Genomic DNA, 57,671 nt, shown 5'->3' on the forward strand with positions numbered 1-57,671 from the left:
CCGCCGCCAGTTTTTATTTTATTTTTAAAAAGTCCTTTATCATACGATAAAGGACTTTTTTGTTGTTATATACTTATACTTATACCTACAGCAAACTCCTATAATCACTTAGAATTCTTATCTCCTATTCCTAGCTGCTTCTGGTTTATGAGTAATATATGGTGAGAATCCAGCCTCATCCCCAGCTTCCAGTCTTTACAATCATTATTGTACTTTCTTATTTTCTTCAGTTAATAGGATTAATTAAAATATAAGTTTGGGCTAAAGCCATATGGAAATGGAACTTTTGACCAGAACGGGCTAAAGCCCGCTTCTATTGAATATTGTAAATGTAGAATAATGAAAGCTGATCAATCGCAGTCTGAAACTCGGATCTTATAATTCTCTTCCTTTTAGCCCTGATAGTAATGGTTACCCCGCAACACGCGTGGGACCTTTCGTGAACTAACAGAGTTGTATCTCTCATAATGAAGCTTTGGCGTGAGGAGTATGAATGGATAGCGGGATAAAGCTCCTGAAATAGCACAAGGTGGTCAATACACTGTTTCTTCATTATTCCTCAAAGGAGTCTGGACGAAGAAGAAGCGATAGCATCAAATGACTAAAGGATTAAAGACTTTTGGGTTTGATCTTTGGAATCCTTAAGATTGTAACACAGTCTGGATGCCTACGGAATGACACGATTGAAATTGAGGTGTATCCGTCATACTTTGTCATTCCTTGTAAGAGCAAAGAGGCCTATTTTTATCAGTCATTTCTGATGTATCATTCAACACCTATCACTATCATTTTAAAGCCATAAATGGCTTATCATAGGCGAAAAGTTATTTCCCTACAAAAAAGAGAGATAACCCTTTGGAATCCGTCTTATTTTAATCCACAAGAAATAAAAAAACCGTCTCTGTAAAGAAACGGTTTAAAATTTTATGACATCTTGATTTTAATGCTTACATATCATTGTTTGTATCCGGGCATTTGAAATCATCGCTGCAGGTAGCACAAACAATGACTCCACTGCAATAATACATACAGAAGTCTGCTTCAGGAAGTTTAGCTCCTCCACTAATGTTTTTTAATTGGCCTTTTTGTAGTTTTTTTAGATTTTTCATATTGTTTTAATTAAAAATTTGTAGGTAAAGTAAAAATAGTTAAAATATTTTTAATTAAAAAGAAATAATATGTTAAAAAAAATATTAATATAAATTATTGCTCAACAGTCTTTAATACTATTGAAATTAATTTAAATATTTGATTATTAGTGAAATAAATATTATTTTTAAACAAGCGTTATCCGAAAAGCTTATAGAGTAGGAAATACCAAAAAATTAAAAACTATGAAAAATCTAAAAAAACTTTCAAGAGAAGACAAGAGAGGTATTATGGCGGGAATAAATTCCCCTGCCTATTGTTTTGAAGGCGGAGGGCCCGGTGAAGGGGGATGCTCTGTAGGTGAGATCTGTTCAGGTGGAAAATGTGTCCCCGACAGTGGAAATCCGGGTGGAGGAGGAAATCCTGGAGGTGGTGGTGATACATATACCTGTATCTGTCCGTGGGGAACTTTTACACAACCTACTCCGTGTCCGGAATTTTATTGTATAACAGGATAGAATAAAAAAATAGTCAATAATTAATCTGGCTAATACCATTTCTGATATTATTTAGATGCAGATTAATTATTGACTATTATACTATTATTTTTTAATCAATCCCAGTTCGATCAATCTCTCATGCAGGAATTCTCCGGCAGTAGTATCTTCGTACAATTTTGGATTGTTTTCGTCTATACAATTTTCAAGTGCATTTAAAGACATTGCACTTACTGGATGCATGAAGAAAGGAATAGAATATCTCGAAGTACTCCATGATTCTCTTGGCGGGTTTACTACTCTGTGGATGGTAGATTTCAATTTGTTGTTGGTATGTCTTGAAAGCATATCTCCAACATTGATCATCAACTCATCTGGCTCTGCAATAGCATCAATCCAGTCTCCATTGTGATTCTGAACCTGAAGACCTTTACCCTGAGCACCCATTAAAAGAGTAATAAGGTTGATGTCTCCATGGGCAGCTGCTCTTACAGCATCATCCGGTTCTTCTGTAATTGGTGGATAATGGATGGGTCTTAAAATAGAATTTCCTTCTGCAATTTTGTTGTCAAAATAAAATTCATCTAAACCAAGGTGCAAAGCTAAAGCTCTGAGCACATTCTGTCCTGTTTTCTCAAGCATTTGGAATGCCTCTTTACCTACTTCGTTGAATTTCGGAAGTTCTTCAACGATTACATTGTCTGGATACTCCTTTTTGTATTCTGAATCATCAGACAGATATTGTCCGAAGTGCCAGAATTCTTTTAAGTCTCCTCTTTTGAAACCTTTTGCAGTTTCTTTACCAAATCCTACATACCCTCTTTGGCCGCCGATTCCTGGAATCTCATACTTCTTTTTCGTTTCAACGGGTTGTTCAAAAAAGTTTTTTACCTCTCCATACAATTCATCTACTAATTGATCATCAAGAAAATGGCCTTTTAAGGCTACAAAACCAATTTCTTCATAAGCTTTTCCGATTTCATTTACAAATTTCTGTTTGCGTTCCGGGTTGTCCGAAAGGAAATCACGCAGGTCTACACTAGGTATTTTATCCATTTTTAGAAATTTACGAATAGCAAAATTACATTTTTTTTAATTGAAATGATTTTAAAATCATTATTTATAAGTTAAATTTGCTGTATGAAAAAATATTCTTCTAAGAGAAGTATCCAAATACTTGCACATCTTCTTCAACAGTACGGAATTGCAGATATTGTAATTTCTCCGGGGTCAAGAAATGCTCCTTTGGCCATTCATTTTTCAGAGATAGATAGTTTCAACTGTTACAGTATTGTAGACGAAAGAAGTGCTGCTTTTGTGGCAATGGGAATGGCAAAAAGCGAAAAGAAACCGGTAGCGATTACCTGTACCAGTGGATCAGCGGTAGTTAATTACTATCCTGCTGTTACTGAAGCCTTTTATCAGAATATTCCCCTTTTGGTACTGACTGCTGACCGGCCTACCGATTTTGTTGATTTATTCGACGGGCAGACGATTAGACAGAAAGATGTTTTTCATCAGCATTCTTATGGTGATTTCCAATTGTTGGAAGACAGCAAAGAAAATGCAGAAGATATTAATTTTGAAATCATTAAAAAGGCGATCGAGCTATGCTTTGAAAAGCAGGGCCCGGTACATATTAATATTCCTTTGGAGGAACCTTTATACGAACTTGTGTCGGAGATTCCTACTTTTCCTACGGTAGAAAAAACAATCAAGCATAAAGAATATGAAATTCCGTCTAATCTGGTTGCAGAATGGCATACTTCCCAAAGAATTATGCTGTTGGTAGGAACGAGAGATTATAGCCCGGAACTGGAAAACCAATTGACACAGCTGGTGAAAAATCATTCTGTTGTGGTATTGAGTGAAGCCAATTCTAATCTGTATCATGAGAAGTTTTTCAGACATATAGACCGTTATATTTTTAATTTTACGGAAGAAGATTATAAGACCTATGCTCCGGATTTATTGATTACCGTTGGGCAGAATGTAGTTTCCAAAAAAGTAAAACAATTCCTGAGAAGTGCCCGTCCGAAACAGCATTGGCATTTGGATGAAGTATGGCAGCCGGATACTTATTTCTCATTAACAGAAAAAATAGAGGTTAAGCCTGAAGTTTTCTTCTCGAAATTGTTGAAATTTATTAATCTTGAGCCTAGACCTTATTTTAATCTTTGGGATGTTTTAAGGGATAAAAAAGATGCTAAACATGAGCAGTTTTTAAATACTGTTGAGTTTTCAGATTTTTATTTCTTCAATAAGGCTTCACAGACAATTCCTGAAAATTATAATATCCATGTCAGTAATTCTTCCGGGATCAGATATGCACAGCTATTTGATTTTGGTAAAAGAAAAATATACTGTAACAGAGGAACGAGCGGGATTGACGGTTCTACTTCCACTGCGATGGGATTTGCCATTAAAAATGAAAAACCTACTTTATTGATAACAGGAGATTTAAGCTTCTTCTACGATATCAATGGACTTTGGAACCAATATATTCCACCATTTGTAAGAATTATGATCTTCAATAATGGGGAAGGAAATATCTTTAAAATCATTCCGGGACCTGGAAATGCCAACCCGAATACATTAGACGAATTTATTGCTACGAAACATCGTAAAAATGCAGAATCCCTGGCCAAACATTTTGGATTCTCCTATATCAGAGTAGAGGATGAGCCTACTCTGGACAGAGTTCTTGAGAATTTCTTTAAGCCTGATGCACAGCCAAAAATCCTGGAAGTAAATACTCACGGAAAAAACAGTGCAGATGTACTGAAGTCGTATTTTGAATTTATGAAATAAATTTAAAGATCAAGATATTCTTCACTCCCCGGCAGATTGGTAATTCTGTCGATAGGATAGATAAACATATCATCGAAATCATTCAACGCATTAATGATCTGGAAATGGGTGAATTGCTTTATATTCTGTAAAGTGATCTCCGTTTCTTTGATCTTTTTATGCTTTAAAAGGTGCTGTCTTTGTACTCCGTTCAAGAGATAGGTAGAAGGCGTAAACCAGTCTTTTCCTTTTAAAAATAAAATGTTGGAAAAAGAGGTATCGGTAATATGATTGTTTTTGACGATGATGATCTCTTCTGCCTTGGCTTTCATCTTCATTTTTTCCAGCTCCTTTCGATCTTCGAACTTGAATGAATAATCGAAGCTGTTGTTTTCTACCAATTTGAAATCATGTATCTCAGGAATAGCATAAGGAATCATTTGTGTCCTGATTCTCTTGTCAAGATCATAAGCAATTCTTAATTTAAAAAGACCATCCTCATCATGCTGCAGGTTTTTATAGATCTTGGCCAGATCGATAGAGTCTTCTTTCCCGAAATGGGAAAATGTTTGATTGACACGTTTCTGGTGTAGATCCAATAGAAAAATCTCCTGATCTTCTACTTTAATGCTTTCAATGAATTGGGACATAGATTTTATTTTTCATTTCCTGATATTCGTCTTCTAATTTACTCATATGCGTTATACCGCCTCCGCTTTTGAAATAAAGTTGATCTCCATCTTTTTCAATAAAGCGTATCATTACACAGCTGTCGACATTCTGGCCGTCAAACCAGCCACAAACTCCTGTGTAATATCCTCTTTCATATCCCTCCGCATCCAGAATTATTTCCAGTGTTTTAGGTTTAGGGGCTCCTAAAATAGAGCCCGCAGGAAGCAGTTTCTGCATAATACTTCCTATTTTTCCGTCAAATTCAGGTTTTATCATTCCTGAAATCTCGGAACTCATTGCATACAGATCCTTCTGTTGGGTTTTGATGAAGTCTATATGCTGAAACTGGTTTACTTTTACATCATCAGCTACCATGCTCAGATCATTGCGAAGCAGGTCCACAACAGTATAATGTTCTGCTTTTTCCTTTTTATCATTCTTCAGTATTTCTGCTGCATTTTCAATGGAAGCATCAATGGTTCCCTTCATGGGATAAGTCAGAATTTTGCCGTCAATGATCTTTACAAAAGTTTCAGGAGAAAAAAATACAAAAAAATCTTTATAAAAAACTTTATACTTAGCATTTGAATGATAAAAAATTTCTTCTAACGTTAAATTGGTCTCTATCTTCGTTTTTCTGGTGTAGTTTGTCAAATAAGAGTTTCCTAGGCGAATATTTTTCTGAACTTTGTCAAAACCTATTTTAAAATTTTCCTGTGTTTCAGGAAATGATTTCCATACGATATCTTTGCTTAACACTTGTTGTTCTTTTGTGTTTGCAAAATTTTGAAAATCAATAATTAAGCCTGATTTTTCAATTTCATTTTCGGGGTATATTTCGACATTCTCCGAAAGAAAGTCGATCATGAAGAAATAGGGAACTTTCTGCAGAGAAAGCGCATCCATTTCAATAAATTTTTGATTATTCACTGAAAACATTCTGCAAAAATAATTATTGATGTTTACTTTTGCATAAATTTTTTATGATGCAGAACAAATATCCCCAAAAACCGGGAATAGATTTTATATTGAAGCAGGCTTTTTTCTATTGGAATAAAACACTGGTTTTTCAGTTGATGTTTTCAATTATCTTTTTTGGAATCTTCCTTACCGCTATTATGCTTTTTGCGGGGAAGTATGAAATATTTTCTTACACTCAGGAGTTAACAGAAGCTTTTAAGGAGGGTACAGAAGCTTATATGGAAAAAATGGCAGCGCTGAGTGCCACAGAAAATTTTCAGATGTTTAATCTGGCCATCTGGGCAACTACAGCATTTCTATATCCTTTGAATCTTGGGATGTTCCAGATTTTCAGAAAGATTGATCTTAATGAAAAAATTGTAATTGGCGATTTATTTGCCGGATACAATGGGTTGAACTTCTTTAAGTATGTGGGGTATTTTCTTTTCTGGTTCTTTGTTTACAGATTTACTGCTCCTACCATTATATTGGCGGTAATTTGGGTTGCTGTGACAATATTTGTAGCGCCACTCATGTTTTTCACCAATAAAAGGATTTTTGAAGCCATTTCTCTTAATTTTAAAGCACTTAAAGTGTATTTTGTAGAAATAATGGTGTGTGTGATCGTTGCTTCTCTATTTAAGTACTTAGGTTTTGCCCTGTTTTTAATAGGAGGTCTTTTCACATTTCCTTTTTGGAATGCCATGATTTATTCCCTTTATAAAACAGTTTTTTCAGAGAAAAATTAAAAATTCGTTCGTGTTTAATATGTTTTTTACTAAAAAAAACTAAATTTGGTAAAATCATTAAATATTTAAACTATGTCTGAATTTAACGAATTTGATCAGCAGGGCTCTGTTCCTAACAGAGATACGGGATCAATCATTTCTCATGCTTTTGAAATGTACAAAGGTGTTTTCGGTTACGGAATCGTCGCTATGATCATTTATTTAGCAGGAGGAACTGTGATTCAAATGCTTACAGGATTTGATTCTGCCTCGATGGTAGAGGAGATGAAATCTTCGGGAGGCGACTTTAATTATTGGAGTGCTCCGGGGCTTCCATTGTATATGGGTGCTTCCGGTCTTTTTGGAATTTTATTGTCTCCTTTGTATGTAGGATTGATCTACATGGTGAATAAGTATAATACCAAAGCTCCGATTGAGTTTTCTGATCTTTTCATCGGATACCGTCAGAATTTTGTAAACATATTGATTTACAGTCTTCTTTCATGGATTATTTGCTCTGTTGCCCTTGCTTTATGTGTTTTACCTATCATTTTTGTGTATCCTTTTCTTTTAATAGGATATCCTATTCTGTTATTTGAAAATGCTTCAGCTACAGATGCCTTAGGGAAATCTTTCAATATTGCTAAAGAAAATTATGGAACGTTTTTGCTAACAGGGTTTTTAGGATTCCTGATCTCTATGGCAGGAATTATTCTTTGTGGAATAGGAATTATCTTAACCGCTCCGTTTATTATGATTGTAATGTACTCTGCGTATTGCGCTTTCTTAGGAAAACCAAGACAAATTACATACAGTAAATAAAAATATCAAAAATACATGATGAATAAGGACAAACAAATAAGCAGTGTTGCGATAAAGCAGATGTCGTTGCTGGCCATTATTGTGATATTGGCGGGACTTATATGCTTTAATCTGGCATTGTTTATTCCCTCGGTTCTGGGGGCGATTACCATTTATGTAGTCTGCAGGAAGTATAACTTTTATCTGCAGGAAGAAAAAAAATGGAAACCGTCACTGGCTGCCCTTGCATTAATGTTTGCAAGTCTTGTTGTCCTCATTCTTCCCATCTATTTTATTGCTGATCTGATTATCGATAAGCTGGGGAATGCACAGGCTTATATGGCTAAGTTTAATGTTTTCCTCGACAAGATCCATTCTTATATTTTCTCTAAAACAGGATTTGATATTCTAAGCAAAGAAAATATGACCAAACTGAAAGATTCTGTAGGAAAAGTTTCAACATCAGCACTCAGTGGAACATTCAATACCCTTACAGTAGTGATGTCCATGTATTTTATTCTCTATTTTATGCTGGAAAGACCAAGGCTCTTCGAAAAGATTCTTACTACTTCCGCCCCCTTGAAGAGATCCAACATTTCTTTGATTGGCGATAAAATGAGAAAACTGATTATGGCCAATGCTATTGGAATTCCGGTTGTTGCAGTAGGACAAGGGATAGTAGCTCTTATTGGTTACCTTATTTTTGGGGCACCGGGAGCTGTACTTCTTTTTGCTTTAACGGCTGCAGCTTCAGTGATTCCTGTTGTAGGAACAGCTATCGTGTATGTTCCGGTATGTATCTTTATGATTGCAGAAGGAAATACCGGGCAGGGACTGGGGCTGGCTATATATTGCCTTGTAGTGGTAGGCCTTACCGATAATCTTCTCCGTTTTACCCTTTTAAAGAAGCTGGAAAACATCCATCCTTTAAATACCGTATTTGGGATTATTATGGGAATGAACCTGTTTGGCTTTATGGGGCTTATTTTCGGGCCTATTCTCATCTCATTGACGCTTCTCCTGGTTCAGGTATACAGAAATGAATTTTCGGATGAAAATACCCCTCCGGAGCTTGAACTACCTGATCAGAATGAACTGGACAAAAAATTAATTTAATTATATAAAAACGTGGAGGGAATCAATCCGGAAATATTAAAAGAAATCTGTGTATTTAAAATGCCGTTCGGTAAGTATGAAGGGACGGTTTTGGTAGACCTTCCGATAAGTTATCTGGAGTGGTTCAACAGAACCGGAATGCCTAAAGGAAAACTTGGGATGCAGCTTTCAACAGTTTATGAGATCAAACTCAATGGTCTGATGGATCTTTTGACTCCCATCAGAGCTTCAGTGAGAAATGGATTGTAACATTTAAAATATACCGATCTTAGTATAAAGTTTCGGCGGCATCGAAGATGCCGCCGAAACTTTTTTATTATAAGTCCTGTTAAGCCTTCAAAGCTTCAATTTCATCTCGTAGCTTAGCTGCTTTTATAAAGTCAAGACTTTTAGCTGCGGCCTCCATTTCTTTCTGTTTCTGGGTAATCATTTTCTCAATATCCTCACTGGCATAGGTCGCTTTTGTTTCCGCCACTTTTTGCATGATTTCCTTTTGAGTATATTTCTGATCAGGAAAGTCTTTGCTTCTTCCGACAAGGTTTTCAGAAATCTTTTTATTTAAAGCTGTAGGCTTAAGGCCGTTATCTTCGTTGTATTTCATTTGCTTAGCACGGCGATATTCGGTTTCATCCAGAGTAGCCTGCATAGATTTGGTGATCTTGTCAGCATACATGATCGCTTTTCCGTTGATGTTCCTTGCAGCACGTCCCACGGTTTGAATCATCGATCTTCTGCTTCTCAGCATTCCTTCTTTATCTGCATCCAGAATCGCAACCAATGATACTTCCGGTAAATCCAATCCTTCTCTTAATAGGTTTACTCCGATAAGAACATCAAAAAGTCCTAAACGAAGATCCTGCATAATCTGAATACGCTCCAGAGTTTCAACATCAGAATGAATATACCTTGTTCTGATCCCGAACTTGATGAAATACTTGGTGAGTTCTTCAGCCATTTTCTTCGTTAAAGTAGTTACCAGAACTCTTTCATCAGCATCAGATCTTTTGTGGATCTCTTCCATTAAATCATCAATCTGGTTGAGACTGGGTCTTACCTCAATAATTGGATCAAGAAGACCTGTAGGACGGATAATCTGTTCTATATAGGATCCTCCTGTTCTCTCAAGCTCATAATCTGCCGGTGTTGCAGAAACATAGATGACCTGGTTTTGTATCGCTTCAAATTCTTCAAACTTCAAAGGCCTGTTGTCCATAGCTGCAGGAAGCCTGAATCCATATTCCACCAATGCTTCTTTTCGGCTTCGGTCACCACCGTACATGGCGTGAACCTGCGGAATGGTTACGTGGCTTTCATCAATAACCATCAAAAAATCCTTTGGGAAATAATCAATCAGGCAGAAAGGTCTTGTCCCGGGAAGGCGGCCATCCAGATATCTGGAATAGTTCTCAATTCCTGAACAATAACCCAATTCCTTGATCATTTCAAGATCCAGTTCAGTTCTTTCCTGAAGTCTTTTTGCTTCCAGGGGTTTTCCGATAGAACTGAAGAAGTCGACCTGTTTTACCATATCATCCTGAATCTCTTTGATCGCTCCGTTTAAGGTATCTTTTGAGGTTACGAAAAGATTGGCAGGGTAGATTTGAATTTGTTCAAAATTAGCCTCTACATTTCCTGTAACAGGATCAAAACTTTGGATCTTTTCAATTTCATCTCCAAAAAACTGTATTCTGATGGCATTGTCAGCATACGCCGGGAAAACATCTATCACATCACCTTTTACACGGAATGTTCCCCTTTGGAATTCATTTAGCGTTCGGGCATATAATGCATTAACTAATGAGTGAAGAAGGGCGGTTCTCGTCACCTTTTCACCAATAGCTATGGAAATTAAGGATTTATGAAATTCTGTAGGGTTTCCGATACCATAAATACAAGAAACAGAAGCTACAATCAAAACATCCCTTCTTCCTGAAAGAAGACTGGCGGTCGCAGAAAGACGTAATTTTTCAACTTCTTCATTGATGCTCAGATCTTTTTCAATATAAGTTCCTGTTGTAGCTATATAAGCCTCAGGCTGGTAGTAATCATAGTAGCTGACAAAATATTCCACAGCACTTTCCGGGAAAAATTCTTTAAACTCCATAAACAGCTGTGCTGCCAGAGTTTTATTGTGTGCTAGTACCAGAGTGGGACGCTGTACATTTTGTACAACATTCGCCACGGTAAAGGTTTTTCCAGATCCGGTTACTCCTAAAAGCGTCTGATATTTCTCACCGATCTCTATTCCTTCGGTAAGTTTTTCAATGGCTTGAGGTTGGTCTCCTGTAGGTTTATATTCTGATTGAAGCTTAAAATTCATAGAAAAGAATGTATACAACAAAAATACGAAAGAAATTTTTAGACAGGATAATCTTTTGAAGATGAATATTTTGATAATATAATTTTAACAGTCTAAACAAGGATAATTAAAAAAATAAAAAGCGCTAAATAGTAGCGCTTGTGTTATTATGGACGTGTAAAAGTCATGGTTGCGGGGACTTTCAGTACGGAAGCAATGGCTTTGCCATCTTTCGTAGCGGGTATCCAGACTGTGTTATTACTTATTGCAGTAACGGTCTTAAGAAGCTCCCGGTTCAGGATTTCATTGTCTCCCGAAGTCGTTACCTGAGTTGTTTTTCCTGTTTCGTCGATGTGAATATAAGCTGTCGACGTTATTGAACCATTTTTAGATTCAAGATTGCTGGTATCAATGCCCTTATTTATTTGCATCCTTAAGTTCTTATCCCCATCAGCGTATTGTGCCGGAAACTCATTAGCATTCTGTTGAGTATTGATGACTGTGTTTTTGCTTAAACTATTTTCTCTTGGAATTATAGTGTCTGAAATAGCTTTTATCCCTTGTCTTTTGAAGCCCATGATGACAGAAGATTTTCCTTCTTCTTTGGTCTTCTCAAAATAAGAATGAGTCATTAAGGTCACCTGGTAGGGCTGAGGATTTTTTGCTGTTCTTGCATTTGGAGAAACTTTGCTGATATAAACATTTGAAAAATCGGTTTTTGTATAGTTTTTCAAAATGTCGTTTTCAATTTTTTTTGTATCAATCCAGACTGCGTAGTTTTTCTTATTTAAAAATGATTTCAATTCGTTCTCTGTAGGAATTCTTTTTTTCAATTCAGGCATTGTAAAGAAAGTAATCTTCTGCTCATTCCTTTGATTTTCATTGAGTAAAGGGTAAAGTTCTTTCAATCTTTTTTTATCACTTTCGGAGACTTTTTTTGCGAAATCAGCATATTTTTTATGGCTTAGGAGATCCGAATATTTAGCTAATATGTCTTTGAATTCCTGATAAGGATCCTGTCCAGTGGTTGAAACACTGGCTTCTGTTGTTTTTTCAAAAATCTGAGCATTTGCAGGATTACCAGCATAAGTTCTCTCAGAGAATAAAGCAACTGCTGCAATCAGAACCGTGATTCCTGTGGCTTTTCTTAGCAGACTGAATTTTGTTTTTTGGGTTTTCATCATAATAAATCTTTTTTTGGTATTATTAAAATTGAATGAATGGGTCAAAGGTGGGTTTTGATGACTAAGAATTTCTTCGAGAATCAGACTCTGGTATTCTTTAATGTTATAATTGCTTTTCATAACAGCTTCATCTGCTAAAAACTCATGATTCGTGATCACTGCCTTTTTATATAGGAAAAGAACGGGATTGAACCAGGTGAAAATCTTTAAAATATCCAGAAGCAATACATCTATACTATGTTTCTGTTCAATGTGAGTTTTTTCGTGAAGGAAGATTCTTGGATCAATGGTGTTATTTTTCATATAGCTTCCTCCCATATAGATTGTATTCCAAAAACTGAAGGGGGAAAGGTTTTCTGTTGTTAATATGACATTGTGATGATGGTAAATATATTTTTCTCCTTGTATTTTTCTGACAGCGAGAAGAGCAAAAAGGCTTCTCAATAATAGAAAAAGCGTGATGACTATGTAAACACCCCATACAATATTCATCCAGTTAAAGCTTTCCTGCACCGGCTGCTCGATAAAAACCATTTGCTGGGCGGTTTTTTCAATAATCAGTTGAGGATTATTCTCTATTTCCGGTCTTTGTGTGGTGATCGTAACAAATGGAATCGCATAAGAAAGCAACAGCGAGCTTAATAAATACAGTCGGTTGAATCTGTACATTTTTTCTTTTTCCAGAAACACATAATAGGCGGCTATGAAAATAGAAGAGCACAGAACTATTTTAAAAATAATGGCAGACATATCTATTCTTTTATCTGTTCATCTATAATATCACGAAGTTCTTTCAGTTGCTTTTGGCTGAGTTTTGCATTTGAAGTAAAAAATGATGCGAACTGTGTTACCGAGCTATTGAAAAAACGGTCAATCATGGAAGTCATTTCTTCCTTGAAATATTCCCCTTTTTCTACCTTTGGGTAGTATTCACGGGAGTTTCCATACAGTTTATAGCCTACCAACTCCTTATTTTGCATTCTTTTAAGCAAGGTAGCAATAGTTGTAGGTGCAGGTTTGGGTTCCGGATAAGCATCCAGAATATCCTTCATGAAAATTGTTTTCTTTTCCCAAAGGATTTCCATGAGTCCTTTTTCAGAATCTGTTAATTTAATCTCTTTCATTCTACAAGATTGTAATTTGTTCTACAAATGTAGAATAAAAATTAATATACACAAACTTTATGGCATTATTTTTCCATTCAATGTAGAATCACCTAATCATAATGTTATGAAAATCAATCAATTTTATGTTCCGGCGCTCAGCCTTTTTCTTATTTTGTCCTCATGCAAAGAAAATCATGCGAATGCTCAGAAGACCGGAAATGACGGAAGTGTAGAGACCGATAATCCCAATTCAGACTACAAACCGGCATTTAAAGGACAGACAAGAATTACTGCAGTAAAGACAAAAACAGCTTACCATGTAGAAGTATTAAGTAAGGATTTGGGAAGACCTTGGGGGATTATCAATCTGCCTGACGGAAGATTTCTCATTACCGATAAGAATGGCCATATGAATGTTGTTTCAACAGATGGAAAACAAGTGTCAAAAATAGAAGGCTTTCCAAAAGTGGATTCGAAAGGGCAGGGAGGAATGTTGGATGTAGCCCTTGATCCTGATTTTAAAACCAATACTATGATTTACTTCAGTTTCTCGGAACCTTTTGGAAAAGGAAACCTGACTTCTGTGGCGAAAGGTAAATTATCTGGAGATTTTAAAAATATATCAGACGTAAAAGTGATTTTCCGCGCAGAACCTTCTTATGATGGAGATAAGCATTATGGAAGTCGTCTGGCTTTTGATAAAGAGGGAAATTTATTTGTCAGTACTGGGGAAAGATCAGATAAGGTGACGAGGGTGTATGCCCAGAAAACAGATAATTATCTTGGAAAAATTCTAAAGATCACAAAAGATGGTAAACCCGCTCCCGGAAATCCTTTTATAGGAAAGCAAGGCTATAAACCGGAAATCTATGCCTATGGCGTCCGAAATCCACAGGGTATGGCTATTGATCCACAAGGAAACCTTTGGGATGTGGAAATGGGACCAAGGGGCGGAGACGAAATCAATCTGATCCAGCCCGGGAAAAACTACGGATGGGGAGATGTTACCTACGGAATTGAATATTCCGGGGATAAAGTAGGACAAGGGATTACCCAAAAAGAAGGAACCGAACAGCCCGTTTATTATTGGGATCCTGTGATCTCACCAAGCGGGATTACTTTTTATACCGGGAATATCGAAGAATGGAAAGGAAATCTTTTTATAGGATGTTTAAGTGGTGAGCACATCGACAGAATTATCATGAAAAATAATAAAGTAGTAGGAGAAGAACGTCTTCTGGCAGATCAGAAAGAACGTTTCCGGGATGTATTGAACGGAATTGATGGTCATCTGTATGCCGTAACAGACAGCGGTAAGCTTTATAAAATTTCAAAAAAATAAAAAAAGGAGCTGTATCAAAAGTGTCATTCTAAACACAGACTGAAAGTTTGCGAACGTAGTTCAGAAATGTAGTGAAGAATCTTTTGTAATGGGCTTTTAAATAAGATTCTTTCTTCGTCAGAAATAGAAGATTCGATATAGTTAATGACAAAGATCAAATTGCTAACCTTTGATACAGTTCCTTTTTATTTTCTTAAAACTTAAAGTTAAGTCTGGCAAAAACCTGTCTTCCGGCAAATCCCATCTGTACAGGATCAAAAATACCTCCGGATTCTGTGTTTCCACTGCTTACCTGGGTGGTTTGCAATGTCGGATATCTGTTGAATAGGTTTTTACTTCCTAAAGTCAGATTCAGATTTTTGCAGAATTCATAGCCAAAGGAAAGATCGGTAGTTACTTTCGGGTTATAAATCTGCTCTACCTCATCATAACCGATTAAAGTTACTTTATCAAATCTTACCATTTGCAGATTCACATTGAATTTGTTGATTTTATAATTAAGGTTTAAATTAACCTTCGTTTTCGGAGCAGAAGCCAGAATGAATCCTCTTTCTCTTTTGCTCAGATAAATGTCTTCTTTTCCTGCCAGCTGCTCAGAAGTATTCACTTTCGTAATTTCCATATCATTATAGTTTCCGGCTAAGGTTGCCGTTAGCTTTCCGGAGCCAATGTTTTCGGTATAGCTTAAAATAAGATCTATCCCTTTTGTACGCGTATTGATCGCATTAGAAAAGAACTGGGCCTGGTCAATATAGGGATAATCTGTCTGAACATCTGCAGGGAGATCATCTCTTGAAAAGTTTCCTGTGAGAACAATTCTGTTTTTTACGTTGATGTAATACCCATCTATTGTTGCAGTGAATTTTCCTGTATTATAAGTGAAACCAGCACTTCCGTTTACGGATGTTTCCTGTTTTAGCTGTGCAATTCCCACTCTCTTGGCCAGATCACTGTCATTAGAAGCCAGCTGGATGGTAACCAGCTGACCGCCCTGAAAGTTGGTAAACTGCTGGCTGTAATATTTCTGCGCCAATGACGGAGCTCTGAATCCGGTAGAAACAGACCCACGGAAGGCAAATTGTGGGGTAATGGCATACCTTGTTGCAAATTTTCCGTTCAGAGTGCTTCCGAAATCATTGTAATTTTCAAATCTTCCGGCAACACTTACCATCCAGCTTTTAGTAATATCAAGTTCAGTGTCTACATAAGCAGCAAAGTTATTTCTGCTTTTCCCAATATCTGTAGAATAGCCTGGAAACCCCTGAGAACCGCCCGGTCTTACTTCTCCGCTTAAAGGATTGGTTACCAGTTGATTTTGAGGAGTGTTAGGAGTCACGATATTTCCATTCACATCATACATTGCATAAGATGCCTCCTGGCCTTTAATAATATTGAATTTTTCATACCGGAATTCTGATCCGAAAGCAACATTAAGCCCTTCCAGTACTTTGAATTGTTTAACAGCATTAAAACCCGTTGTATTTTGGAGCAATGAATGCCCTCCGGCATTAAAGCTTGTAGGTGATTTAATTCCTAAAGTGGCATTGATTGTATTGTCAATCTGATAAGTAAATCTATTGTTACCAAAAGCATTATAAAAATCTACATCCCAGTCAGCAACTTTGAATTTTAAGCCGTTGTCAAAAGTGAAATCTGTAATACTGGTATTTTCAATTGGATTGAATCCTGTTGGGTAAACCTCAGGAATATTTCCATCTGCATCCGGTGTTCTGGTCCAGGCATATGCCTTAGTATTTCTATGTGAAAAGCCCTGACGGGAATAGAACTTCAGTCCGTCAGATAAAGGAACTTCAATATTTCCGAAAAAGTAAATATTTTGAGCCTTGGCATCTCCAAAACGTTGTCTTGGCGCGGTATACATATCCGGATTTGCATTTCGTATCGCATAATCTTTGTTGATAAATTCTACGGTAAAGTTTCCGAAACCACCTTTTGAACCTATTTTTGTTCCTAAATTTCCGCTGAAATCAAAGGTCGTTCCGTCTATTTTATGATCAGAAACGATATCATTATTTCCGGGACTTTTGAAAAGGTTCATCCCTGTGAATACATTCCCCTCAAAACCTTTATCACGGTCATTAAGAATAACATTGATTACCCCTGCGATAGCATCCGAACCGTATTGAGCTGAAGCCCCGTCACGAAGAACTTCCACTCTCTTGATGGCACCGATGGGAATCGTGTTCATGTCATACCCTGTATTTCCTCTGCCTTTGGTTCCGAAAAGGTTGATCAGTGATGACTGGTGATATCTTTTTCCATTCAAAAGGAGTAAAGTCTGGTCGGGACCAAGGCCTCTTAAAGTAGCAGGATCTACTGCATCAGCACCGTCAGATCCTGATTGTTTATTGGAATTAAAAGAAGGAGCAGAAAACTGGAGCAATTGGTTGATTTCCACCTGTCCTGTTGACTGGCTTACCTGTTTGATATCAATGATATCAATAGGAACAGGAGTATTAACGACCGTTCTTTTTTTATTCCGGCTTCCGGTAATGGCAACTTCGTCTATTTTTGATTCTTTCAGAGTATCCTTTATTTGTTGGGCATAGGAAAAGGTAGTTGCTCCAAGTAAGAAGATGCTGATGTATTTTATTCTCATATTAATAATTTTGCGTAGTGATTCCATCAAAATTATTAATATTTATTTTTAAATCAGCACTAAAATAAAATAATCGATACGAATATATTAATTCGGTGTTGATTTGTTAGGTGTTTAGAAAAATAATAATATAATATTGAAATTTAATGAAAAATTTTAATGTTAAAAACTGGTAATGATTCTATTAATTCCTTCTTCTAAAATTTCCTGTGATGTAGAAAAGCAAATTCTGATATGACCTTCTGCTCCCTTTCCAAACCATCTTTCTGATCCGGGAACAATGGCCACTTTTCCTTGTGTTAAGACATGTTGGGCGAACTCATCACTGGACATTCCGTTTTCAATCTTTGGAAATAATACAAAAGTAGCTTCGGGTAGGTTGGGTGTTACAATTTCTGAACGGCTCAATAATCTAAAAGCAAGATCTCTGTTGCTCTGTAAATGATTTAAAAATTCTTTATACCAGGGTTTTGCTTTCTCCAATGCCACACTTCCGGCAATCTGTGATAAGGTGGAAACTCCTTCTATCGTAGAATTGAAATTAGACTTTTCTGTAAAATCTTCAAGAATATCCTGGTCGTTACACAATACTGCTCCAATTCTCAGTCCGGCGATCCCAAAAGATTTTGAAAAACCATAGACGGTAAAGCTCTTTTTCTTTGCCTTTTCAGAAACGGAAGAGTAGGTATAGAAATCTTTATTATCATAGATAATATCACTCCAGATCTCATCACTCATTACCCACAGATCATGCGCTGAAGCGATCTCTGCAATTTTTATTAATATTTCTTTAGAATAGACCTTGCCCAATGGATTGTGTGGATTGCATATGCTGATAAGCTTGGTCTTCGAATTGATTAAAGAAATCATTTTTTCGAAATCAATTTCTCCGGTAGTGGTGTCAACAGGGCAGAGTACTACTTTTCCAGCAGCAGTCTCTACCGATTTTTTGAAAAGAAAATCTACAGGATCCAGAATAATGGCTTCATCTCCCGGATTCAGAACATAGGATGCGATGAGGTACATTCCCTGGGCGGCGCTGTTGACTGCTAGTATATTTTCAGGAGAAAAGGTGCCCTGTTTTTCTTTGTTAAAGTGATCTGCAACGCTTTTCTTGAATTCAGGAAGTCCGGAGAACGGTCCGTAGCTCAGATAGCCGTCTTTAAGATATTCTATAATTCCCTGTTCTATTTCTGGGGCAGTTCTGAAGTCGGGATCGGCTGCTGTTAAAGGGATAATTCCTTCTTCCAGGGTTGCCCATCTTCCGTTGTAGGCTTTTCTTTTGAGTGCTTCAAAGTTGATATCGTTATTGGTAAACATTTTTATTTGTATGATATAGGTAAAATATTTTCTGTTTGCTGGTCAAGCGGAAGTAGAAACTGATTCAGTAATGTCCTTCCATTGTTGATGTGGACTTCAATTTCCGGTTTCCTTTCTGCTTCATATTTACTGAAGGCTTCTGTTGTAGTATTCTTTTCAACTAAATATTTAGTTAGTGTAAATGAATCTTTCAGTGCTGAAGTAACTCCCTGACTTGTAAATGGAATCAGTGGATGTGCTGCATCACCGATGAATACAGCGTTGTCTTTATAAAATGGATTCAGTTTTTCCAATTCATAAACGCGCCATAAATGTACGTTTTTGTAGTCTGATTTTTTTATGATTGACGGGACTAAAGGATGCCATTTTTCAAAAACTTCAAGCATATATTTCTTTAGATTGTCGGCAGAACAATCATTGATACGGTATTTCTCGTTGTCAAACTGCGAATACCAAAGAATTGTATCTTCGGAAAGTTTGAGAATTCCGAAAGTCAGTCCGCCTTCTTCATGATGAAATTTCATAAAATCATTTTCAAGGGATTCTGCAATCTCTTTATTTTCAATGATATTTACCACTTCACTTTCTCTTACGATTCTTATTTTTTCATCTTTAAAAAGTTCCTTTCTGATGTGGCTTCTGGAACCGTCAGAAATAATAATGATGTCATCATCAATATCAGTTCCGTCAGAAAGTTTCATTTTTCCACCCTGCTTACCATCGGAAATAATAGTTTCCTCGTAGGTTATTTTTTCAGGGGAAATGTTTTGGTATAGCAGATCAATTAATTGATGTCTCGAAATAGCAAAAACACTGTCCAACTCCTTTTCTGCAAGTATTTTTCCTGTATGGGAATATTGTATGTATTTTTTCAGGAAATTTCCATGCTTATGAAGAAGGCCGGGATCAATAATCTGATAAAGATAGTTCATCCCCTCCTGCGGAATGAGAAAGCCGTGGCCTGCCAAATCTTCTTTTTTTCTTCGTTCGTAAATGTGATAATCTATCTTCTTTTTTTCTAAGTAATTCGCCATGCTTAAGCCGGAAATACCAGCGCCCACGACAGCAATTTTGTTCATTTTCGGAATAACGGATTTTCAGGTTGGTTTTTTGAGTATTTTTTAAATCTACTTCATTAAATCAGTACAAAATTAAAATTAAAAACAGTTACTATTGATAAAAATGAAATTATTTGATTTTGATTTTGAGAAAAATAGAATGAAAAAAATGGTATATGCGTGTCCATAAATATATATAGTTGATTTATATGTATTTATAAAACATATATGTTGTTATGGATGAATAATTTTTTATTGAGTAAAATGGTTTGTGAGAAAATAAAAATTTGTTTCTGTAATATGCTTTTAACTGTAATGCATAAAAAAACCGGAAAAAATTCCGGTTTTATCATTAAGCTTTTTCAAGCTGAACTGTAAAATGTCTTAAGATTTCCGGTTCCCAGACGATTTTATATCCTTTTGCTATTTCTTCACGTCTTTCATAAACGTTCTTTATAGCCGCAGCAATATAATCCATGTGGTTATTCGTATAGGTCCTTCTAGGAATTGCCAGACGTACCAATTCTAATTTCGGATAACGGTTTTCTCTTGTTGCAGGATCTCTGTCAGCGAGTAACGTTCCGATTTCTACGGTTCTGATTCCTGCTTCTTTATAAATTTCAAGACCTAATGTCTGTGCCGGATATTCTTCACGGGAAACATTCGGAAGGAAGTTTAAAGAATCGATGAATACAGCGTGTCCTCCAATTGGCTTCTGAACAGGGATTCCATATTCAATCAGTTTATTTCCAAGATATTCAACCTGAGAGATTCTGCTTTCAAGGTAAGCAAATTCAGTTGCTTCATCCAGACCTACGGCCAATGCTGCCATGTCTCTTCCAGCCATTCCTCCATAGGTAATAAATCCTTCATAGATGATGGTGAAGTTGGATGCTTTTCTGAAAACGTCTTCATTATTCAACGCAATGAACCCACCGATATTGACAAGACCGTCTTTTTTGGAGCTCATTGTCATTCCGTCTCCATAAGAGAAAATTTCTTTGCAGATTTCCTTGATGCTTCTGTTTTCCTGCCCTGCTTCTCTTTTTTTGATGAAGTAGGCATTCTCAGCAAATCTCGCCGAATCGAAGAATACGGGAATCCCATACTGATCTGAAAGCGCTTTTACAGCTTTCATATTTTCCAAAGAAACAGGCTGGCCTCCTGAAGAATTACAAGTGATTGTAATTAAGCAGAAAGGAATGTTTTCCTTAGGATGGCTTTTGTAAACTTCTTCCAGTTTTTCAAGGTTGATGTTTCCTTTGAAAGGGTGAAGATCATTAATGTCAAAAGCTTCGTCTATTGTACAGTCGATAGCATGTGCCTTTCTGATTTCGATATGTCCTTTTGTAGTGTCAAAATGAGAGTTCCCGGGAACTACGTCGCCTTCTTTTACCAATACTGAGAAAAGAACGTTTTCCGCGGCTCTTCCCTGGTGAGTGGGCAATAAATATTTGAATCCGGTGATTCCTTCTACTGTTTTTTGTAATTGTTCAAAAGAACGTGATCCGGCATAACTTTCATCTCCGGTCATTAAAGCACCCCATTGTCTATCGGACATTGCTCCGGTTCCGGAATCGGTAAGAAGGTCAATATAAACGTGTGAAGATTTTAAGTTGAAAAGGTTATAATTAGCTTCTTTAAGCCATTGCTCTCTTTCTTCTCTGGTAGATTGGTAGATTTCCTCCACCATTTTAATGCGGAAAGGCTCCGCGTACGGTAATTTCATGAGTTAAAATATGTTTTAAATTGTTTGTAAAGAAAATGTGTTTGAAAATAATTTCAAAATTCATCAATGTATACATAAGACGTAGGAAAGAATTATTCCGGTGCCTTAAATATATTTTCATCAGAATGGAAGCCGGCTACACCGCCACTCACTGCAAACTTCATTGCAGAAGCTGCTGTCATTCCCACTACAGGTTTGATGTTTTTTTCTTCAGTAACAATTACCCAGCCCGAGATGGCGTACGAGTGGGGAAGATATACCGCAACGTAATTATGCTTGTCAACGTCCGACATTTCTTTTTGAGTTAAAAAACCGATTCTCCAGATTTCTGGATTTTCATTGGTTTTTACCCATACAGGATCGTTGAATTTTTTCTTGTCGCCTACGAATGAAGACATGACATCTTTCGTAGGAGTGTAAATGTGTTTTACTCCCGGAGTTTTCTCCAGTAAGCTGTCCATCGTATCGAAAAAGAACCTTCCGACTACGAATTTATTTCCTAAAAATCCTAAAATTGCTGTAAACAGTATGATTGATACGAAAACAAGCCCCGGCACCTGCTTGGCAAGAGAGGGGATAAGATTGTCAATAGCACTTACCACATACCAGATGACAAAAATGGTAAGCCCGATAGGACCAATGATCACTAATCCCTGAAAAAAGTTTTTCAGAAATAGATTGGCGATATTTTCAAAGCTTGGTTTCTTCAACGTTTACTCTTTATTCTTTACTGTTTATATGTTAACCGTGAATGGTTTCTTTATTCCCATAGGATTTGATAATACTAGCTTCGTATTCCAGCCATTCTTCCCAGCGTTGGTTTACCTTTTCGATATCACCCAGCTGTCTTGCGAAACCAATGAAAGTCGTATAGTGATTAGCTTCTGAGATCATTAATTCTTTATAGAAAGTTTTAAGCTCTTCATCCTTAATATTTTCGGTAAGAACTTTGAATCTTTCACAACTTCTTGCTTCAATCATTGCCGCGAAAAGCAGTTTGTCAACAATCAGGTCTTCTCTGCTTCCCTGAACAACAAACTTAGCCAGTTCATTAACGTAATCATCTTTTCTGGCTTTTCCGAAAACGAAGCCCCTCTTTTTGATAATTTCGTGAACCTGGCTGAAATGGTCAAGCTCTTCCTGCGCAATGGCAATAAGTTCTGTGACGATTTCCGGATGTTCGGGGAGCATATTGATTAAACTGATGGCATTTGTTGTGGCTTTCTGTTCGCACCACGCATGATCTGTTAAAATTTCTCCTATGTTTCCTTCTGCAATATTTGCCCACCTTGGATCGGTGGGAAGTTTCAACTTAAACATGTTTTGAATTTTTTGTAAAATTAAAATAAATTGCGATAATAAAGATTATTTTATTTCAAATTGACTGCTAATCTGTTAAGAAGCCGTTTTTTTTCTTAAAAACCCTAAGATTTGCCATCCCAGATCGTCTACTTTTTTTAGTCCTGCAGCTATAATGAAAGCAAGAATGATATTAAGAACATAAATAAAGACCATCAGAATCCACCAAGGCATATTTTCTTTCAAAGGAACTACCAGGAAATAAACCAGTGAGGAGCTGATCCCTTGTGCAAAGTAGAAGAAAATAGCATTCTTTCCAATATGGGTGATAAGGCTTTCTTTTGTGATTTTTAAACGGTTATAGAGAACAAATAATGTTACCAGAGAGAACAATGCCCAGATGATATAAGGAATCTTGGGTGGGAATTTATTTTTATTGATCTTATAAAAAATCTCCCCTCCATAATACAAGAACAACCATATAAGAGATGCTGCAACAAGTGCGTATAGTACAGGAATTGCTTTGGTCGGTATTTTTTTTCCACGCATTTTGTTTCCGATTAGAAAGACAGCAAGATAAAAGGCAACATATCCCACCTGTCCTGTCGGATAATATTCCGGGAAAATGTTGAATAATAAGGTTAAAGCGATGCTAAGTCCAATGAACCAATTGATGTGCTTCGGGAAAAATCTTAGGATAAGCACTCCGAAAACAGTAAGGATAAAATATACTTTCAGATACCAAAAGCTTCCCATAACCACCGGAAATGTATCTGCATTGGTATACTGATGAAGATACCAATTGCCCAGATTTTCCCATTGAGGATAAGTTGAAATACTGGTCGTGGCGTATTTGGAACCAAATGTTGAATAAAAACTCTGAAGCCATTCCATGGAAAAGAAACTGAGCCCGAAAACTTTAAAAAAATAATCTAAAAAGAATAGGAAAGTCACAAAAATCATATAAGTGATCTGCAGTTTTAGAAGACGGTACAATGTTTTTTCAATATTGGCTCCTGAGGTAATACCACTGAGTGCATAAAATAGAGCCACATCAAAAACAAGAGAGAAGACTCTTACTTCTGCGGGAATATAAAACTGCCCAGACCAGAAAGCTGTATGGATAAAGATAATGGAGAGTGTTGCCAGTCCTTTGGCGAAATCAATATAGAGATCTCTGTTCATTTTAGATTGATTGGAAGTTCTTTTGTTATTTTTTCAAAAATACAAACAAATTGATTTTATAAAACATAAAAAGGTTTTTAAAAACAAAAAAAGGGGCGGAACATACTGCCCGCCTCCTTTCTTAAATATGCTAAAAATGAATGTTCTTGTTTATTTAAGATGCTTAAATTCTTCTGCAGAAATTTCTCCTGACTGAATTTTTCTCAGCTCATCGATATACTGACTCATGTATGCGTCAATTTCAGGATTTACTGTGTTTTTAGCCATCTTATAGGTGCCATTTAATACTCCTTGATAATAATAGAAGAAGTTATAATCGAAATTTGAAGCATTAAGATCATACTGTCCTAAAAGAAATCCTAAACGAACTGCTGATCTTCTCTGTGCAGGGGTTCCGTGGTGACCAGGACTGTTTGTCTGATAATCTCCAATGCTTTGTGCAAACTCGTAAGCAGCGGCAATTTCAGAGAAATTGGTTTTGTTGTAGCCATTTGGTCTTCTCAAATAGTACCCTGCGAAACCGTCAGCTTCAAGCTCATTAGGTCTTGCTGTATTTTCATTAACAGAAGGAAGTCCAAAGATATATTGCAGCTGATGTCCATACTCATGAGCAAGGATCATTGCATTGACAATATCGCCTCCTTTTGCTTTTGCATCATAATAGATGGCATACCCATAATAGATTTTCCCTGTAGAATAGGAAATCGCATTATACGTTGAATTGAAATTGGATGGATCATTCACAAATCTCAACGTAGGATTGCTTCTTCCCCATAAGCTTGCAATTTTAGTCATCTGTGAATTCATAAAATTGGTATCTGTGGAGTTTTGAAGTCCTGTCACTAAAACTGAATTGGAGCTCCAGTTGTTATCTACATAGTAACAGATTTTTTCCAAATCTCCCGGTTGATCAATTTTTGCACTAAGTGCTTCTGGCTGAGGTTGAACACTGTTGTCCATTTGGTCATCACTACATGCTGCTAATGATGTAACAGCGATGGCGCCTGCTAATAAGCAGAGATTAAAGTTTCTTTTCATATATATAAATTCAATTTGGTAAAACGAATGTATGAAATTATCTCTTAAGTGTGAGTACTTTATTGTAAAAAATTATTCAAAGCATAGTGAATAGGATTTATATTAAAAAAACATTGCTTTGATTGTAAGCTATTTAGAAATTTATATGTATATTTGCACCTCGAAATAACTAAAAATTTATAAACAATGTTTGCAATTGTAGAAATAGCAGGGCTTCAATACAAAGTTGAGCAAGACCAGAAGTTGTTTGTAAACCGTTTAAAAGGAGATAAAGGAGGAAAAGTTTCTTTCGATAAAGTTCTTCTTACTGTAAACGGAGCAATCACTGTAGGCGCCCCAGCTGTAAACGGAATCACTGTAGAAGCAGAGATCCTTGACCACGTAAAAGCTGATAAAGTAATCATCTTCAAAAAGAAAAGAAGAAAAGGTTACAAAGTGAAAAACGGTCACAGACAATCTTTAACTCAAATCGTAATCACTGGTATTACAGGTTTTGAAGCAGGAGCTAAGAAAGCTGCTAAAAAAGAAACTGTGAAAGGTGAAGTTCTTTCAGACAACGCAACTGTTAACTTTAGTGAAGATCACGAGCTGAACTATCACTTAAAGAAAAACAACTTGTCTCAGTCTAAAGAGAACAGAGAAACTTTAATTACTTTAGGTAAAGCAGTTAAAGTTGAATTAGAAAAGAATATTCTTACTCATGAAGAAGTAGATGCTGCTATCATTAAGAATATCGATCAATTTAAAGCACTTAATAAATAATCCAGTAATAAAATGGCACACAAGAAAGGAGTCGGTAGTTCCAAGAACGGTAGAGAGTCTCACTCTAAAAGATTAGGTGTGAAGATTTTCGGAGGACAAGCAGCTATTGCCGGAAATATTATTGTTAGACAAAGAGGTACTCAGCACCACCCAGGTGATAACGTGGGAATCGGTAAAGATCACACTTTGTTTGCATTAGTAGATGGTAAAGTAGTTTTCAGAAAGAAAGCAAACAACAGATCTTTCGTATCTGTAGAACCAAACGCATAATTAATTAAGCGTTTTATAAAAATTAAAGCCTCAGTATTTATTTACTGAGGCTTTTTTGTTTATTCAATTGCACCAAAACATTTTCATAGATATTCATTTCTTTGTGAAATATTTTTATATTTGTTAACTGTCCAATTATGAATCAGTTGCGTAGGCCGAAAAGCATATAGAGTAGGCGGCAAATTAAAACAAAATATCTATGAAAAATCTAAGAAAATTAACCAAGAAGCATTTAAAAAGTATGACAGGGGGAGTAGCAGCAACCTGCCCATCCATGTTTCAATCTTGTGATGAATGGTGCAGATGGTCTCCGTGGCAAAAATCAAACTGTATGCTTTCTCAGCCATGTACAGAATGTCTTGATTGAGATTTGATATAATGCGCCGATTTTTTACAATATCGGTGAAAGCTGAATCTTTATATAAGGTTCGGCTTTTTTATTAAAAGTTAAAAAAGTTTAAAGTTATCCTGTAATAGTGAAATATTTATATATTTGTTTGTGATCATGAAAGATCATTACGATAGCCGAAAAGTAAATAGAGTAGGCAGCAAATTACAACTAATTTATCATGAAAAATTTAAAGAAATTAACGAAGAAAAACCTTAAAGAAATCAATGGAGGAGCAGCTTTAGGATTATGCCCGCCAAAACCAATCAGATCATGTGATATCTGGTGTGGTATGACACCGGAACAAAAGATGCGTTGCCTTCTTGATGTAGAAGAGCCTTGTGAGTGCTTTTAATCATCATCTCTGATTTTTTATAAAGCTGAAAATAAAAGATCGGCGGCTTCAAAGAAGCCGCCGATCTTGTTTTATAATATTTATGGTTTAAAATCCTACCTGGAATCCTGCTTTAACACCGAATTTTGAAATATCCGGTCTGTCGAGATAGTTTCCTCTCCAGTTGAAATCAACTCTGAAAATTCTTAGGTTTCCGACTCCGATATTTTCAATCCCGAAACCATACTCATAATAAATGTGCTCGCTTGGTGCAGAGTATTTAAAACCTTCTACATTGATTGCTTTGGAGGCATCGCTTAATGTTCCGTAAGCAGCTCTGATAAAACCAACTTCTCTTAACTTCAGTTTTTTAATCAAAGGAATATAAGAAAGTATTTTACCATTAAAATGATGTTCCAAATGAAGGGTGGTATAAGCATCAGCTACAAATTCATAATAGTTTAGCTGGGAAAATGTATTAGGTGCCAGCCCATAGGAAAGGTTGGCCGGAATGATATTCTGCAATGCCAAAGGAACGGTATTGAAGTTTTTCCCGGCTTCAAAATTAACAATCAATTTTCCCATGCTTCCAATCAAAAATGGTTTATAAAGCAGGAATTGCAGCTTGTCATAATTGAAATCCGCATTGAAAAGTCCTTCTATACCTCTGGTATATCTTAAAACAATTGTAGGAGCCAGATTCCTCGCCTGATATCGGTCAATACCGGTTTGTGAAAATTTTGCTCCGGGTTTTGCTATTAAACTGATGGTTACGTGAGAATCATTAGTTGTTTGTCGCAGCTGCCCATCCTTAAAATACATAAGGTTGAACTTTTCAGGAATAGCCGATTTAACGCTCTGCATCACTCCGTCTACTCTTATCTGGAAATTCTTCCAGGGTTCAATGGCGGCGAAAACATTGGTCTGGTTTACAGAACTTAAAGAAATATTTTCTCCTCTCGCAAAGAAAGTACTGGAAGATAAAGAACGGGAGGCAACTCCATCTCCGGCAGTAAGCTGTCCGCCAAGCTGAACAATGTCTCTGCTGGTTCCTGCCCCAATCATGAAGCGGTTGAGTCTATTGAACATATATCTTGCTTCCACTCCGTATTTGAACTGTTGATCTTTGAAGCCATATGCAGTATAAAACTGAACTCTCCACGGATCATTCAATCCAAAATAAGATCTTGCTCCTAGCCTTATCCTATCTCCTTCTACTTCATTTCTTCCATAAATTGAAAAAATAGGACCGATATCTATCCCTTTAAAGGCATTGTAATAACGGGAACCAAGGGTTTCAACCAGTTTTACCATCCGATTGAATTTTGGGGTCTGCTGAAGCTGATCAAGCATGTTGTAAACACCCTGTTCTGCTTTAGATAAAGTATCAGGTCTGGCTTTGGTCCAATAGGCGTCGTCTTTATTCGTAAACTTGTCCTCATATTCTTCCTCCGTGCGTTTGAAGACTTTTGGATCAAGAGGTTTGTTGAATTCATAATCGGAGTAATCTACCGATCTTTTGGCTATAATACTTTTGGATCCTTTCTTTTTTGAAAAAGGGCTCATTTCAAATTCTGTAACCAACTTTTTAGGAAGAAATGTTGATTCATCCGGATTATCATACTCTACCTGTGTATACACACTGTTGATGAAGTTCACTCCAATTTTCTGGGTTGATTTTAAAGTCGCTCCCAATACAGCATAGGTATCCGTGTCAATGTACAGATTTCCCTGGAATGCAAGAACATCTTTTCTTTTAGGTTGATATCTTATTTGAAAAGCTTTCTCACCGCGGATGGTAATAGTATCCGTCAGGTTGTAATCATATGTTCCAAATCCGTCACTCCCTACCGGGCTCTGGAATCCGATATCAAAATAATTCAGCGTATTATCATAGATATTGATGTCACGATATAGGTTTTTGGCGGAAACGGTAATTACCTGATTGTCCTGAAATCCTGAAGTCTTTTGGGCTACCAGTGTTCTTTTACTGTTCTTGTCAGGTCTGTTCTTACCATAATTTTCATAGACGGCTTCATTCAGGAAGATAGGAAGACCAAGCCTTCCGCTCGCTGTAGAATCTGCATAATTGAAAATGAAATCCAGTTTATTGAAAATCTTTTTCTTCATGAATGCACTGTCCAGATTGTTAAGGTCAAACTGGGTTTTTTCGTATTCTTTGTACGAATAGGTATCAAACTTTTCTAACCCGTTATTTCTTTTTTGTGCCCATACTTTCTGCATGATGGCATAAGCAGGATTTTCTTTTTTGTTCTTGTATTTGGTTTTTCCACCTTGTAATACTACTTCCTGGATGTCACTTACTTTAGCCTGGGAAAGCTGTACGAAAACATTTTCAGCATTTTCTGGAGTGATATCAAGCGTTTCTGAAGTATAATTTTTTCTGGAAAATTTTAATTTATGGATGATGCTGTCTGATTGTACAGTGAAACTTCCTGATGTTGTCGTCAGGGAAGGCATTTTATTATCGTTGATAAAAATATCAACTTTAGTGAGCTCTTTGTTGTTTTTTTCGTCAACCACCTTACCGCTGGCTTTGTTTTGTGCGGATACCGAACTGGCGAGGATTAGGAAAAAAAATAAAAGATAGTGTTTTTGGGAGTTATTGTTTAACATCATTCGTTTCTTCAGGCAATTAGCATAAACAAAAAGCATGCAGTTTATTTAAAAAATAAGGTAAAAAAATAAAATATTTTTATTCTACTATATAAAACGACAAATGTAGCAAAAATTATATATGTTTTTGGTAAAATTAATGGGGAAATTTTAATGCTTATAAGGATAAGAATCAATGAATTAATGACAATTAATACATCCTGCTATGTATGAGTTATCCGGATGTTCTTTCTAAGGAGTTGATGAATAAAAAAAGACCTACATTTCTGTAAGTCTTTCTGCTCCTCCTCTTGGGCTCGAACCAAGGACCCTCTGATTAACAGTCAGATGCTCTAACCAACTGAGCTAAGGAGGAATGTTCTTTGTTTTAAGTGGTGCAAATATAATAGGAATATCCGTACCAAGCAAGTTTTTATTCTCGAATATTCAGTGAAAAAAGCTATCTTTTTATTTTTCAATAAATTAAATTTTAAATATTTTTTTGTGAAAGGCAGGAGTGCCTCAATTTGCCATTCATGACTTCATAAATTCCAGCCTATAGGCCTTGGGGCTTTTTCCATGCTGAGTTTTAAAAAATTTATTAAGATGGCTCTCATCCGTGAATCCCAGTTCATCCGCAATTTCTGAAATTCGGTTGCTGCTGTGCTTTAAACGATGCTCTATTAAAGTCATTTTATAATTATTCAGATAAGACTGCAGTGTTTCACCACTATGCTTCTTAAAATATTTTCCTAAGTAATTTTCAGAAAAGCCAAACATTTTACAAATATTTTCAGTTCGTATTTTTTCAGGTTCATAAATATTAGCCTGAATGTAATTGAGAATATTAATAATTCTTGACTCAGAAGTTTCGTCTATTTTCTGAGGGAGATACTTCGCAATATTACGGGCAACAATAACAATAAGCGTATTAATGAGTTGTGCAGTTAGATCGCTGTGATACACATCCTTATTTACAGCCTCTCTTATAAGAGCTTCTACAATAGGACGGACAAGCGTTTTGTCTGTCTGATTTTTTAAAATGCATCCAGGTTTATGATTGGCATTTTCAAGAATAAACTCCAGCCGTTTGATATTCTCTTTTGAAATCTTATCATTTTTTAAATAAATATTGCTGAACCTCAGGAAAAAAAACCGTGTTTTAGTATCAATCCAGAACTGGCTGCAATCCTGTGGAGTCAGGAGAAACATATGATTATCCGAATACGAAAAACTGTGCTTATTAATGCAGTGCTGTCCTGTTCCTGATAAAATGAAGACAAGTTCAAAAAAATTCTTCCTGCTTTCCTTATCCGGGAATGTTTCTAATGTTTCAAAATGAATGCTGTAAGGTTCATATAATACATCTCTGTTCATGAGTGTTATTTTATCTACTTGGCAAAATTATACAAAAATAAAGAAATTTTATACCGGTAATTTGCTAATTATCAGTATAATTTTGCCTTATCTAATATTGATTGTTTCTACTGAAATAAAAAAACGATTCCATACAGGATCAAACTTCAGTATTAAGAATTAAATTATAATAATTCCACATACAAATGAAAACCAATACATTATTTTTTATGTCTTCAATGGCATCTCTATTTTTCTTCAATGTAGCTTCGGCTCAGCAGAAAATACTCCAAACTGATTTTAATAAAGGAACCTGGGAGCAGGTTGGGAAAGGATTGGAGCGTAAATGGGTATCTGGCTCGGAAAGCACGTTTGCCTTCTGGAAAATGGATAAAGGCGCACACGTATCTCCCCATAATCATCCGAATGAGCAGGTAACCTATATTAATAAAGGAAGTGTAAAAGTACTTATGAATGATAAGGAATATATTGTAAAAGCTGGTGGCGTGCTGGTAATCCCGGCTGGTGTTACCCATGAATTTTTCTGTCTTGAAGAGGGAACTGAAGATTTGGATTTCTTTACTCCCGTGCGTAAAGACTGGATAGATGGGTCGGCTTCTTATCTTTCAGAGCAAGGGAAAAGCCTTGAAATTGTTGCGCAGTTTAATGACGTACGACCGGGAAATGTAGCGGTAAGCCATACTGGTAGAGTATTTGCGACAATGCATCCTTTATCCGGTCCCAAACAGCAGTTGGTTGAAATTGTCAATGGTAAAGCAAAATCTTTTCCTTCGGCTGATTTGCAGAAAAATGGCCAACCGGCTGACAACAACAAATTTGATACACCGCTTGGGGTTATTATAGATAAGGAAAATCGCCTTTGGATGATTGATATGGGCTTGGAGTTAGGAAAGACGCGTCTGTGGTGTTTTGACCTGAAAAAGAATACAATAGCAGAAAAAATAGAACTGCCCAATGATATTGCTCCTAAAGGCAGTTTTGTACAGGATGTTGCCATTGATGAAAAGAATGGATGGGCTTACCTTGCAGATATAGCCAATCCTGGGATTATCGCTTTGAATCTAAAAACGAAAAAAGCCAGAAGATTTAGTGGCCATCCAGCTTTACAGACGGAAGAGGTAGATATGATCATTGATGGGAAAGTTATTGATTTTGGAGGTAAACCATCCCGTGTAGGAATTAATCCTATTACGCTGTCAGATGACAGGGAAACACTGTTCTTTGGTTCTATGAACGGAACATCATGGTACGAAGTTCCTGCCAGGCTTTTTAGGGAAAATAAAGATGATGGTATGATTGGGAATGCTATTAAGAGATTTGGAGAAAAACCCGTGAGTGACGGTGTTGCCACAGATAAACAGGGTAATCATTATATAACAAACCTTGGAGGTCATGGGATCAGTAAGCTGGATAAGAATGGAAAACTGACGGAGTTTATTAAAGATCCAAAACTACAATGGCCTGATAATATTGCCGTTTCCGATGATGGTTACCTGTATATTTCGGTCAACCAGCTTCATACGACAACCGCGTTTTCAGGACAGCCGGATGCCGGAAAGCCTCCTTATTTTATCTATAAGGTTAAATTATAAGTCTTTTAACATCATAATCACATAAAAACATTTACTATAATGAATAAGGAATTTAAGTCGGTGGCGGTGCTGAAATCTAAACCGGAGAAAAGAGAAGAACTAAAAAATGCGTTACAACAACTGATAGATCCTACCCGCAATGAAGCCGGCTGTATCTATTATATTCTTTTTGAAGATAAAAAATCTCCGGGAACTTTCTACATGTGGGAGGCATTTAAAGATGATAAAGCTTTTGAATTTCATATCCAAACCGAACATTTTAAAAACTTCGCAGATAGAATGGATGAATTGATGAGCGATCCCATACAGGTAATTGAGCTGGAAAGAATTTCACAAGAATAAATGGGTGTTTACAAAAGAAGTCTATGCTTAATAAAGTGCATACTTTTAAAATGAAACAAAAAAGACTTACAGAAATGTAAGTCTTTTTATTTTTATGGTTTTGAAATTTTATTTCTTCAAATCTTTAAGTATTTCCTGAACAGCTCGTTCCAATTGAGGGTCGTTGTTCTGAAGGCGGTCCATAAAGGTATTCTTGACATAGATATCCGGTTTTACCCCTGTCTTTTCCAGATTCTGTCCGTCCAAAGTATAAGTTCCCCATGAAGGAAGTCTGTAAGAAGAACCGTCCACCAGGCCTTTTGCTGAAGTGAAAATAATCCATCGGTACGTGTCCTGACCAATAATTTTACCCAGTTTCAAAGCTTTGAAACCAGCGGCAGTCATTTCTGCATCACTTAAAGAAGCTTCATTGATCAATAGGACAATAGGCTTTCCGGAAGGAGCAAAGTTCGGCTGTGTTGTTATTTTTCCTTCACGGTATTTCCATTGTAAATAAGGTTTTTGAGAAAGGAAATTCAATACTTTATCATGAACATTTCCACCTGTATTATAACGTAAGTCAAGAATAACAGCATCTTTTCTGTTTTCCTGCTCTACCATATCCAGCAGGAAGTGGTCAAGTTCATCAGTAGACATGTTTTTCATGCAAGAATATGCAATACGGTTGTTGCTCAGCTTGTCAACACGCTGGTGATTGTTGAATATCCAGTCGTCGTAAAGCAATCCTTTCAATTCTACATTGGAAATGGGGTGTACCTTGGTGGTTACCTCTTTCCCATCACGGCTGAAAGTAAGAAGGAGTTCATCCTGCTTCTTTGGAGTGGCGAAATAAGATTCACGGTTTTCATTAGGATCAACCTTTTTCCCATTTACAGCAGTCAGCTGATCACCAGGTTTAATATCAACACCAGAGCGGTAAGCTGGGGATTTTTTCACAATACTTTCTACAATATAAGGCTGATCTTTTTTAAATATGACCCCTGTTTCGTTGGTAAAATAGTTCAGGTACCTTGTTTCTTCTTTTCCGGTTGATGAAAATCCGGTATGGGAAGAATTAAGTTCACCCAAAAGATCATTTAATAAAATTCGCAGGTCATTTCTGTTGTGTACATAAGGAACATATTTAGCATATTGCTCCTTTTTAGCTTTCCAGTCTATACCATGGAATTTTTCATCGTAGAAATTCTCTTCCACACCCGTCCAGGCTTCAGCATACATTTGAGTGAATTCAGAAGCCAAATCTTTATCAAAAGTATATTGAATATTTATTTTCTCAGGCTTTAAGGCGGCCAGAGTTGTTTTATAGACGTTACCCTCTATCAGAGCGAATAGGTTTTTCTCATTTTTAGTGATATAATAGGCTGCTTTATCAAATACTTTTTCGGATTTGGCAGGTTCAAAATCTGTGAAAACCTTCTTGAACAGCTGTCTTTTTCCATTATCCTGATTAGAATTGAATAATAGAATCTCCTTCTTGTCTTCCATGAAAACGGCAGGATCATCCTGATATCCATATCGGTCGGTAACCAGTTCGATTCTTTCCAGAGTATCTTCAGGATTAACTTTCAGTTCTTTGATTACAGGTTCTTTTTCCTTCTCTTCCTTTTTGTCTTTATCCTTGTCCTCCTCTTTTTTATCTTTCTTATCCTTGCTGTCTTTGTCTTTATCTGCAGATTTTGTTTCCTTTTTCTCTTCAGTGAAAAGATTGTCGAATTTTTCAGATTTAAAAGGTTCATCAAACCAGTCTAATGCCATGCGGTAGATATTAGACTTTTGCATGCCTAAAGGATATGACGGGTTGGTTCTGTCGCTGGCAAAATAAATGTATTTTCCGTTTGGTGACCAAACAGGATCTTCTTCTGAAACTCCCGTATTGGTAAGGTTTAATGTCTGTCCTTTTTTGATGTTATAGATAAAAATATCCAGTTCAAAGTTTCTTTTGGCAGAAAATAAAACATATTCATTGTTAGGCGAAAATGAAGGTCTTGAGTTTTGGAATGCCCAGATTTCATCCTTTACAATAGTTGTAGAGTTGAAGGTTTTCAAATCCAAAAGTCTTACTTCATCACGGCCACTTAAGTAAACTGCTTTTGAAAGATCACTATTAAGAGTGATGCTTCGGTTATTGCGTAAATCCTGAGTTAATTGTTTGGGCTGCCCTTTTCCGTCTGCAGAAATGGTAAACCAGTTTTGATATCCATTGTACGTCTGGCTGTAAAGCAGTGTTCGGTTGTCTTTCAGCCATTTTACTTCCATGGCACGCTCTTTTCCATCAGAAACCTGTTGTGCGAATTTCCCTTCAATATCCGAGACAAATACAATACCCCGGCTTATAAAAGTCATTTTTTTACCATCTGGGGAAACATCATAATAGGAAATATTATTTTCTACATTGAAGTTTTGTTCTTTTTCCAGTGTTTTGTTGGTATTCAGGCTGATATTAAGAGATTTTGTACTTTTGGAGGCTATATCGTAAGTATAAAGCTGATAGTCCTTTTCAAAGATTACTTTGGATCCATCTGCCGAAACAAAAGGCTTTTTAATAGAAGTTTCAAATTGAGTTAAAGCCGTTTTCTTACCATTTTCGATTTTATAAAGATTATATTCACCATTATTCTCGTCTGAAATAAAGTAAATAATCCCATTTTTATCGACACTTGGGTTGAAATCTTTCCCTTCATAGTTGGTGTACTGTTTGAAAGAATTGCTCTTGGGGTTATATCCTAGAATGTCAGGATTGTTTTCTCCTTTATAGCGCTTGCGCTGTACCTGATGAGCACTTTCTGAAGAACTTGTAAAAAGATATTCTCCAGCCGGAGTTTCTACAAGGCCATTGGTATTATTAAAGTAATTGTTAAAAAGCTTTTGAGGTGTTTTTCCTTCAATCGTTGTTTTAAAACTGCCAAAATTATTATTTCTGCTGGAAGTAAAATAAATCGTTTTGCTATCCCATCCCCAGTTTTCCATTTCATCTCTTCCGGTATGGAAGGTCAGCTGCTTGATCGTTCCCCCTTCGGCAGGCATTACATAGACATCATAATTTCCGTATTGATTGGAACTGAATGCAAGCCATTTTCCATCCGGGGAAAGACGGGGATTGATTTCCTCGCCATCCAGAGCGGTAATTCTTGAAGCATTTCCTCCATTAGAATCTGCTTTCCAAATATCACCGTCATAAGCGAAATAAGCTGTTTTCCCGTCTGGGCTCAAAGATGGACTGGATAAAAAATAAGACTTTTCCTGTGCCGAAATCCCGATAATAGAAAATGCCGTTAATAGCGAAATAATAGTTTTCTTCATGGTATAACTGAATTATTTATACAATACTATAATTGATTTTATGGTTTTTTGGGTTGTAGAGTATTATAAAACGTAATTATACTGCGAATATTTCTCAATACAATACGCTTAAAAAAGAATAGTCGGATTATTGGGCAAATCGTTACACATATCCATACTAATGATGGGTTTGATTGTATATCCGATGCTAAAATAAAGAAGGTTGTAGGTGGAAAGGATGATAATTTCGTGAATAAGATAAATGCTTCATAAAAAACCTAATATGAGGGGCAAAGATCTATTTGTATAGGATTGATTAGATTATTAAAGTAAAAAAGACTTACATTTCTGTAAGTCTTTTTGCTCCTCCTCTTGGGCTCGAACCAAGGACCCTCTGATTAACAGTCAGATGCTCTAACCAACTGAGCTAAGGAGGAATGTCCTTTGTTTTTAGTGGTGCAAATATAGGACGAATATTTATACCCTACAAATATTTTTAAGAAAAATTTTTAAAAATTATAATTTCCCTGTAAATACCTTGAAAATATCACTTCCGAAGATCAGTAACATCAATCCTAAAAGGAAAATAACTCCAATCATCTGCGCGTTTTCCAAAACCTTCTGAGGTACTGGTTTTCCTACAATAATTTCATATAATGTAAACAAAACGTGTCCACCATCAAGTCCCGGAATAGGAATAAGATTCAGGAATGCCAACCATATAGAAAACATCGCTGTAAAGCTCCAGAAAGCAACCCAGTTGATCTTAAAGCTTCCGTCAGCATCTTTATCCACAGGCATATTTTTTACAATGGCAATAGGACCTCCTACATTTTTATACCCCTGAACTTTAGAGTTGAACATGATTTTGAATTGCTTCACCTGCGTAGTTAACGCTTCAATCGTTCTTGTAAACCCTCTTGGAATAGCTTCTCCAAAAGAATATTTTTTATTGGTTACAATAGCTTTTGCAATGCTTTTTGTTTCAATAGCGATTCCTAATTTTCCGTTTTTATCAACAGAAACTGCTGGTAAGGTCTGCAAAGCTCCGTTTCTTTCAACGTCTACAGAAACTGTTTTTCCTTTATTTTCACTTAAAAGAGTACTTACTTCATCGAAGAATGCTGCTTTCTTACCGTTGATTCCTACAATTTTATCCCCTTTTGCCAATCCTGAAGACTGAGAAGAAGGAGTTGCTAATGAATCAATCACCATAGAAACTCTTGGAGTGATGTAAAGTTTTGCTTCTCTCTGTTTAAGAACATCTGCAACACCATCAGCATTCACTGGGAAAGTAACTTCCTGGCCATTTCTCATTACCGTAACATGATCTCCTAAAAGAATATTGATAGAAGTATTTTCAAGTCTTTCTGCCGGTTTTCCGTCTACGCTGATGATTTTGTCACCATTCTGGAAGCCCATTTTCTTTCCTGCTGAAGTGGCCTCAATACCATTGTTGAATTTCGAGATATCTGTATATGTTTCTCCGTTGAAGAAAGATAGACAACTGTAGATCAGCCATGCAAGGAAAAAGTTTACGGTTACCCCACCCAGCATAATGATTAATCTCTGCCAAGCCGGTTTAGATCTGAATTCCCATGATTCTGCCGGTTTTTTCATTTGGGCAGTATCCATACTTTCATCCACCATTCCTGCAATTTTCACATATCCTCCGAAAGGAAGCCATCCTATACCATACTTGGTTTGTTCAGGATGCTTTCTCCAGTCGTTGTCCGGAAGTTTTGATATATCGATAGGAACTTCTTCCTTCTTTCCGTTTACCTCTATTACTTCAGAATCAGGCAGGTTCTTTGATAAAAACTTATACTGCCATTTTCCGTTGATTTTCTTCATGGAGAATATGGAGAAGTAAGGATCAAAAAACAGGAAAAATTTCTCTGCTCTGGTCTTGAACCATATTGCGGGTAAAAAATGCCCAAGCTCATGAAGAAGCACAAGTATAGAGATGCTCAGAATGAACTGAAAAAGTTTGATTGCTATTTCCATTAATAAATTTTAGATTTTAATTTGCAAAGGTAACAATTATCAAAACTATGCCAAATAAAAAAGCTCCTCGAAACGAGAAGCTTTGTCATATTTAGAGACGTTTTGATTATAAATTGAAAGAAACCCCAAGGCTGCCGTTATTACCTACCTCTGCAAACACCCCAATTTTCTCTGTGAAGAAATAGCGGGCTCCGATGTGAGCGCCAATTCCGAAGTCTTTTCCAAGAACTCCAAGATCCACTCCAGGGTAAATATCCCATTTTGAAGGCAGATTCAGTGCTTCCTGTAAATGAAAATTTAGCCTTCCAAAAACAAACACACGATTGTCTTTATCATTGTTTTTATAATTGCTAAAATAACCATTAATTCCAGCTCCTACTGAAATAAGTTTGTTGAGTCCATAGTCATACGTTCCCGTTACTCCGGTTCCATATCCCCAGGCGCTCAGCCCCAGTTGTACTTTCTGATCTCCTTTTCCTGTCCACGCCTGAGCATTGGCCATTGCTCCAAAAAAGAAAATCATCACCATAAAAAACAATTTCTTCATAAATTTTTAATTTTTAAGGATATTAATAAAAAAATAATTCTATCAAAAATGAAACCGAAAGAGAATCTGTATTATAAAAATGGAAGACTTTAGTAAATTATTAAGAAATACAGCGTAGTATTTGGGGGAAAGACTCTATTTTTCTGCTGTTTAATTCTCCTGAAAGTTTTCTTTTGTAATGATAAAAGCTGTAATTTTATCAATCAGATTTGAAATAATTTTAAAAAATAAAAGATGAAAGTTGCAGGGCTAAATTTAGATATCATCTGGAAAAATAAAGCTGAAAATTTTAAACGCATAGAAAACGAACTTCAGAATGTGGAAGCTGATTTGTTTCTTCTTCCCGAAATGTTTTCAACAGGTTTCTGTATGGATGCTTCCGAAGTGTCGGACAGAAGTGAGGAATCGTTGGAGTTTCTAAAGAAAATATCAAAAGAAAAAAATGCAGCATTCTGTGGAAGTGCTCCGGTAGAACAAAACGGAAACTTTTACAACAGAATGTATTTTATAAAACCCGGTGGCGAAACGGTCTTTTATGATAAAAGACATTTGTTTTCCTTTTCAGGAGAAGATAAAGTCTACACTCCCGGAAAAGACAGAGTTATTGTTGAGTACCAAGGAATACGATTTCTGCTTCAGGTCTGTTATGATCTCCGGTTTCCGGTTTTTGCCAGAAATAATGATGATTATGATGCTGTTTTGTATGTGGCCAACTGGCCTGAGAAAAGGGTAGGAGCATGGGAACATTTGTTAAAAGCCCGAGCTATTGAAAACCTGTCTTTTGTGTTTGGCTTAAACAGGATTGGAACTGATGGGAATAACCTTTTTTATCAGGAAAGTTCTCACTGTTTCTTTGCCGATGGAAAAGAAATTTCCGAAAAGAAAGGTAATCTTGTATCTTCAGAACTCAATATGGCAGAATTGAAGGATTTTAGAACACACTTTCAGTTTTTGAATGACAGAGATCATTTTTCAATTGAATTATAAATAAAAAACAGGCTGATATTCAATGAATTTCAGCCTGTTTTTTTTCTTTTTGCTATGCATATTGCTGCAGAAGGTTCGTTAACGTATTCACATCATGAACACCACTTTCCTTCCATAATAGTTCTCCTTTTTTGAAAATAGCCAGCGTAGGTACTCCGCGAACTCCGTATTGAGCGGCTAATGCGGGATACTGGTCTACGTCTACCTTGATGATTCTGGCTTCTTCACCGATATTTTCCTTTACTGTATTTAATACCGAAGACTGTACTTTACAAGGCTGACACCATGTTGCGAAAAAGTCGATCAATACAGGTCTCTCGGAATCAATGATTTCCTGAAATTTTTGTGACATATTTTGGGTTTATTAGTTTATTTTTTTGATGTTTCGTCCTGAATAGCCTTTACATTTTTCCAGCTTGTACCATCATATGCTTCCACTCCATTTTTCTTCAAAATTTCCATAGCCTGATCTGCCTGGATTCCTTTGTTGCAGAAAACCACAACTTTTTTACCCTTAAGACTTTCTATATTGTTCTGAATCTCTGCCAATGGAATATTAATGGCGTTTTTTGCCGTTCCGGCAGCATATTGTTCCGGAATTCTGACATCCACCAAGGTTACATCAGAACTGTTGACAACTTCTGTGATGCTGACTTTGGGCGTCTCTGTAATATGAGATGTTTTACAGGCACTTAGCGTAAAAGCTAATGCTAAAACAAGTCCAAAAAACCGAATCTTCATGACTTTACGACGTTTTGGATTGACATACAAAATCCGAAGTGGGAAATTTTTCCGTTTTTTTGATTCCGTTAAAACCTCCTTCGATTTCAGTAAAGTTTCTGATTCCGTGTGAGTTAAGGATGCTTGCTGCGATCATGCTTCTGTATCCTCCGGCACAGTGCAGGAAGAAGTGTTCAGAATCATCCATCGTGCGGGCCCAGTCACTGATAGAGTCCAATGGTTTGTTGTAGGCATTGTCAATATGTTCTGCAGAATATTCAGTCAGTTTTCTGACATCAACTACTGTGGCATCTACTGTAAATTGTTCAGCAAATTCAGCAGGGGTGATTCTTTTGATCTCATCCGTTTCTTTACCTGCATTTTTCCAGGCTTCAAAGCTTCCTTTCAGATAACCTACTACATTGTCAAAACCTACTCTGCTTAATCTGGTAATTACTTCCTCCTCAGTTCCCTCGTCTGTTACCAGTAATAAAGGATGCTTTACATCCACAATAAGGTTTCCTACCCATGGGGCAAAGTCACCTTTCAATCCTATATTGATAGAGTTGGGAACAAATCCTTTATGGAAGTCCGCAGCTCCTCTTGTATCTAAAATTAATGCTCCTGTTTCTTCAGCCAATGCTTCAAAGTCTTCCGGTGCAACAGGTTGTAGACCTTTGTCCATAACAACATCCAGGCTTTCATATCCGCCTTTGTTTAGCGCTACATTCATTCCGAAATATTTCGGCGGAGCTGTTAAACCATCAAGTACTTCTCTGATGAAAGATTCTTTATCCGGTTGATTAAGTGCGTAATTCGTCTTCTTTTGATTACCTAAAATATCCACCGTTTCCTTCTGCATATTCTTTCCGCATGCAGAACCAGCTCCGTGAGCAGGATACACTGTGATGCTGTCAGCTAATGGCATGATTTTGTTCTGAAGGCTGTCGTACAGAATTCCTGCAAGATCCTCCTGAGTAAGATTAGTTGCTTTTTGTGCAAGATCCGGTCTTCCGACATCACCTAAAAACAGGGTGTCACCGGTAAAAATTGCCGTTTCAACACCATTTTCGTCTATTAAAAGGTAAGTGCTGCTTTCCATTGTGTGTCCCGGAGTGTGAAGTACCTTTATTTTTACTTTTCCAATCTCAAAAATCTGATTGTCTTCCGCAATAATGGCATCAAATTCCGGAGCAGCAGTAGGTCCGTATACAATCGGAGCACCTGTTTTCTTGCTTAAATCCAAATGTCCCGATACGAAATCAGCGTGGAAGTGAGTTTCAAAAATATATTTTAAAGTGACATTATCTTTTTCCAGACGATCCAGGTAAGGTTTTACCTCTCTTAAAGGATCTATAATGACTGCTTCATTTTCTGATACAATATAATAGGCACCCTGAGCCAGACAGCCCGTATATATTTGTTCAATTTTCATTGGGGTCTTTTTTTTAATGAGTTAAAGATACAAAGTATTAGATAAATTCTAAATGAAATGTTAAATTCCAGTGATAGTTTCTTTCAATATTTTGTTAAACGAATGTTTAATACTTTTTGTTTTTAAGCAAAAAGAATGCCTTACATAAGGATAATTTAAAAATGCTGTTTTTTATCATGTCTCTTTATACGAATGAGCTTATTATCTAGGAATTTAATGGTCATGGTTTAGAATTTGCTTATGCAGGGTTGAATTTATTTTTCTGAAGAATAGAGAAAAGTTCATTATAAAATATTTAAAAATATCTTCTAAAAAATTTTATATTTATAAGTTAAAAACAATCAGATGGCAGACAAAGCACAATTTATTGAAGAATTAAATGCTAGATATACTCCAAAAGGAGAACATATTATATTAGGAAAAGGAATGTTGGATGGAGATGTCGTTACGGAAGTAAACGTAACAATTCCCCTGAAAACGATTAACCGCCACGGCCTTATTGCCGGAGCTACAGGAACAGGTAAGACGAAAACATTGCAGGTATTTGCAGAACAGCTTTCCCATGCGGGAATTCCCTCATTGGTTCTTGATATTAAAGGCGATTTCTCAGGGATTGCTGAAGCAGGACAGATGAATCCCATCATTGAAGAAAGATATGCTAAAACAAAGCTTCCTTATAATCCACAAGGATTTCCGGTTGAATTGATGAGTATTTCCGGAGGAGAAGGCGTGAAATTAAGAGCCACTGTTACAGAATTTGGACCTGTTTTACTAAGCAAAATCCTTGAACTTAATGATACTCAGCAAAGCATCATGTCTATTGTCTTCAAATATTGTGATGATAAAGGACTTCCATTGATCGATCTTAATGACCTGAAGAAGGTATTGCAGTATGTAACAGATAATGCACAGGGAAAAGCTGAGCTTGCTGCCAATTACGGATCTATTGCTTCTGCTTCTTTGGGAACTATTTTAAGGTCTATTGTTGCATTAGAACAGCAGGGCGCTGCAGGTTTCTTTGGTGAATTAAGCTTTGATGTTCAGGATTTACTGGAAACAAGAGACGGTAAGGGAGTTGTCAATATTTTAAGAGTATCAGACATTCAGAATAAGCCACAGCTTTTCTCTACATTCATGCTTTCGCTTTTTGCTGAAATTTATATGACATTTCCGGAAGAAGGAGACAGTGGAAGACCAAAATTGGTATTATTCATCGATGAAGCTCACCTGATTTTTGATGAAGCATCAAAAGCCCTTCTTTCGCAGATTGAAACCATGGTAAAACTGATCCGTTCGAAAGGAGTAGGGATCTATTTTATTACCCAGATTCCTGGTGATGTACCTGAGAATGTACTTTCTCAGTTAGGTTTGAAGATACAGCATGCCTTGAGAGGGTTTACGGCAAAAGATAAAAAAGAGATTAACAAAGCGGTAGAAAACTATCCTACAACAGAATATTACAATGCTTCCAGTCTGATCCAGAATTTAGGAATTGGAGAAGCATTTATAACAGCTTTGGATGAAAAAGGGATACCGACACCATTAGTACATACTTACCTGATCTCTCCGGAATCAAGAATGGATGTTTTGAGTGGGGCGGAAATCTCAGAACTGACCTCTAAATCAGCACTCGTTGCAAAGTATGAAGAGGCAATAGACAGAGAATCTGCTTATGAAATGCTAACCAATAGGATGGAACAGGCTGCACAAAACCCATCTCCGACACAAAAAACAAGACCGGTAAAAGAAGAGCCGGGAATGTTTGAACAGGTATTGCAAAGTAAAGCGGGCCGTACTTTCACCAGCACATTAATGAGAGAAGGAGCAAAAGCAATTCTCGGTATGTTTGGTTTGGGAGGCAGAAGAAGATAATTTTGAAGCATAACCTGCTATATTTTGACATATTTTTTGTTATTTTAGCAGGTTATCTTTACATAACAGTAAAAATAGAACCGGATCTTATTGGGGAATAATACACGGTTTTACAAATAAACTAAAAACAGCAGTTAACACACATTCAATGTATTCGATTATAGATATAGAAAGTAATGGTGCAGGTTATAGAGACGAATGCATTATAGATATTGCCATCTACCGGTATGATGGTCAGAAAATTACTGACCAGTTTATATCTTTGGTAAATCCTGAAGGAAATATTACTCCTTTTGTACAGAAACTGACCAATATTACCCCTAAAATGGTCAAAACTGCCCCGAAATTTCATGAAATAGCCAAAAGAGTTATTGAAATAACTCAAAATACCACTTTGGTAGGTCATAATATCGATTTTGATTACAGAATGCTTCGTCAGTCATTTAAAAGATTAGGCTATGACTTTAAAATCAATACGTTAGACACCATTCCTTTAGCAAAGAAGCTGATTCCTGATGAGGTGAGTTATTCATTAGGAAAACTGGTGAAATCACTTGGGATTCCTTTGACCAATCATCATAGGGCAGACGGTGATGCAAGAGCGACGTTAGACCTTTTCAAACTTCTGATTTCGAAAGATATTGAGAATGAGATTATTCAGGAGCAGCATGAAGAGTCTAATGCAAAAACCTATATCAACAAGATCAAAGAACTTACTCAGGACCTTCCTAATGATAAAGGGTTTGTTTATTTTCAGGATGAGGTAGGGCGTATTATGTTCTCAGATTATGTTCAGGATATCAACAAGTTTTCTAAAAAAGTTTTCAATTCCAAATCAAAAAAATGGGAACAGATTCAGAAAGAGGTTGGGCAGATTAACTATGAACTTACCGGAACAGATATTATTGCAAAGCTGATTCTGAACTCTAAGAATATTAAAAAGAAAGAAGTTTTGCCTTTTGGGCTTTATTTCAGGAACAATAAATATATTGTTGAAAAAAATAACCTCAATAAAACAGAAAAACCGGTTTTAAAATTCAGATCCTTTACCCAAGGAACAAAAGCGGTTCAGTTTATTGGTTCTCAGGAAGAATTTAATGATTTTTCCGTGCTGAAACAACAAATTGAATTCAGGAAAAGAAACGAATTATGGCTGGGGCTGGGACGAAAATTGGGCGAAAAATTATTTCTAATCATTGAAAATGGAAAAGTGATTTCTTTTGGATTTTATGAATTGTTTACACAGATTCAGACCTTAAGCAAGCTGGCTAAGTTAAAAATCGATCTTCCATTATCTTCTACAGACCTGAATAATGAATTGCAGCTGGCACTGCTTCGTGGTGATTTTGAGACCCTGCCGTTGCCGAAATAATAGAGGAATTTACACGTTATTAAGAAGATGCTTTTCAAATCAATTTTCTTAAAATAAAAAATAAGTAGTACTTTTGTAAAAAATAAATAGAAGCAATGCAAAATTTTAAACAAATTAAAACTGGAAAAAAGGGAACTGTAAAGTTCTCTAAGGTTTGGAATATTTAAAAGAGTTGTCTTGCATAAAAAATAATCAATGTGGCAGACTCTTTTTGGAAGAATCTGCCTTTTTTTATGTTAAAATGAAATTATGAATTCAAAAGAATTATTAAAGATCGCCAATGAGTTTGGCACACCTGTGTATGTTTATGATGCCGAATCCATCAAAGTTCAATACGAGAAGCTTACATCTTCTTTTTTAAAACATACAAAGTTCTTCTACGCAGCGAAGGCATTGACGAATATCAATATCCTTAAGTATGTCAAGAATCTGGGTGCATCTTTGGATTGTGTATCTATTAATGAAGTCAAACTTGGACTAAAAGCAGGATTTTCGAAAGAAAAAATATTGTTTACGCCCAATTGTGTTGACTTGGCTGAAATAGAAGAGGCAATGACTTTTGGAGTTCATATTAACATTGATAACATTTCTATTCTTGAGCAATTCGGGAATAAATATGGAAATACATATCCTATTTTAGTAAGAATCAATCCACATATTTTCGCCGGAGGTAACTATAAAATTTCTACGGGGCATATCGACAGTAAGTTCGGTATTTCTATTCACCAGGTTCGTCACATCGAACGCGTGATGAAAAGTACCAACCTGAATGTTGAAGGACTTCACATGCATACAGGAAGCGAAATCAAAGATCCGGATGTATTTCTGCAGGCTTTGGAAATTATGCTGGAACTTTCTGAGCATTTCCCGAACCTGAAATACCTGGATATGGGAAGTGGTTTCAAAATTCCTTATCAGGATAGTGAAGAAGAGACCGATGTGAGAACATTAGGTAAAAAAGTTGAAAAAGTAATTTCTGAGTTTTCAAAATCTACCGGTAAAAAATTCGAATTATGGTTTGAGCCGGGGAAATTCTTAGTAGGGAAAAGCGGATATTTATTAGTGAAAGCTAATGTAATCAAGCAAACTACAGCTACCGTTTTCGTAGGAGTAAACTCAGGTTTCAACCATCTGATCCGTCCTATGTTCTACGATTCTTACCACATGATTGAAAACTTATCCAATCCGAAAGGAGCAGAAAGAATTTATACAGTAGTAGGAAATATCTGTGAAACCGATACATTCGCATGGGACAGAAAATTGAACGAAGTAAGAGAAGGGGATATCCTTGCTTTCCATAACGCAGGAGCCTATGGTTTTGAAATGAGCTCAAACTTCAACTCAAGATTAAAACCTGCAGAAGTGTTGTTCTTAGATGGAAAAGCTCACTTGATCCGTAAGAGAGATGAGTTTGAAGATCTATTGAGAAATCAGATTGAAATAGTAATGTAAACTTAAGATATACTAGATAAACAGCCACCTTTTTGGGTGGCTGTTTTGTTTTTAAATCAATTCGGTTAGACTTTGCTGATGGGCTAAACCTTATAGGTTTTAAAAACCTATAAGGTTTGAAGAAGAAGATTCAAAAAAGAAAAAAGAATACACCAAAATAATGGGTTTTTTCCCTGAAAAATAATAGGCTTTCAATATAAAAATTACAAATTTTTAACATTGAAAGCGGGCGTAAGTTCCAATTTAATTAGCTAAATTTGATAGAGATAGGGATTTTTTCATCCATATCAATCACCATTTTTCATAAAAAACAACTACCAAAACAGAGTAATTATGGCCAAAAATATTGCAGAGCAAATTGTTGAAATGCTTGAAAAAGCCAATGTGAAAAGAATTTATGCAGTAACCGGAGACAGTCTCAATCATTTGAATATTGCTGTTAAGAAAAGCAGTATTCAATGGATTCATGTACGCCACGAAGAAGTAGGGGCTTATGCAGCGGCTGCGGAGGCTGAGCTTGATGGCTTAGCAGTATGTGCCGGAAGTTGTGGGCCGGGGCACGTTCATTTAATTAATGGGGTTTATGAGGCACATCGTTCTCATGTTCCGATGTTGGTGATTGCTTCCACAATTCCCAGTGACGAAATGGGCATGGATTACTTTCAGGAAACCAATACCATAAAGCTGTTTGACGATTGCAGCTATTATAATCAGATGATTACACGCCCGGAACAGGTACAGAGAACTTTTCAAACTGCCATTCAGCATGCTATTTCCAAAAAAGGGGTTGCTGTGATAGGTCTTCCGGGAGACGTTTCTGAGCTGGATGCAGAAGAAGGACCTACTTCCCCGCAGATATTTAAAACCAATCCTATTATAAGACCCTCGGACGATGAGCTGAAAAGCTTGTCGGCATTGGTTAATCAAAGCAAAAAAGTAACCTTATACTGTGGAATCGGGGCTGCCGAAGCAAGTGAAGAGGTTATCGCATTGTCTAAGTTCTTAAAAGCACCTGTAGGGTATTCATTCCGTGGGAAAATGGCTATTCAGCCCAATAATCCAAATGAAGTAGGACTTACAGGATTGTTAGGGTTTCCTTCCGCATATCATGCGATGCATGAAGCAGATCTGGTCATTCTTTTGGGAACAGATTTCCCCTATCAGAAATTCATGCCGGTAAAAAATAAAATCGTACAGATAGATGAGAGTCCTGAAAGACTGGGAAGAAGAGCAAAATTGGAATTAGGACTCACAGGAGATATCAAAGAAACAATAAAAGCATTACTTCCCCTGCTTGAAGAAAAAACAGATGATCATTTTCTCAATCAACAGCTGGCATTTTATGATAAAGTAAAAGAAAACCAGTTAGATTATGTAAAAGACTTTGGAAAAGAGAATGCGATACAGCCGGAATATGTAGCACATACTTTAGACAGGCTTGCTAGAAAAGACGCTATTTTTACTGTAGATACCGGAATGTGTTGTGTATGGGGAGCCCGGTTCATTACAGGAACCGGAGAAAGAAAAATGCTGGGATCTTTTAATCATGGATCAATGGCTAATGCGATGCCTATGGCAATTGGAGCTGCTCTGGCACATCCGGAAAAACAGGTTATTGCGATGTGTGGCGACGGCGGGCTGTCTATGTTATTAGGAGATATGGCAACTATTTTTCAGTATAAACTACCGATAAAACTGATTGTTTTCAATAACAGAACACTCGGAATGGTAAAGCTGGAAATGGAAGTAGGCGGTATGCCGGATAATGAAACAGATATGATCAACCCAGACTTTGCAATGGTAGCACATGCGATGGGCTATCCTGGAAAAAACGTACATCTTCCCGAAGATGTTGAAGGTGCCATCAAAGAATGCTTAGATCACAATGGTCCTTATCTTCTGAATATCTTTACCAATCCCAATGCGCTTGCTCTTCCACCCAAAATTGAATTTGATCAGGTTATGGGAATGACCAAATCTATGGCACAGCTCATGCTTGGAGGGAAGATGGACGAGGTTTTTGAAACGGTGAAAAGCAATTATAAACATATCAAAGGTTTGTTATAAGAAAAAAGCACGCTGATATAAGAAGCCTATCTGAAACTCAGATACAGATATTGTAAAACTTCATACTTTGTGTGAAGTTTTTCTTTTTTATAAATGAGCTAAATATTTACCTTTGTTTATTATTAGCAAACAAAGTTATGAGAACTCTATTTTTATTTTTAGCTTTATGTGCAGCGAATTTCTCATTTGCACAGGATCAGGAAGAACGCGATGACTCTTTTATCAGAGACAGCAATAAAAATCTTTTGAAAATAGATATTAAAGAACCTTTTATGCAGGTTGCGGTGAAATGCAATGATTTTAAACCAGCAGCTTATGAAGGAGGGGTTGCGGCTTATAAAGATATCCTGAACAAATATATGTATGCTTATCTGAATTCAGATTTCTATGCTCTTACAGGTGACTTTATATTTACCTTAGTGCTTGATGCTAAAGGAAAAGTAGTTGATGTGAAAGGGATGCCTAAGGTTCTTAACAGCGAAGTCTTTTTTGACGACATGCAGTATGTCGTAAGAAGAATAAAGAAAAACTGGACTCCGGCATCTTGCAACGGACAGCCTGTAGCTTCACAGATTAAAGTTAAAATGAACTTCTCTTCAATTTCAGCAGATATAGACTAATACCCAATACATGAAAAAATACCTTATGGTTTTACCTTTTTTACTTTTAAGTTTTAAAGGATTTTCACAAGAAACAAAAGCTCAAATTCAAGTACAGCCTGGAGAGGATTTCAGAAAAGCAGAATTCCCGGGAGGTGAAGATGCCTTTAGAAAGGAATTTCTGAATATGGTGCATGCCTATATAGATGTTGCTTTATACGCAATTCAGGGAGAAGTAACTTTCTTATTTAATATTAATTCAAAAGGAAAAATTGATAAAGTCGACATACTTCCCAGATTCAAAAATGATGAAACGTTTATTGATGATATGAAGTTTGCACTTAAAAAAGTAAAAGGAAAGTGGCAGCCGGCTACAAAAAATGGAATACCGGTTGATTCGAAGCTGATCATGAAAATTCGTTTTAACAACAACGCTTATGACCATGATTAATTATGGATTCAAATTATTTGTACAATTTTAGATTTTGTTAAAATAATAGCGCTGACAATCTGTCACAATATTTTGTATCTTTGCAAACTTATTTGTTCGTAATTTAAAATTGCGGACCTTAAATCGATTATCGTGCAGGAAAAATATATAGATGAAACAAAACAGGGCGAAGCTTTTGCTATTGCAGAAAGGCCGGAGAACTCTAAAAAACTGTTTTTGGAAAGCTATGGTTGTCAGATGAATTTTTCTGACTCTGAGATTGTTGCATCCATCCTTAATGAACAAGGATACAATACAACAATGAAGGTAGAAGAAGCGGACCTGATTCTTTTAAATACTTGCTCCATTCGCGAAAAAGCAGAGCAAACTGTAAGAATGCGCCTTGCCCAGTTCAAAAATCTTAAAAAAGAAAGACCGAATATGACGGTTGGTGTTCTGGGATGTATGGCAGAAAGGTTGAAGACCAAGTTCTTAGAAGAAGAACAATTGGTTGACCTTGTTGTGGGTCCTGATGCCTATAGAGATTTACCTAATCTTTTAAAAGAAACCGATGACGGAAGAGATGCTATTAATGTAATTCTTTCCAAAGAAGAAACTTATGCAGATATCAATCCGGTACGTTTAGGAGGAAACGGAGTTACAGCTTTTGTAACCATTACAAGAGGTTGTGATAACATGTGTACATTCTGCGTCGTTCCTTTTACCAGAGGAAGAGAAAGAAGCCGTGATCCACACTCTATTATAGACGAATGTAAAGACCTTGCCAACAACGGATATAAAGAAATTACCCTTTTGGGACAAAACGTAGACTCTTATTTATGGTATGGAGGCGGTCCTAAAAAAGATTTTGCCAAAGCTTCTGAAATGCAGAAAGCAACAGCGGTTGGTTTCGCTCAATTGCTTGATTTAGTGGCTAAAGCTGTTCCTGAACTAAGAATCAGATTCTCAACTTCCAATCCTCAGGATATGAATCTTGATGTGTTCAGGATGATGGCAAAACACGATAACATTTGTAAATATGTACATCTCCCTGTGCAAAGCGGAAGCAACAATATGCTTGAAGCGATGAACAGACAGCATACCCGTGAAGAATATCTGGACCTGGTCAAAAAGGCGAAGGAAATTGTTCCGGAAGTATCCTTTTCTCAGGATATGATCGTGGGATTCTGTAATGAAACAGAACAAGATCACCAGGATACCTTAAGTCTGATGAAAGAAGTAGAATATGACTACGGTTATATGTTTGCTTACTCGGAAAGACCAGGAACTCCGGCTCATAAAAAAATGGAAGACAATATTCCTGCTGATGTGAAACAGAGACGTCTTGCTGAGGTTATTGCCCTTCAGGGTGAGCTTTCAAGACAAAGAATGAAATCTTATGTCGGAAGAGTACACGAGATTCTGATTGAAGGAATTTCTAAGAAAAATAAAAACCAATGGAAAGGAAGAAACACTCAGAATGCCGTATGTGTCTTTGATATGCTTGAAGGACAGAAAATAGGTGACATTGTGAACGTTTTTGCTTATGACAACACACAGGGCACACTTTTAGGGAGAACAGTGGAATAAAAATTAAGTTTTGATCAAAGCGATTTGTCTTTTTGCCTTATTTTCTTTTGCTTTGGTATCTTGCCAGACAGAAAAAAATGCAAAAAAATATCCCGGAACCGTAGGAGATATTGAGTTTGATAAAAAACTGGATGATCCTGATTTTAAAAAATGCGGAGCAGGAAAACTAGCCTCTTTTAGCTTGCAGTATTACCAAGGTAAAGACGGGTTTAGCTACAAAGGAGAGAAAATAGCAATCGCTGAAAAACTTAAAAAAGAAAATATATATTCTGAAAAGAAAATCAACGGTTATATTACCGTAAGATTTTTAGTAAATTGTGAAGGAAAGGCAGGGTTGTTCAGGGTACAGCATATGAGCTCAGATCTGAAAGATATTGCCTTGGATGAAGAATTGGAAAATAAGCTGCTGCAGTTTACAAAATCACTCGATGGCTGGATGCCAAAAGAGATAAAAGGTTTAAAAGTAGATTATTATCAGTATCTAACCTATAAAATTGAAAATGGAAAAGTTTCAGAGGTATTACCTTAGCTTTTTGTTACTTATAGTTTACACCAATACTATTGCACAGGTCAACTGTAATGCAGTAGAGGGTGAGAACTGCAAAAAAGCGTGTGAGTTATACAACTGGGCTTCAGATTTACAAGGTTTCGCAGCATCTCAGGAAGGCTTTGACAAAGCTATTGAATTGTGTCCCGATTTCTCTCATGCTTATATGGAGAAAGCCGTTCCCTATCTAAAAAACGGGGATTTTGTAACCTGGAAAAATTTAATCGATAAAGCGGTTGCTTTAAATCCGCAAATGTATCTGGGCTACAGAGGCTGGTGCAGGTTTCAATTTGTAAGAGATTACAGTGGGGCTATACAGGATCTAAATGATTTAAAAAAATATTACCCCGAAGACTTAGGGAGATCCCAAAACGGAGATTATAATCTGGATGTGGTAAGAGCAATGTCCTACAGTGCGTTAGGGGAGAAAGACAAAGCCGCTGGGATTATTGAGCAGCTTCTGACCACCAGAGGTTATGTGAAGGGGATGTATGATCATTACCAGTTGGGAGTTACCTATTTCGAACTGGGAAGATATGATAAAGCCCTTGAAAATTTTGAAAAACAAAGCAAAGAATACGACTTTGCTGATAACATATACTTTAAGAGTAAAGTTTCTAAGATCAGAAACAAAGATTATTTGGATTTAAAGAAGTTAGCCTTACAAACGTATGATGAAGGAAAGACGATGAAAGATGTCTATACCCATCATTTTAACAAAGTCTACAGAAAACAGATTGAAGAGCTGTAGAAGATTAACATTAAATCAATAATCAAAAATTTACTTATGAGCAACGAGCTACAAAACATAAAAAACCGTTTCGGAATTATCGGGAACTTTCCGGCACTCAACCGAGCCCTGGAAAAATCTATCCAGGTCGCACCTACAGATATCTCTGTGCTGGTGATTGGAGAAAGTGGAGTGGGAAAAGAATTTATTCCGAAAATCATCCATTCAGAATCCAAAAGAAAACACCAGCCCTATATCGTAGTAAATTGCGGGGCTATTCCGGAAGGAACTATAGATTCTGAACTATTTGGACACGAAAAAGGAGCCTTTACGGGGGCTACCACTACTAGAAAAGGGTACTTTGAAGTAGCAGACGGAGGAACCATCTTTTTGGATGAGGTAGGAGAGCTTCCATTACAGACCCAGGTTCGTCTTTTAAGAGTTTTGGAAAGTGGAGAATTTATGAAAGTAGGATCTTCACAGGTACAGAAAACCAATGTAAGAATTGTAGCTGCTACCAACGTTAATATGATGAAGGCTATTCATGATGGAAGATTCCGTGAGGATTTATATTACCGTTTGAATACTGTTCAGATTGATATGCCGCCTTTGAGAGAAAGAAAGGGGGATATTCATTTGTTATTCAGAAAGTTTGCGATAGACTTTGCAGAAAAATACAGAATGCCGGAACTGGAGCTGGAGCCCAGTGCAGTTCATTATATAGAAAGTTATGCTTTTCCGGGGAACATCCGCCAATTAAGAAACTTAGTGGAGCAGATGACCGTTGTGGAAAGAAACAGAAGCATCACTGCTGAGAAACTTGCGGAGTATATTCCTATGGAAACACACCTTCCGATGGTGGTAAATACCCAAAGTGCTCCCAAACAGAACGATTTCGGAAGTGAGAGGGAAATCATGTATAAAATTCTATTTGATATGAGGAATGATATTAATGATTTAAAATCCTTAACTTCGGAATTGATCAAGAACAGAGGCACAGCAGATCTGAGCAATCATGAAAAAAGCCTGATCAACAGGATTTATACCCCTGAAAGTCAGCCACAGGTGAATAACTCAGGATCTTTATTATATTTTGAAAATAATAACGATACGCCGGCAGTTCAGACACCGACAATCATTTCAAGCCCTGAAGACAGCTATGAAGATTTTGAAGACATCGAAGTGGAAGAAAACAGACCAGAATCGCTTTCTCTTCAGAATAATGAAAAAGATTTGATAATCAAAGCGTTGGAGAAGCATAGAGGACGCAGAAACAGAGCCGCAGATGAATTGGGAATCTCACAAAGAACTTTATACAGGAAAATAAAACAATATAATCTGGAAGACTAGCACAACATAAATAATGAAAGTAATTTTAACACCTAAACCGATCAATTTTAAACTCGGAGAATATATTAATAAAGGTTTCGAACTTTTAAAGAAAGATTTCGGGAACATTTTTATAGCATTTTTAGTATGCTTTATCATGTCGATCATTCCTTTCTGTGGACTGTTAGCTATGGGTAATTTATACAAGTATCTTCAAAAGCTTAATAGAAATCAGGCAGCAAGTCCCGGAGATATTTTTGATTTTAAAGATTTCATGCCTTATTTTATGTTGCAGTTAATTATTATTGGAGGTGTTTTAGCACTTTACATTCCTTTAATTGCTGTGCTGGGGATATCAGGTGCAATGTCTGAAGGTAATGAACCCAATCCAATGATCATGATTTTTATGTTTCCTTACATGTTTTTATTAATAGCAGCGATATATTACTTTCTATTGAAGGGGTTTTATATCATCCCATTAATTAGTCTTAAAGGAATCAACGAAATAAAAGAAGCCTGGAATATTTCAAAAGTGATGACCAAAGGAAATTTATTGTCAATTTTTCTTTTCTCATTAGTGGTGAGTATTTTGTCGCAGATTGGTATTGTTGCTTGCGGGGTAGGAATTTTTCTTACGATACCATTTTTATACACCGCAAATTATTTTGCTTATGAAGATGCTATACAACAAATTGAGTATGATGAAATTACTGAAATTGGATCTAAAAATGAATTTTAAAATTAAAAATATTAGCCTGAAACAATCACTACTAACGGTAATGCTTTTTGCACTGCTGGGAGTTTTGAATTCATGCTACAGCTTTACGGGATCATCCCTTACAGATGAGAAGACTGTTCAGATCAACGAATTTCCGAATAATGCAGCTCTTGTAAACCCAGCATTATCACAACAGTTTTCTACAGCCATACAAAATAGATTCCTTCAGAGAACCACGTTGAAAGGAACAAAAGAAAATCCTGATATCCTGATAGAAGGAGAAATCTCAGATTATTCAATTACACCTACTACAGTAAGCTCCAGTACCGTGACAAACCCGTCTGGCGGAGTGATTCAGCAGGGGCAGAATAAACTTACGATTACAGTAAAGGTACATTATGAAAATAAAATTCATCCGGATTCAAGTTTCGACAGAACGTATTCTGATGAAGCCGCTTTCAACAGTGATGTATCACTAAGTCAGATTGAAGACCAGCAGGTTAAGCTGGTGACAGATAGAATTATTAATAAGATATTTAACGACATTGTAGCGAATTGGTAAGATGAATCCCAGAGTTTTAGAATTAATAAAAAATCCGAAAAATATTCAGTTAGAAGACCTTGGTCTTTTGAAAGAAGAGATTCACACTTTTCCTTATATTCAAAATATTAGGGCGCTTCATCTGTATGGAATACACCTGTACGAAAAAGAAAACTATCAGAAAGAGCTTTCTACAACCGCTGCGTATACTACAGATAAGAAGATTTTATATCAACTGATCAACGGAAAGATCAGACAGGAGTCAAAACCTGAAATTGTTGAAGATAAAAAACCTATCAAAACAGTTGAAAAACCTGTTCAATATACCCCGAAGAGCAAATCTTTTCCTATTAAAAGAGAAGAAGAGGTCTCTTTAGAAAAACAAGCAGATGAGGAAGCCAATGCATATGTCTTGCCAATTTTACAAGACGTAAAACCTATTTATGTAAACGGTGAACGAAACAGAATTTTATTTGAAGGAGAAGAGAACTTCCTGGATGAAGAAAATTCTGAGATCATCGATATTGAGTCTACCCTTGAATCAGGAACTTTGGTAACCCAAAAGGCTGAGACTATTGCAGAGCAGCCGGTTCAGGAACAAAAAGAAGAAATTCAGACTGAAATAGAGGAGAATGCAGGAGAAGACTTTACACCGGAGACGATCATTCATGAAGATCAGATTTCTTCAGAAAAAGAAGGAGAGAAGATAGATGAAACAGAAAATGTAAGTTTCCATGAAGTAGAACCTTTATTACCAGAAGTAAATGTTGACGAAGAAGTCACAGAAGAACCTGAAAGTATAGCAACAGCAGATAATCATGAAGCTGTATCTGATCAAGAACTGCCGAGAGAAGAAATAGATGCTGAAGTAAGCTTTCATGGAACAGATTCCTTTATGCCTGATGTTAAAATAGAGGCAAACAGTAGAGAGACTGTTGAAGAAGTCGAAATTTCTCAACCCAATGTAAATAGACATGAGGAGGAAATGAGGCGTCTGATTGAAGAGGTGGAGAAAAAAATGAAGGAGACTAAATCTGTTTCTCAAGAAGAAGAATCAGAGCCGGAAACCACTGAAGATCATGAAATAAGCTTCGCTGAAACTCAAAATTTCCATTTTTGGTCAACCGGTCAGGAAGAACCTGGAGAAACGAAAGAAGAGCCAATACAGGAAGAAATTGTTGAAAATCAATTGCCTGTAGAAGAGGAATCTAAAGTTGAAATTGCTGAGGAAAAACAAGAAGAACAAGAAAAAGTTCCCGAGGTTCAGTCTGCATGGAAGCCAATGAGTGTGGAATCCAATATGCCTGATTCATTAATCAGCAAATCAACACAAATATCAGCTCCTGAAATAAAAGCTCCGGCAGCAGAAAAAATTCCTCAAGCAGAGGAACAAATAATTATCGAAGAGCCACAACCAAAGGAAACGGCTGAAACTTTTACAGAAACGTCGAAGGAAGAAACTATGCCTGTAGAAGAAGAAACAGAAACTTTTGAATCTCCTAAAGAAGAGAAGGCGGCAGAAGTTTCAAAAGAAGACGCTCCTGTGATGAATGTATCTTTCTTCGGAACTGATATTTCTACCCTTAAGGTTGAAGAAAAACAGCAGGAAAGTAAAGAAGAACCTGTAGAAAAAGTACAGGAGGTTACTATGAAGAATACCCCTCAGCCCTCAGCTGATAGCAATGTTCCCGGTTTTATCAATACATGGCAAAGCTGGCTGAAGATTGACAGAGTTGAAGAAGTCGAAAAAGACAAATCAGAAGTTAAAGAGAAGGCTATTGAAGCCTTTATCGAAAACAATCCTAGGATCAGTCAGTTAAAAGAAGAAAGCAGCTATGTTGTTAAAGAAAAGAATGATGATATATCACATTTGATGACAGAGACGCTGGCCAAACTTTATTTTGAACAGAAACTCTATACAAAAGCGATAAAAGCATTTGAAATATTAATCAAAAAGAACCCTGAGAAGAAAAAATATTTTGAATCTAAAATTCAGGATATTAAGGATTTCAGAAGCAAGAATTAAAAGAAAAAGGTACCGTTATAAGCAGTACCTTTTTTATTTATATATTTTGAGGCTTGTCTTTGCGGCCTCTTAGTTTTTTCCAGGCCCTCCGCCCAAAAACAATAACAAGAATTAAAATAATTATTGAAAAAATTGCGGCAATCACGGGAGCAGCCATTGCCAGAACAGACATAAGACCCGCTCCTGCCGTCTCTGTTGTTCCTACCACAGAATTTCCCAGTCCGCCAGTAGTAGCCGTAGAAGCAGCCCGTATTCCTGCAAATCCGGTACTGATGGTTGCTGCTGTACCACCACCTGCAATTAATGCCATTGCCCATTGCGGGAAAGTTCCAAGTTCGGTAAACTGGCTGGCAAATAATATAGAACCAGCAACTGTTGCCATAGGAATAGATACCGTATCCAGCAAATGATCAATAAAAGGGATGTAATAAGCAAGGATCTCTGCAACCGTGGCAATTCCTGTTGTAATAAGCGTAGGTAAGCCTGCAAGCCACTCAAAATGCTCATTCATGGGAATCCAGTTGAAGTAAGAAGCAAGACTTACAACAAACATGGGGAGAAATACCCGGAAGCCTGTAGCCGCTGCCAATCCAATGCCAATAAATGCACTGATGACATAAGAAAAATAGGGAATATTGTCTAACATATTAATTTTCAGATTTAATGTTTTCCCTAAATTACAAAAACTATATGATATTTGGACTGCTGTTAATTTCAGCGTTCCAGATACTAGATGGGGATGAGCGTTTCGAACTTCGCTATTTGTGATTTACTGTAGAGATAAAAAATAAAGTATCCGCGCAATCATCAGTGTAAATGAAAATAAAAAATCTCCCTGATTCGCATCATCTGTGAGGTTTTTTATCTCACAGATCTCTTATTCTAATGAAAAAGATTACTTTTTCTGCG

At 36.6% G+C, this 57,671-nt stretch carries 52 protein-coding genes and 2 tRNA genes (1 of these 54 running past the window's edge); 27 read left to right on the top strand and 27 right to left on the bottom strand.

Annotation, left to right across the window (positions count from 1 at the left end):
- Positions 1-947: 947 nt before the first annotated feature.
- Positions 948-1,109 (bottom strand): bacteriocin-like protein, encoded by a 162-nt coding sequence (locus AC07UM_RS21655; RefSeq protein ID WP_236852482.1) that lies wholly within the window; start codon positions 1,107-1,109, stop codon positions 948-950.
- Between the two features lie 225 nt (positions 1,110-1,334).
- Between AC07UM_RS21655 and AC07UM_RS21660 the strand changes: the two genes are divergently transcribed.
- Positions 1,335-1,607: a hypothetical protein gene (locus tag AC07UM_RS21660; RefSeq protein ID WP_494684978.1), complete on the top strand. Its 273-nt coding sequence runs from the start codon at positions 1,335-1,337 to the stop codon at positions 1,605-1,607.
- A gap of 84 nt (positions 1,608-1,691) precedes the next feature.
- Here AC07UM_RS21660 and AC07UM_RS21665 read toward each other — a convergent pair whose 3' ends face one another.
- Positions 1,692-2,642: an isopenicillin N synthase family dioxygenase gene (locus tag AC07UM_RS21665; RefSeq protein WP_494684977.1), complete on the bottom strand. Its 951-nt coding sequence runs from the start codon at positions 2,640-2,642 to the stop codon at positions 1,692-1,694.
- An 84-nt stretch (positions 2,643-2,726) separates the two neighbouring features.
- On the opposite strand from AC07UM_RS21665, the gene menD reads away from it, so the two are divergent.
- On the top strand, positions 2,727-4,397 hold the full coding sequence (menD, locus tag AC07UM_RS21670) for a 2-succinyl-5-enolpyruvyl-6-hydroxy-3-cyclohexene-1-carboxylic-acid synthase (RefSeq protein WP_494684976.1): 1,671 nt from the start codon (positions 2,727-2,729) through the stop codon (positions 4,395-4,397).
- Positions 4,398-4,399: 2 nt separating this feature from the next.
- Here the strand turns inward: menD and AC07UM_RS21675 are convergent, their stop codons facing one another.
- Positions 4,400-5,026: an aminotransferase class IV gene (locus AC07UM_RS21675; protein ID WP_494684975.1), complete on the bottom strand. Its 627-nt coding sequence runs from the start codon at positions 5,024-5,026 to the stop codon at positions 4,400-4,402.
- The gene (locus AC07UM_RS21680) at positions 5,010-5,987 is read right to left on the bottom strand and encodes an aminodeoxychorismate synthase component I (protein WP_494684974.1); all 978 of its coding nucleotides are present in this window, start codon (positions 5,985-5,987) and stop codon (positions 5,010-5,012) included. The genes AC07UM_RS21675 and AC07UM_RS21680 overlap by 17 nt, the downstream gene beginning before the upstream one ends.
- Before the next feature lie 44 nt (positions 5,988-6,031).
- Between AC07UM_RS21680 and AC07UM_RS21685 the strand changes: the two genes are divergently transcribed.
- The 4 genes from AC07UM_RS21685 to AC07UM_RS21700 all read left to right on the top strand — a co-directional run bounded on the left by AC07UM_RS21685 (position 6,032) and on the right by AC07UM_RS21700 (position 8,902).
- The gene (locus AC07UM_RS21685; RefSeq protein ID WP_494684973.1) at positions 6,032-6,757 is read left to right on the top strand and encodes a hypothetical protein; all 726 of its coding nucleotides are present in this window, start codon (positions 6,032-6,034) and stop codon (positions 6,755-6,757) included.
- Between the two features lie 72 nt (positions 6,758-6,829).
- Positions 6,830-7,558: a beta-carotene 15,15'-monooxygenase gene (locus AC07UM_RS21690; protein ID WP_494684972.1), complete on the top strand. Its 729-nt coding sequence runs from the start codon at positions 6,830-6,832 to the stop codon at positions 7,556-7,558.
- Positions 7,559-7,573: 15 nt separating this feature from the next.
- The gene (locus AC07UM_RS21695; protein ID WP_494684971.1) at positions 7,574-8,653 is read left to right on the top strand and encodes an AI-2E family transporter; all 1,080 of its coding nucleotides are present in this window, start codon (positions 7,574-7,576) and stop codon (positions 8,651-8,653) included.
- A 21-nt stretch (positions 8,654-8,674) separates the two neighbouring features.
- The gene (locus tag AC07UM_RS21700; RefSeq protein WP_103231362.1) at positions 8,675-8,902 is read left to right on the top strand and encodes a DUF3820 family protein; all 228 of its coding nucleotides are present in this window, start codon (positions 8,675-8,677) and stop codon (positions 8,900-8,902) included.
- A gap of 79 nt (positions 8,903-8,981) precedes the next feature.
- Here the strand turns inward: AC07UM_RS21700 and uvrB are convergent, their stop codons facing one another.
- From uvrB to AC07UM_RS21715, 3 genes are all read right to left on the bottom strand, one after another.
- Positions 8,982-10,973 (bottom strand): excinuclease ABC subunit UvrB, encoded by a 1,992-nt coding sequence (gene uvrB / locus AC07UM_RS21705; RefSeq protein ID WP_494684970.1) that lies wholly within the window; start codon positions 10,971-10,973, stop codon positions 8,982-8,984.
- Positions 10,974-11,119: 146 nt separating this feature from the next.
- The gene (locus tag AC07UM_RS21710) at positions 11,120-12,886 is read right to left on the bottom strand and encodes a M56 family metallopeptidase (protein ID WP_494684969.1); all 1,767 of its coding nucleotides are present in this window, start codon (positions 12,884-12,886) and stop codon (positions 11,120-11,122) included.
- 2 nt (positions 12,887-12,888) lie between these two features.
- Positions 12,889-13,260 (bottom strand): BlaI/MecI/CopY family transcriptional regulator, encoded by a 372-nt coding sequence (locus AC07UM_RS21715; RefSeq protein ID WP_103231334.1) that lies wholly within the window; start codon positions 13,258-13,260, stop codon positions 12,889-12,891.
- Between the two features lie 106 nt (positions 13,261-13,366).
- On the opposite strand from AC07UM_RS21715, the gene AC07UM_RS21720 reads away from it, so the two are divergent.
- Positions 13,367-14,584, top strand: coding sequence for a PQQ-dependent sugar dehydrogenase (locus AC07UM_RS21720; RefSeq protein ID WP_494684968.1), 1,218 nt, complete (start codon positions 13,367-13,369; stop codon positions 14,582-14,584).
- 193 nt (positions 14,585-14,777) lie between these two features.
- On the opposite strand, the gene AC07UM_RS21725 is transcribed toward AC07UM_RS21720, so the two are convergent.
- The 8 genes from AC07UM_RS21725 to AC07UM_RS21760 all read right to left on the bottom strand — a co-directional run bounded on the left by AC07UM_RS21725 (position 14,778) and on the right by AC07UM_RS21760 (position 24,833).
- Positions 14,778-17,204 (bottom strand): TonB-dependent receptor plug domain-containing protein, encoded by a 2,427-nt coding sequence (locus AC07UM_RS21725; protein ID WP_494684967.1) that lies wholly within the window; start codon positions 17,202-17,204, stop codon positions 14,778-14,780.
- A 162-nt stretch (positions 17,205-17,366) separates the two neighbouring features.
- Positions 17,367-18,524 (bottom strand): pyridoxal phosphate-dependent aminotransferase, encoded by a 1,158-nt coding sequence (locus tag AC07UM_RS21730; protein WP_494684966.1) that lies wholly within the window; start codon positions 18,522-18,524, stop codon positions 17,367-17,369.
- A gap of 2 nt (positions 18,525-18,526) precedes the next feature.
- Positions 18,527-19,603: an FAD-dependent monooxygenase gene (locus tag AC07UM_RS21735; RefSeq protein ID WP_494684965.1), complete on the bottom strand. Its 1,077-nt coding sequence runs from the start codon at positions 19,601-19,603 to the stop codon at positions 18,527-18,529.
- A gap of 331 nt (positions 19,604-19,934) precedes the next feature.
- Positions 19,935-21,311, bottom strand: a complete 1,377-nt coding sequence (tnaA, locus tag AC07UM_RS21740) for a tryptophanase TnaA (RefSeq protein WP_494684964.1) — start codon at positions 21,309-21,311, stop codon at positions 19,935-19,937.
- 92 nt (positions 21,312-21,403) lie between these two features.
- A complete protein-coding gene (locus AC07UM_RS21745; protein ID WP_236852507.1) occupies positions 21,404-22,021 on the bottom strand; it encodes a DUF502 domain-containing protein in 618 nt (205 codons plus the stop codon).
- A gap of 31 nt (positions 22,022-22,052) precedes the next feature.
- Complete coding sequence (locus tag AC07UM_RS21750) at positions 22,053-22,631, bottom strand: MiaE family protein (RefSeq protein ID WP_124535977.1); 579 nt, start codon at positions 22,629-22,631, stop codon at positions 22,053-22,055.
- A 75-nt stretch (positions 22,632-22,706) separates the two neighbouring features.
- Positions 22,707-23,795, bottom strand: a complete 1,089-nt coding sequence (locus AC07UM_RS21755) for an acyltransferase family protein (protein ID WP_494684963.1) — start codon at positions 23,793-23,795, stop codon at positions 22,707-22,709.
- A gap of 150 nt (positions 23,796-23,945) precedes the next feature.
- Positions 23,946-24,833, bottom strand: a complete 888-nt coding sequence (locus tag AC07UM_RS21760) for a neutral zinc metallopeptidase (RefSeq protein WP_494684962.1) — start codon at positions 24,831-24,833, stop codon at positions 23,946-23,948.
- A 186-nt stretch (positions 24,834-25,019) separates the two neighbouring features.
- Between AC07UM_RS21760 and rplU the strand changes: the two genes are divergently transcribed.
- From rplU to AC07UM_RS21780, 4 genes are all read left to right on the top strand, one after another.
- Complete coding sequence (gene rplU / locus AC07UM_RS21765) at positions 25,020-25,595, top strand: 50S ribosomal protein L21 (RefSeq protein ID WP_103231343.1); 576 nt, start codon at positions 25,020-25,022, stop codon at positions 25,593-25,595.
- Positions 25,596-25,607: 12 nt separating this feature from the next.
- Positions 25,608-25,865, top strand: a complete 258-nt coding sequence (gene rpmA, locus AC07UM_RS21770; RefSeq protein WP_027372929.1) for a 50S ribosomal protein L27 — start codon at positions 25,608-25,610, stop codon at positions 25,863-25,865.
- A 199-nt stretch (positions 25,866-26,064) separates the two neighbouring features.
- On the top strand, positions 26,065-26,232 hold the full coding sequence (locus AC07UM_RS21775) for a hypothetical protein (RefSeq protein WP_494684961.1): 168 nt from the start codon (positions 26,065-26,067) through the stop codon (positions 26,230-26,232).
- Between the two features lie 202 nt (positions 26,233-26,434).
- The gene (locus AC07UM_RS21780) at positions 26,435-26,608 is read left to right on the top strand and encodes a bacteriocin-like protein (RefSeq protein WP_165790559.1); all 174 of its coding nucleotides are present in this window, start codon (positions 26,435-26,437) and stop codon (positions 26,606-26,608) included.
- Between the two features lie 87 nt (positions 26,609-26,695).
- Here the strand turns inward: AC07UM_RS21780 and AC07UM_RS21785 are convergent, their stop codons facing one another.
- The 3 genes from AC07UM_RS21785 to AC07UM_RS21795 form a co-directional block, all read right to left on the bottom strand.
- Entirely contained in the window at positions 26,696-29,227 is a 2,532-nt protein-coding gene (locus AC07UM_RS21785) for a DUF5686 family protein (protein ID WP_494684960.1), read from the bottom strand.
- A 278-nt stretch (positions 29,228-29,505) separates the two neighbouring features.
- Positions 29,506-29,579, bottom strand: a tRNA-Asn gene (locus tag AC07UM_RS21790).
- Positions 29,580-29,737: 158 nt separating this feature from the next.
- Positions 29,738-30,580: an AraC family transcriptional regulator gene (locus tag AC07UM_RS21795; protein WP_236852515.1), complete on the bottom strand. Its 843-nt coding sequence runs from the start codon at positions 30,578-30,580 to the stop codon at positions 29,738-29,740.
- 185 nt (positions 30,581-30,765) lie between these two features.
- Here AC07UM_RS21795 and AC07UM_RS21800 point away from each other — a divergent pair, with 185 nt between their 5' ends.
- Positions 30,766-32,172 (top strand): L-dopachrome tautomerase-related protein, encoded by a 1,407-nt coding sequence (locus AC07UM_RS21800; protein WP_494684959.1) that lies wholly within the window; start codon positions 30,766-30,768, stop codon positions 32,170-32,172.
- Between the two features lie 39 nt (positions 32,173-32,211).
- On the top strand, positions 32,212-32,514 hold the full coding sequence (locus AC07UM_RS21805; RefSeq protein ID WP_494684958.1) for a putative quinol monooxygenase: 303 nt from the start codon (positions 32,212-32,214) through the stop codon (positions 32,512-32,514).
- Positions 32,515-32,622: 108 nt separating this feature from the next.
- Here the strand turns inward: AC07UM_RS21805 and AC07UM_RS21810 are convergent, their stop codons facing one another.
- From AC07UM_RS21810 to AC07UM_RS21825, 4 genes are all read right to left on the bottom strand, one after another.
- Complete coding sequence (locus AC07UM_RS21810; RefSeq protein ID WP_494684957.1) at positions 32,623-35,814, bottom strand: S41 family peptidase; 3,192 nt, start codon at positions 35,812-35,814, stop codon at positions 32,623-32,625.
- A gap of 342 nt (positions 35,815-36,156) precedes the next feature.
- Positions 36,157-36,230: transfer RNA gene (locus AC07UM_RS21815), tRNA-Asn, on the bottom strand.
- 79 nt (positions 36,231-36,309) lie between these two features.
- Complete coding sequence (gene rseP, locus AC07UM_RS21820; RefSeq protein WP_494684956.1) at positions 36,310-37,800, bottom strand: RIP metalloprotease RseP; 1,491 nt, start codon at positions 37,798-37,800, stop codon at positions 36,310-36,312.
- 106 nt (positions 37,801-37,906) lie between these two features.
- Positions 37,907-38,347, bottom strand: coding sequence for a DUF6646 family protein (locus tag AC07UM_RS21825; protein ID WP_109739107.1), 441 nt, complete (start codon positions 38,345-38,347; stop codon positions 37,907-37,909).
- A gap of 234 nt (positions 38,348-38,581) precedes the next feature.
- Between AC07UM_RS21825 and AC07UM_RS21830 the strand changes: the two genes are divergently transcribed.
- Complete coding sequence (locus AC07UM_RS21830; RefSeq protein ID WP_494684955.1) at positions 38,582-39,334, top strand: nitrilase-related carbon-nitrogen hydrolase; 753 nt, start codon at positions 38,582-38,584, stop codon at positions 39,332-39,334.
- 52 nt (positions 39,335-39,386) lie between these two features.
- Here AC07UM_RS21830 and AC07UM_RS21835 read toward each other — a convergent pair whose 3' ends face one another.
- Genes AC07UM_RS21835 through AC07UM_RS21845 form a run of 3 tightly spaced genes read right to left on the bottom strand, consistent with a single transcriptional unit; the run spans position 39,387 to position 41,489 of the window.
- Positions 39,387-39,686 (bottom strand): thioredoxin family protein, encoded by a 300-nt coding sequence (locus AC07UM_RS21835; RefSeq protein WP_236852526.1) that lies wholly within the window; start codon positions 39,684-39,686, stop codon positions 39,387-39,389.
- Positions 39,687-39,703: 17 nt separating this feature from the next.
- Positions 39,704-40,075 carry a rhodanese-like domain-containing protein gene (locus AC07UM_RS21840; RefSeq protein ID WP_494684954.1) on the bottom strand — a complete coding sequence of 124 codons (372 nt, stop codon included), beginning with the start codon at positions 40,073-40,075 and terminating at the stop codon, positions 39,704-39,706.
- Positions 40,076-40,079: 4 nt separating this feature from the next.
- Entirely contained in the window at positions 40,080-41,489 is a 1,410-nt protein-coding gene (locus tag AC07UM_RS21845; RefSeq protein WP_494684953.1) for an MBL fold metallo-hydrolase, read from the bottom strand.
- A 345-nt stretch (positions 41,490-41,834) separates the two neighbouring features.
- Between AC07UM_RS21845 and AC07UM_RS21850 the strand changes: the two genes are divergently transcribed.
- The 13 genes from AC07UM_RS21850 (at position 41,835) to AC07UM_RS21910 (ending at position 56,762) form a co-directional block, all read left to right on the top strand.
- Positions 41,835-43,361, top strand: coding sequence for a helicase HerA-like domain-containing protein (locus AC07UM_RS21850; protein WP_494684952.1), 1,527 nt, complete (start codon positions 41,835-41,837; stop codon positions 43,359-43,361).
- 148 nt (positions 43,362-43,509) lie between these two features.
- On the top strand, positions 43,510-44,733 hold the full coding sequence (locus AC07UM_RS21855; protein WP_494684951.1) for a 3'-5' exonuclease: 1,224 nt from the start codon (positions 43,510-43,512) through the stop codon (positions 44,731-44,733).
- Between the two features lie 249 nt (positions 44,734-44,982).
- Positions 44,983-46,185 carry a diaminopimelate decarboxylase gene (gene lysA / locus AC07UM_RS21860; protein ID WP_185117002.1) on the top strand — a complete coding sequence of 401 codons (1,203 nt, stop codon included), beginning with the start codon at positions 44,983-44,985 and terminating at the stop codon, positions 46,183-46,185.
- Between the two features lie 333 nt (positions 46,186-46,518).
- On the top strand, positions 46,519-48,252 hold the full coding sequence (locus AC07UM_RS21865) for a thiamine pyrophosphate-dependent enzyme (RefSeq protein WP_494684950.1): 1,734 nt from the start codon (positions 46,519-46,521) through the stop codon (positions 48,250-48,252).
- Positions 48,253-48,389: 137 nt separating this feature from the next.
- The gene (locus AC07UM_RS21870; RefSeq protein ID WP_124535945.1) at positions 48,390-48,872 is read left to right on the top strand and encodes an energy transducer TonB; all 483 of its coding nucleotides are present in this window, start codon (positions 48,390-48,392) and stop codon (positions 48,870-48,872) included.
- A gap of 10 nt (positions 48,873-48,882) precedes the next feature.
- The gene (locus AC07UM_RS21875; RefSeq protein ID WP_494684949.1) at positions 48,883-49,302 is read left to right on the top strand and encodes an energy transducer TonB; all 420 of its coding nucleotides are present in this window, start codon (positions 48,883-48,885) and stop codon (positions 49,300-49,302) included.
- A gap of 132 nt (positions 49,303-49,434) precedes the next feature.
- Positions 49,435-50,871, top strand: a complete 1,437-nt coding sequence (gene miaB / locus AC07UM_RS21880) for a tRNA (N6-isopentenyl adenosine(37)-C2)-methylthiotransferase MiaB (RefSeq protein ID WP_494684948.1) — start codon at positions 49,435-49,437, stop codon at positions 50,869-50,871.
- A gap of 10 nt (positions 50,872-50,881) precedes the next feature.
- Entirely contained in the window at positions 50,882-51,400 is a 519-nt protein-coding gene (locus tag AC07UM_RS21885; RefSeq protein WP_494684947.1) for a hypothetical protein, read from the top strand.
- Positions 51,372-52,169, top strand: coding sequence for a tetratricopeptide repeat protein (locus AC07UM_RS21890; protein ID WP_494684946.1), 798 nt, complete (start codon positions 51,372-51,374; stop codon positions 52,167-52,169). Before AC07UM_RS21885 ends, AC07UM_RS21890 begins: the two co-directional genes overlap by 29 nt.
- Before the next feature lie 36 nt (positions 52,170-52,205).
- Positions 52,206-53,498 (top strand): sigma-54 interaction domain-containing protein, encoded by a 1,293-nt coding sequence (locus AC07UM_RS21895; RefSeq protein ID WP_494684945.1) that lies wholly within the window; start codon positions 52,206-52,208, stop codon positions 53,496-53,498.
- A gap of 13 nt (positions 53,499-53,511) precedes the next feature.
- Complete coding sequence (locus AC07UM_RS21900) at positions 53,512-54,216, top strand: hypothetical protein (protein WP_494684944.1); 705 nt, start codon at positions 53,512-53,514, stop codon at positions 54,214-54,216.
- Entirely contained in the window at positions 54,206-54,757 is a 552-nt protein-coding gene (locus AC07UM_RS21905; RefSeq protein ID WP_494684943.1) for an LptE family protein, read from the top strand. Before AC07UM_RS21900 ends, AC07UM_RS21905 begins: the two co-directional genes overlap by 11 nt.
- A gap of 1 nt (position 54,758) precedes the next feature.
- Complete coding sequence (locus tag AC07UM_RS21910) at positions 54,759-56,762, top strand: DUF8458 domain-containing protein (RefSeq protein WP_494684942.1); 2,004 nt, start codon at positions 54,759-54,761, stop codon at positions 56,760-56,762.
- A 37-nt stretch (positions 56,763-56,799) separates the two neighbouring features.
- On the opposite strand, the gene AC07UM_RS21915 is transcribed toward AC07UM_RS21910, so the two are convergent.
- Complete coding sequence (locus AC07UM_RS21915) at positions 56,800-57,408, bottom strand: DUF4126 domain-containing protein (protein WP_494684941.1); 609 nt, start codon at positions 57,406-57,408, stop codon at positions 56,800-56,802.
- A 249-nt stretch (positions 57,409-57,657) separates the two neighbouring features.
- A protein-coding gene (gene rnpA / locus AC07UM_RS21920) for a ribonuclease P protein component (RefSeq protein WP_103231451.1) crosses the window boundary here: on the bottom strand, positions 57,658-57,671 show its end. It continues 358 nt past the right edge of the window; the window shows 14 of its 372 coding nt (coding positions 359-372); its start codon lies off the right edge, out of view; its stop codon occupies positions 57,658-57,660.

It is taken from the genome of Chryseobacterium sp. GW821-FHT04C04 (genome assembly GCF_059420365.1).

Excerpts from the sequence above, each read along its gene's own strand:
- AC07UM_RS21655 (WP_236852482.1), bottom strand. The coding sequence starts at position 1,109 with ATGAAAAATCTAAAAAAACTACAAAAAGGCCAATTAAAAAACATTAGT.
- AC07UM_RS21660 (WP_494684978.1), top strand. The coding sequence starts at position 1,335 with ATGAAAAATCTAAAAAAACTTTCAAGAGAAGACAAGAGAGGTATTATG.
- AC07UM_RS21665 (WP_494684977.1), bottom strand. The coding sequence starts at position 2,642 with ATGGATAAAATACCTAGTGTAGACCTGCGTGATTTCCTTTCGGACAAC.
- menD (WP_494684976.1), top strand. The coding sequence starts at position 2,727 with ATGAAAAAATATTCTTCTAAGAGAAGTATCCAAATACTTGCACATCTT.
- AC07UM_RS21675 (WP_494684975.1), bottom strand. The coding sequence starts at position 5,026 with ATGTCCCAATTCATTGAAAGCATTAAAGTAGAAGATCAGGAGATTTTT.
- AC07UM_RS21680 (WP_494684974.1), bottom strand. The coding sequence starts at position 5,987 with ATGTTTTCAGTGAATAATCAAAAATTTATTGAAATGGATGCGCTTTCT.
- AC07UM_RS21685 (WP_494684973.1), top strand. The coding sequence starts at position 6,032 with ATGATGCAGAACAAATATCCCCAAAAACCGGGAATAGATTTTATATTG.
- AC07UM_RS21690 (WP_494684972.1), top strand. The coding sequence starts at position 6,830 with ATGTCTGAATTTAACGAATTTGATCAGCAGGGCTCTGTTCCTAACAGA.
- AC07UM_RS21695 (WP_494684971.1), top strand. The coding sequence starts at position 7,574 with ATGATGAATAAGGACAAACAAATAAGCAGTGTTGCGATAAAGCAGATG.
- uvrB (WP_494684970.1), bottom strand. The coding sequence starts at position 10,973 with ATGAATTTTAAGCTTCAATCAGAATATAAACCTACAGGAGACCAACCT.
- AC07UM_RS21710 (WP_494684969.1), bottom strand. The coding sequence starts at position 12,886 with ATGTCTGCCATTATTTTTAAAATAGTTCTGTGCTCTTCTATTTTCATA.
- AC07UM_RS21715 (WP_103231334.1), bottom strand. The coding sequence starts at position 13,260 with ATGAAAGAGATTAAATTAACAGATTCTGAAAAAGGACTCATGGAAATC.
- AC07UM_RS21720 (WP_494684968.1), top strand. The coding sequence starts at position 13,367 with ATGAAAATCAATCAATTTTATGTTCCGGCGCTCAGCCTTTTTCTTATT.
- AC07UM_RS21725 (WP_494684967.1), bottom strand. The coding sequence starts at position 17,204 with ATGAGAATAAAATACATCAGCATCTTCTTACTTGGAGCAACTACCTTT.
- AC07UM_RS21730 (WP_494684966.1), bottom strand. The coding sequence starts at position 18,524 with ATGTTTACCAATAACGATATCAACTTTGAAGCACTCAAAAGAAAAGCC.
- AC07UM_RS21735 (WP_494684965.1), bottom strand. The coding sequence starts at position 19,603 with ATGAACAAAATTGCTGTCGTGGGCGCTGGTATTTCCGGCTTAAGCATG.
- tnaA (WP_494684964.1), bottom strand. The coding sequence starts at position 21,311 with ATGAAATTACCGTACGCGGAGCCTTTCCGCATTAAAATGGTGGAGGAA.
- AC07UM_RS21750 (WP_124535977.1), bottom strand. The coding sequence starts at position 22,631 with ATGTTTAAGTTGAAACTTCCCACCGATCCAAGGTGGGCAAATATTGCA.
- AC07UM_RS21755 (WP_494684963.1), bottom strand. The coding sequence starts at position 23,795 with ATGAACAGAGATCTCTATATTGATTTCGCCAAAGGACTGGCAACACTC.
- AC07UM_RS21760 (WP_494684962.1), bottom strand. The coding sequence starts at position 24,833 with ATGAAAAGAAACTTTAATCTCTGCTTATTAGCAGGCGCCATCGCTGTT.
- rplU (WP_103231343.1), top strand. The coding sequence starts at position 25,020 with ATGTTTGCAATTGTAGAAATAGCAGGGCTTCAATACAAAGTTGAGCAA.
- rpmA (WP_027372929.1), top strand. The coding sequence starts at position 25,608 with ATGGCACACAAGAAAGGAGTCGGTAGTTCCAAGAACGGTAGAGAGTCT.
- AC07UM_RS21775 (WP_494684961.1), top strand. The coding sequence starts at position 26,065 with ATGAAAAATCTAAGAAAATTAACCAAGAAGCATTTAAAAAGTATGACA.
- AC07UM_RS21780 (WP_165790559.1), top strand. The coding sequence starts at position 26,435 with ATGAAAAATTTAAAGAAATTAACGAAGAAAAACCTTAAAGAAATCAAT.
- AC07UM_RS21785 (WP_494684960.1), bottom strand. The coding sequence starts at position 29,227 with ATGATGTTAAACAATAACTCCCAAAAACACTATCTTTTATTTTTTTTC.
- AC07UM_RS21795 (WP_236852515.1), bottom strand. The coding sequence starts at position 30,580 with ATGAACAGAGATGTATTATATGAACCTTACAGCATTCATTTTGAAACA.
- AC07UM_RS21800 (WP_494684959.1), top strand. The coding sequence starts at position 30,766 with ATGAAAACCAATACATTATTTTTTATGTCTTCAATGGCATCTCTATTT.
- AC07UM_RS21805 (WP_494684958.1), top strand. The coding sequence starts at position 32,212 with ATGAATAAGGAATTTAAGTCGGTGGCGGTGCTGAAATCTAAACCGGAG.
- AC07UM_RS21810 (WP_494684957.1), bottom strand. The coding sequence starts at position 35,814 with ATGAAGAAAACTATTATTTCGCTATTAACGGCATTTTCTATTATCGGG.
- rseP (WP_494684956.1), bottom strand. The coding sequence starts at position 37,800 with ATGGAAATAGCAATCAAACTTTTTCAGTTCATTCTGAGCATCTCTATA.
- AC07UM_RS21825 (WP_109739107.1), bottom strand. The coding sequence starts at position 38,347 with ATGAAGAAATTGTTTTTTATGGTGATGATTTTCTTTTTTGGAGCAATG.
- AC07UM_RS21830 (WP_494684955.1), top strand. The coding sequence starts at position 38,582 with ATGAAAGTTGCAGGGCTAAATTTAGATATCATCTGGAAAAATAAAGCT.
- AC07UM_RS21835 (WP_236852526.1), bottom strand. The coding sequence starts at position 39,686 with ATGTCACAAAAATTTCAGGAAATCATTGATTCCGAGAGACCTGTATTG.
- AC07UM_RS21840 (WP_494684954.1), bottom strand. The coding sequence starts at position 40,075 with ATGAAGATTCGGTTTTTTGGACTTGTTTTAGCATTAGCTTTTACGCTA.
- AC07UM_RS21845 (WP_494684953.1), bottom strand. The coding sequence starts at position 41,489 with ATGAAAATTGAACAAATATATACGGGCTGTCTGGCTCAGGGTGCCTAT.
- AC07UM_RS21850 (WP_494684952.1), top strand. The coding sequence starts at position 41,835 with ATGGCAGACAAAGCACAATTTATTGAAGAATTAAATGCTAGATATACT.
- AC07UM_RS21855 (WP_494684951.1), top strand. The coding sequence starts at position 43,510 with ATGTATTCGATTATAGATATAGAAAGTAATGGTGCAGGTTATAGAGAC.
- lysA (WP_185117002.1), top strand. The coding sequence starts at position 44,983 with ATGAATTCAAAAGAATTATTAAAGATCGCCAATGAGTTTGGCACACCT.
- AC07UM_RS21865 (WP_494684950.1), top strand. The coding sequence starts at position 46,519 with ATGGCCAAAAATATTGCAGAGCAAATTGTTGAAATGCTTGAAAAAGCC.
- AC07UM_RS21870 (WP_124535945.1), top strand. The coding sequence starts at position 48,390 with ATGAGAACTCTATTTTTATTTTTAGCTTTATGTGCAGCGAATTTCTCA.
- AC07UM_RS21875 (WP_494684949.1), top strand. The coding sequence starts at position 48,883 with ATGAAAAAATACCTTATGGTTTTACCTTTTTTACTTTTAAGTTTTAAA.
- AC07UM_RS21890 (WP_494684946.1), top strand. The coding sequence starts at position 51,372 with ATGGAAAAGTTTCAGAGGTATTACCTTAGCTTTTTGTTACTTATAGTT.
- AC07UM_RS21895 (WP_494684945.1), top strand. The coding sequence starts at position 52,206 with ATGAGCAACGAGCTACAAAACATAAAAAACCGTTTCGGAATTATCGGG.
- AC07UM_RS21900 (WP_494684944.1), top strand. The coding sequence starts at position 53,512 with ATGAAAGTAATTTTAACACCTAAACCGATCAATTTTAAACTCGGAGAA.
- AC07UM_RS21905 (WP_494684943.1), top strand. The coding sequence starts at position 54,206 with ATGAATTTTAAAATTAAAAATATTAGCCTGAAACAATCACTACTAACG.
- AC07UM_RS21910 (WP_494684942.1), top strand. The coding sequence starts at position 54,759 with ATGAATCCCAGAGTTTTAGAATTAATAAAAAATCCGAAAAATATTCAG.
- AC07UM_RS21915 (WP_494684941.1), bottom strand. The coding sequence starts at position 57,408 with ATGTTAGACAATATTCCCTATTTTTCTTATGTCATCAGTGCATTTATT.